Below are 57,671 nucleotides of genomic sequence, written 5' to 3' on the forward strand. Positions count from 1 at the left end.
TCGCCAGCGCCTCAGCCGAGTGATCTTGATTTTATACTGGGGGCAGGTATGCGAGCGCCAGATCATGGTTGTTTAGCGCCTTGGTTTTTTACTGTCATTAAAGAAAGTGGTTTAGATAAATTAAGTCAAGTCTTTGAACAAGCTGCCATAGAGCAAAATTTTGCTGAAGCCAATATAGAAAAAGCTAAAAACATGCCGTATCGAGCCCCCTTAATTATTGTGGTGAGTACGCAATATCAACACCATGAAAAAGTCCCTAAAGGTGAACAGACTATAGCAGCAGGTTGTTGTGCTCATGCTATGCAAATGGCGGCGTTTAGTTTGGGTTATGGGGCCGTGTGGCGAACAGGCGACTTTAGTTATAATAGTTCGGTAAAACGCGAGTTAGCGATAAGTGCAGACAATGACATTATTGGTTTTATTTATATTGGTACGCCTTTAAAAGAGCGTCCAATTAAACCCGCTAGAGCGATTGAATCACATGTATCATACTTTTAACGATCAAAGAGGTTTTGATGAATATTGAAATACTAGACGAGCCTGAACAAGCGTTAATTAACTTTCTCGATAAAAAAATCGCAGACTTTAATTGGTCGCATTGGGAAGTAAATGAACGCAAGCCACTTGCTATTCAAATAACCGATGACCAAGGCGATATTATTGCTGGTTCATCGGCACGTACGTTTGGCAATTGGTTATTAATTAATACGCTTTGGGTCGACGAGTCACTTCGTGGTAAGAAAGTGGGTACTAGAATTTTAGCTGAACTTGAAAAAGCAGCAAGCGGAAGAGGTTGTACCTTAAGTATGCTTGATACTTTAAACTTTCAAGCGATGCCTTTTTACGAAAAGCACGGTTATCAAACAAAGTGGGTGCAAGAGCATTACCCCAAAACAGGATGTAAGTATTTTATGGTAAAAGAACTTGTCCAATAACACATGATAATTCGGCTGAAACCCTCCATGTGATCATGACATACCGTTCATCCTGAACATTGTCATTCTTTCACATCCATGTAACCATGACATACCGTTCATCCTGAACATTGTCATTCTTTCACATCCATGTAACCATGACATACCGTTCATCCTGAACATAAAAAAACCTCAATAAAGAGGTTTTTTTATGACTTTCTTCGATGCCTAGAATGCCGCGTTATTTGGCGTTCTTGGGAAAGGAATTACGTCTCGTACGTTTTGCATACCTGTTGCATAAGCAACTAAGCGTTCAAAACCTAAACCGAAACCTGAATGAGGCACTGTGCCGTAACGGCGTAAATCACGATACCAGCTGTAGTCCTCCTGATTCAAATTCATTTCAGCTAAACGAGCGTCTAATACATCAAGACGTTCTTCGCGTTGACTACCGCCAATAATTTCGCCAATGCCTGGTGCTAAAATGTCCATAGCAGCAACTGTTTTTCCGTCATCATTTAAGCGCATGTAAAAAGATTTAATGTCTTTCGGATAGTTTTGTAACACTACCGGACCATTAAAATGCTCTTCAGCAAGGTAACGCTCGTGCTCAGAGTTAAGATCAACACCCCAAGCGACTTTGTTTTCGAATGTTTTATCACAATTTTCTAATATCGTAATAGCGTCAGTGTAATCTAAACGAACGAAATCATTTTTTATAACTGAGTTCATACGATCTACAACTGTTTTATCAACACGTTGCTCAAAGAAAGCCATGTCATCGCTACGCTCATCAAGTACGGCTTGAAAAACATACTTCAACATTTCTTCAGCAAGGTCAGCAGCATCCGATAAATCAGCAAAAGCGATTTCTGGCTCGATCATCCAAAATTCTGCTAGGTGACGTGTGGTGTTTGAATTTTCAGCACGAAATGTCGGACCAAAAGTATAAACTTTTGAAAGGGCACATGCGTAAGTTTCTACATTCAACTGGCCAGAAACCGTTAAGAATGTTTCTTTACCAAAAAAATCTTTGCCGTAGTCAACGTCACCTTTGTCAGTACGAGGTAAGTTTTCCATATCAAGCGTACTAACACGAAACATTTCACCGGCACCTTCACAGTCTGAGCCAGTAATTAATGGCGTGCTGATCCAAAAGTAACCTTTACTGTGAAGAAAACGATGAACCGCTTGAGCTAAGGTATTGCGCACACGAGCAACGGCTCCGCCGATATTAGTACGGGCACGTAAGTGAGCTTGTTCACGTAAAAACTCTATACTATGACGTTTTGCTGCCATTGGGTACGTATCAGGGTCATCAACTAAGCCTAATATCTCTACTTTCGTCGCTTGTATTTCAAATGACTGACCTTTACCCGGAGATTCAACCAAGATACCGGTGACTTTTACAGATGCACCCGTAGTTAATTTTAATATTTCTGATTGATAATTATCGAGATCACTTGGCGCGATGGCTTGAATAGCATCAAAACATGAACCGTCATGCACGGCTAAGAATGAAATACCGGCTTTAGAATCACGGCGAGTTCGGATCCAACCGTGTACTGTAACTGCTTCACTTACTGGGTATTTACCAGCAAGTACATCAGTGATTGAGATAACTGACATTTATCAACCTCTTATCTTTATTTAATTATTGTCATAGATAGTTGTACATATATCCAGTTTAGGATGCTGAATTTATTTGCACTAACTTTAAGGTGTGATATGTTACCTTTACTGTTGTTTTTAACAAGTAAAACTTGCTATTCCGGCCTATATATAAAAAAAAAATAGTCATATTGACTTTAGAGGGTTTAAATCAATGGTATTAGCAACAAAAAACAGGAGAAGGTCTACAGATATTGGGGTAGTGTTAACACGAGTTTTGGCATTAAGTGGCTGGGCTTTATTTATATTTGCCATCGTTATGTCATATTTTGCTGCACCAGAGCAAGATTATGGTTTACTGCGATATAGAGATATCGAAATAAGACAATTTTGGTTAACGCCTTTAACTGGGTATTTATATGTAGTGCTTTGGGTAAGCGCGTTATGTAGCTATTTTTGTTTGGTGCTTGATCATTATCGAAGCAGAAGAAAACAAGACAGTAAGCATTTTAATTTAGTCCTTTTACTGACGATCACTGTCGCTTGGGTTGTTTATATCTTAGTAAAACTCAATGAAGTATAAGTACATCTTTAAATGTGTTTATCTCTACTTCAATAATATAATTTAGCCTTTATTGTGCAAAGCACTGTGCTTCATCAAGTACTGTGCTTATTCCTTTAACAAGTCTTTTTAAATCTGTCTCGGTGATAATAAAAGGCGGCATAATATAGATAAGCTTACCAAAGGGTCTGATCCATACACCCAGTTCAACAAACCTCTTTTGTATGTTAGCCATATTCACTGCATCTACTGTTTCTACAACACCAATGCCACCGAGTACTCGCGCATCTTTCACTCTTGGGTGCTTATTTAAGGGTAATAATCTTAGTTTTAAATAATCTTCAATAAAACCAATTTGCTGCTGCCATTCACCTGTTTCTAAAAGGTCTAAACTTGCATTAGCGACGGCACATGCCAGCGGGTTTGCCATAAAAGTAGGACCATGCATAAAACATCCTGCTTCGCCATCGCTGATGGTATTGGCAATTTTTTCTGTACAAAGCGTGGCAGCAAGGGTCATATAACCGCCGGTTAATGTTTTCCCTAAACACATAATGTCAGGGCTTATTTCTGCCCAGTTGCAGCCAAACATTTTACCCGTTCGGCCTAAGCCTGTTGCTATTTCATCAACAATAAATAATACATTAAATTGCGTACATAAAGCGCGACATGCCTTTAAGTACTCAGGGTGATAAAAGCGCATGCCGCCGGCACCTTGCACTATAGGTTCAATAATAAAGGCCGCGATTTCTTGGTGTTGTGTTTTAAATAATGTTTTTAACGTTGCTAGTTCACTTTCATCCCACGGTTGATAGAAATCGCTTTGTGGCGCCGGAGCAAAAATGTTTTTCATTAGCACCGTTTCAAAAATTTGATGCATACCATTAACGGGATCGCAAACCGACATTGCTGCAAAAGTATCGCCGTGATAGCCATTTTTAACCGTGAGTAGTTTGTGTTTTTCGCTTTTGCCTTGACTATGCCAATATTGTAAAGACATTTTAATGGCCACTTCTACAGATACTGAGCCTGAGTCTGATAAAAAGACTTTTTGAAGCGGCTCAGGTGTTATATCAATCAACTTCTTACAGAGGTTAATGGCGGGTTCATGCGTTAAACCACCAAACATAACATGTGCCATTTTTTGCGTTTGATCAATCAGTGCTTTATTCAATTTTGGATGATTATAGCCATGTAACACTGACCACCACGAAGACATACCATCAACAAGTTCTTCTCCTGAGGCGAGTTTTATATGAACACCTTGTGCGGATTCAACTAAATACGATGGCAGTGGATTCGACATAGACGTGTAAGGGTGCCAAACATGTTTTTTATCAAAATCAATTAAATTTGTGTGTTTTTTATTCATATGTAAAGCTTGCATGCGTTTTTATGTTGACAATTAATGACTGGCGCATAGATTACCTGCTAATATTTAGCGATGCAATTTTCCCATTTACATTTTTACAGTAAAGGTTTCACATGTCTCAAATGAATATACCACGTCATGATTGGTCAATAGCTGAAGTTGAAGCATTATTTGCTATACCTTTCAGTGATCTTATGTTTAAAGCTCAAACCGTTCATCGTGAACATTTTAACCCTAATGAAGTACAAGTTAGCACGTTATTATCAATCAAAACGGGTGCTTGCCCTGAAGACTGTAAATATTGTTCACAAAGTGCTCGATACAATACCGATGTTCAAAAAGAACGGTTAATGGAAGTTGAAAAAGTATTAGAAGCTGCAAAAGTAGCTAAAGATCAAGGTTCAACGCGTTTTTGTATGGGCGCCGGTTGGAGAAATCCTAAAGCGCGTGATATGCCTTTTGTACTTGAAATGGTAAAAGGTGTTAAAGCGATGGGTTTAGAAACCTGTATGACATTAGGCATGATTGATGGCGGCCAGGCAGATGAGTTACAAGAAGCTGGATTAGATTATTACAACCATAATCTTGATACATCACCGGAACATTATAATTCTATAATTACCACCCGTAGCTATCAAGATAGATTAGACACGTTACAGAATGTTCGTGACTCGGGCATGAAGGTATGTAGTGGTGGTATTGTTGGTTTAGGCGAAAAGGCACAAGACAGAGCCTCGTTTTTAGCCCAGTTAGCTAACTTACCCCAGCACCCTGAAAGTGTGCCTATTAATATGTTAGTAAAAATTGAAGGTACACCATTAGCAGATGTAGACGATTTAGACCCTTTTGATTTTATCCGCTGTATTGCTATTGCCCGTATAATGATGCCTAAAAGCCATGTACGTTTATCGGCAGGACGCGATGCGATGAATGATCAAATGCAAGCAATGTGTTTCTTAGCCGGAGCAAATTCAATTTTTTACGGCTGTAAATTGTTAACAACGGGTAATCCTGAAGCGAATAAAGATATGCAATTGTTTGCAAAATTAGGTATTAATACCGAAACTATTGCCACTGAAGATGATGACACTGAGCAGCAGATAACAACAGCGGTTGTAAATCAGCAAAACAAAGCGCTTTTTTACGACGCTTCTTTGTAACGTTCACATCGCATAAGAGTCAAACTGAATCTATGTCTTTTAACTTTATTGCTGAGCAAGTTGCTCAGCAAAAAGAAAAATCTCGATATCGTCAACGTCAATGTATTAGCGAGCAAAATGGTCGAGAAATTTTTGTGTCAGGTGAACGTTACTTAAATTTCTCCTCGAATGACTACCTCGGTTTAAATCATCACCGTGATATAAATAAAGCGTTTCAAGAAGGTGTTGATAAATTCGGTAGTTGTGCGAGTGCTTCTAGTTTAATTACGGGTTTTCATTATGCGCATCAAGCTCTAGAAGAAGAAGTTTGTCAGTGGTTAAATAAACCACGCTGCTTACTTTATAGTAGTGGTTTTGCGGCTAACTCTGGTGTTTTACAAGCGTTAGGTAATAAAGAGAGCCAATTTTTATTAGACAAGTTAAGTCACGCTTCTTTAATTGATGGTGCGTTATCAAGCGACGCTTCAGTAAAGCGTTATCTACATAATGACCACCAACAACTTAAGCGGTATTTAGCTAACAGTACTTATGAAAATAAACTTATTATCTCTGAAGGTATTTTTAGCATGGATGGCGATTGTGCTGATGTTAGCCAGCTAATTGATATTGCAAAAAAACAACAAGCGATGCTTTATATGGATGATGCTCATAGTCTTGGCATCATAGGTGATAATGGTCAGGGAAGTAGTAGTTTTGGACCTGTCGATATTGTTATGGCAACTTTTGGTAAAGCTTTAGCTACCAGTGGTGCTTTTATCGCTTGTGATGAAGATGTTTATGAGTATCTGGTGAATTTTTCCCGTCATTATATATATTCAACCGCTATTTCTCCTGCTATCGCTTGGGCGACAAAAACGAGTATAAAACTTGCCCAAAGTGAATCCTGGCGCAGAGAAAAAATTAGGCAATTAAGCGAGATTTTATCAATGAACCTTGATGCCAGCATCAATATAATAACGTCATCCTCTTCTATTCATGCCATTGTTATTGGCAGTGAAGAAAGAACGCTTAACGTCTGCCAAAAGTTGAGGAATAGAGGGATTTGGCTGACCGCGATACGACCTCCAACAGTTGCTCAAAATAGCTCAAGGTTACGCGTAACCATAACAGCACAACATAAAGAGAAAGATATCAACTATTTAGCAAATTGTTTGAATGAGGTTTTAAGTTAATGGCAGAGGGATTAAACAGGGTTAAAATTGCTAAGTCATTTGGCTTAGCGAGCCAATCGTATGATGTTTCATCTCGATTACAGCGTTATACAGGTAAAAATTTGATGTCATTATTACCTAATCGCTCAGATCTTACTGTGGTAGATTTAGGATCGGGTACCGGTTTTTTTACTGATATTTTAGCGAGTAAATTCAAGCAAACCATTGGTGTTGATATTTCAGCTAGAATGTTATCTTTTGCCCAAGAAAATCGTAGTAAAGATATTTGTTGGTTAGAGGCTGATGCTTATCATCTGCCTCTCAAAGCAGATAGTATTGATGTTATTTATTCTAATTTAGTTATTCAATGGTGTGATCCCCTCGACATCCTTGTTAAAGAAATTTTACGAGTACTAAAGCCTGGTGGTTTATTTATATTTTCAACCTTACTTGATGGCACCTTACATGAATTAAAGTCATCTTGGGCACAGGTTGATGATGATAAACATGTGATTGACTTTAAAACAGAAGGCGAACTAAAAACCATTTTTAGTCATTGCTCATGTAAATTACTTGAACAAAAAAATGAAGATTTAGTCTTAGAATATGAAAGCGTGATGCATTTAGCTCGTGAATTGAAAGGGCTAGGCGCAAATCATGTGCCTAAGGAAAAAGGAAAAGGTTTAGCTGGTAAAGAAAAATGGCAAAGAATGACCCATAGCTATCAAGACTTTCAAGAGCCAAGTGGCATTTATCCTGCTACTTATAAAGTGTATTCTGGGATTATAGTTAAATTAAATGATTAAACTTTTTATTACTGCAACAGACACTGATGCAGGCAAAACTTACGTTGCTCAGTTACTCACTGCGGCCTTAGTAAAGATGAACTTTAACGTTGCCGTGTTTAAGCCTATTTCAGCCGGATGTGAAAGAATATCTTCAGCAGCAGGTGAAGTCCTTGTTAATGAAGATGCACAATTACTCTTACACCAGGCAAATTGCGGACAAACCATTAACGAAATTAACCCTATCGCCTTTGAACCAGCCATTGCGCCTCACATCGCTGCTAATTTAATGAATACTGAAATTAAATTATCGGACATAAACCTTGGATACAACAACGTTTTAGCAAGAACCAGTGATATTATTATTACAGAAGGGGCAGGTGGTTGGCGGTTACCATTAGGTAATGGCAAGTTTTTGTCTGAGTTTGTTCAGCAAACTAACCAGCAGGTGGTTTTGGTGGTAAATATGAAGCTAGGCTGTTTAAATCATGCCGTGCTAACTTATGAAGCGATACGAGCAGATGGACTTGATTGCATTGGTTGGATAGCAAATTGTATCGAGCCGATGAGTTACTTACATGAAAATATTGCAGAGCTAACGACACTTATTCCAGCTCCGATGATTGCTCAGTTAGGTTTTGAAGCGGATCTAAACAAAGCCGTGTCGGCAATAAATCTATCGTCGATTACCGAACTGCTTTAGGATATTAGTGACGTTTGTCTAAAATGGGAGAAAGGGGCCGCATTACAACCTCTTTCTTCATTAATCAGCCCACTCTACATTGACAACAAATGACTGATATCTTCACTAACGGCAATCGTTTTTTTACTTCCTCCTTTAAATAAAAAACCTTCAGGGTTTCCTATTTTCGCACAAGCAATTAGCGACAATTTATTATATTCGAGTGTTAAAGCACTTCCTTCAACAATCGCCACAATAGGCATTTCAGGATTAATGACCATAAATTCAGCTAAACGTTGCTCCCTTGTTTCACCGTTATGACCCGGTGGGTTAAAATCAGTGTAATGAGGGTTAAGCTGAAATGGCACTAAGTTAAGAGCCTTAAAACTGGAGGGTTCAATAATCGGCATATCGTTGGTAGTGCAGATACTAGCACCGGCTATATTAGCGCCGGCACTCCAGCCAATATAAGGTACACCGGTTGCTACTTTGTCAGTAATAACAGAGATTAAATTATTCTCGTACAACTGATGCAATAAATGAAAGGTATTACCGCCACCAATAATAATTGCTTTTGCGTTATTAACCGCCGTAACAGCATCGCTAAACTGATGAATACCTGTAACGTTAATGTTCAATGGTTGCAGAGCATCTTGTACTTTTTTCGTGTAATCGTCATAACTAACAGTAACACCTGCGTAGGGAATAAATAATACTTCTTTAATGCCTGCTAAGTGGTTTTCAATCATTGTTTGCGCATGTGCTAAGTAAGGAGTATTACCGACACGAGAGCTACTGAGTAGTAGCAAATTTTTATTTGTCATTTCTATTTCTCAATTTTAGTTTTTACTGATTGGATAATGCTATTAACATTGTTATTGATTCAATTGACTCATACAAGCACTCGCAATAAAGCCTGAGCGTGTTTTGTATGCCGAAGATTTACTGACCCGATCATCAATTTGTTTTATCAGCAGCTCTGGTAAGGTGACATTAATTTTATGACTCTTACCTAAGTAGGGCACTATATCGATATCAATGATACCCCAGATAACATTTGGGTAGCTAGCTAGGTGGTTTTCAATCGTTGTCGCGTGTGGAATAGCCTCACTATATTCAGCCAAAATAGCAAGGTGTTCAGCGATACTGTCCTTTATTTTGTTAAGCGAAGCATCAATGCTTTCGCCATTACATTCACAGCCCGGTAAGTCAGGGACGTTAACCTTATAGTTATCTACGCCAAGTATTTTCTTTAATGCGATAGGGTATTTCATTGTTATATCCTTTATTAACAGTTTGTCAAAGTATAACCCCGGCAACCCTTTAAATCAAATGGACAATAACCCCAACAACCCTTGCTGTGTAATTATTGCAACCCTGATAACTCTGCAAGAGGCGGCTGCAGTAACCCCGACAACTCCTTGATTATTGCGAAGTGAATGTTTACTTAAAACCTGAGTCTTTATATATAACAATGATAAAAGGGCTGTAAGTTGATTTCTTCATGCTCTTTGTCTTTGGTTTTAATCAAGTTTTATAGAGTTTTTGGGGTTACCATATTAAAGTGTTGTTATTTTATGAGAGAAATAAACGTTGGTCGTTGTTATTTTTCATGAGTAGGATTTAAGAATATAAAGCGATAAGACAACTGTTGGGTTTATGTCTCATCGATGAGTGAGGCTAGATTAATGAATGTATCGTTTGCTAATCATATTGTGCTTGGACGTAACAACAAAAAAAAACCGCTAATGAATATTAGCGGTTTTTATGTTTTTTGAGATACATCATGCTGGAACTAGCTTTATTGTTTACCCAGAAGTAAAAATATTTGTTTGGCTATATCGGTATTATCAATTTTACCTTTAAGTATCTCACTGCGTTTACCTAAGGTATGAACAGGAACATCAATTGCTGTGTGTCCCCCTGATGTCCAACCTGTATTTGTTCTTACATCAATAATCTTTTTAATGACACTCGCAATCGCTTTATTCATATCAGGTTTTTTAATGCTGGTTTTTGTTTCTTCACCAAGCTGTTTGTATGCCACTAATTCTTCAATGGCGGTAACCTTGGCTGCTACAATTTGCTCAACTTCATTTGTCGTTACATCAAAGCTAAGTAATTCAGTTAATAGTTGTTGTGTTATTTTATTTTCAACTAAATTATCCGCAACGATCATTGGCGATTTTTTCATTGTACGTAAAATTTCAGGGTTCCACTCATATTTACCACGCGCACCTATCGTTAAACCACCGGTACTGTGATCGGCGGTTAGTATCACCAAGGTGTCAGGGTTTTGTTTTACGTACTGCTCTAAGTATTCCATTGTTACCGCCAAATCTGACATTTCTGCCATTGCAGTAGCAATATCATTGGAATGACCAGCCCAATCGATTTGACTGGCTTCAATTAGCATAAAATAACCGTTGTTATTTTCTAATTGTTGAATCGCTTTTTTTGTCATGGTTGATAATCGATGCTGGTCCGTGTCGTCAATTGCTGAGGGTAAACCCTTATTTCCAAAAAGACCGATAACAGGCGTTTGCGTTTTAAGTGTATTTAAGGCGTTGTAGTTATCGATATATTGAAAACCAGCGGTTTTAAATTCGTCAACTAAATTTCTATCTTCACGAATAAAGTACTGCCAGCCACCACCAAAATAAACATCAGCCTTAATACCGTTATCTACATAACTGTCGGCAATGGCATTATAGTTATTTCTACTTTCGTTGTGTGTCAAATAAGCTGCAGGAGTTGCGTGGTTTATTTGTGAAGTAACCACCACACCCGTTTTTTTGCCTTGCTTTTTGGCAAACTCTAAAACAGTTTCAACAATTTCCTTATTAGCATCTAATGCTATCGCACCATTGTAAGATTTAACACCCGTAGCAAGGGCTGTCGCTCCCGCTGCTGAGTCAGTAACAAGTCCAGAGACTCTCGCTGGATAGGTACTTGCAGAGCCGACTAATAAACGGTCAAATACTGTTTCTTCGATAATTGTTGTTGCAGGGTCATCATTAAAATATCGGTAAGAGGTTGTGTAGGCCGGCCCCATACCATCAGCTATTACCATAATGATATTTTTGGGTGCATGCATATTCTCAACAGCTTTTACTGGTGATATAGCAACACTTGCGTTATTTTCAGTTTTTTCACAGGCTGTTAAGGCAATGACAACGCTGACAGCAGTAAGGAGTTTTTTCATTTTTTACTTCTTGTAGTAAGTGTTAAAATTATGAGGTATTTATGGTTCATGTAAATACTAACAGTTTACTGTTAACTATTTATTATTCAATAAGAGGTCAAGCCATACCATACGGTGATCTGACGATGCTGCTCTATCTTTTATTAATCGATAGGTATCTTCATCTTCTGTTGGCCAATATACACCAGCGTCTTTAATGGTAAGTCCCATCTTTGAGGGTAAAACGTAATCGGCTCTCATCCGCCAAAAGGCCGTATGATGTTTAGCGTTAATGTTATCTTGGGTATGTTTTTCTGCGCCTTCGCTGTTAGGCATGGCATCTTGTATGTCAACATGAGCTAATAAACTTGAAATGCCAGCATTCATTGCATTCCCATCAACACTCGATGCATTTAAGTCACCGAGAATAACGAAAGGTGCTAATGGTTTCAAACCACCTTTGTCACCTTTATCATCATAGATATAAGCTGACTTGTCAGCTGATATATAATCGGCCCAAAAACGAATTTCATCATGGTTACGTTTACCGTTCCTATCTTCTGGTCCGTCAAAGACTGGTGGTGTAGGGTGGCTTGCTAATATATGTATAATTTGTCCATTAACCTCAACCGGAACATCCCAATGAGATTTAGAAGAAAGTCTTAAATCTTGCCAAGCTTGAGGGCTAAACCAAGGCTTTGACGTTGTAGGGTCAATAGGTTGCAAGGCATTTGGCATATCTCGCCATTTAAAATATTGAAAAGTGCGTATATTCTTTACATCAATAGGGTATTTTGATATTAATACCATGCCAAAGTGCCCTGAAAAATGGCCATAACCAAAACCGTCACCGGGTAAAACACCGGGTGTTCCATTGCCATCTAGATCGTAACCGGAGTTAACACCGGTATTTACCTGACCTTGATAGTAATAAGGGAAATCGATGGCCTTTTGGCCATTTTGGCTTTTATTTAAATAGTGCTTACTAAATGTTTTCAATGCCTGGTGTGAATTATCTTCATTATTATGTTGGTTATCAAATTCATTGAGCAAAATAATGTCAGGGTTTACACGCTGAATAATTTCAGCAATATTTTTAATTTGCTGGTGGTTACTTTCTAAAGCGACTTGCAAAGCATTACTTGAAACAGTAGCCGTTTCACGGTTTTGGGGAGACTGATAATTTAAAGCCTCCATACTTACGTTGAATGTTGCTATTTTAAGTCGTTCTGCTTGTGCTGTGCTCATATAAGTCAACGCTAGTGTTATAGTGATAGATAAAATTGAATTTTTCATAAGTCTTAGTTTAAACCACATCCGCGTAAAATCATGTCTGTTAAAAAGACAATGACATGCTCAACATCTTCATCTTCGTAATCTGCTCTATTCATAATGGTTAAGATCTGTGTTTCAAAATCAGCATAGTGCTGGGTTGAAGACCAAATTAGAAAGATCAAATGTATTGGGTCAACATCTCGCATTTCGCCATTGTCTATCCACTGCTGAAACAGCTGCGCTTTTTCTCTTACCCACTTACGTTGATAAGTACGCGCAAAGTCTTTTAAATGTTGGGCACCTTGGATGATCTCCATGGCATAAATTTTTGATGACTCGGGGTGTTTGAAAGACATTCTTACTTTTGCATCAATAAACTTTTCAATCGCCGCTTTAGGACCATCTTCGGGCGTTATATCTCCAATACCTTCATCCCACATTTGTAAGGTATGTTCTAATACGGCGTGATAAATGTTTTCTTTATTTTTAAAATAATAAAGTATATTAGCTTTGGGTAGGCCCGCTCGGTCAGCAATTGATTGCACCGTAGCTCCTTTAAAGCCTTGCAAAACAAACTCGGTACTCGCCGCTATCATTATTTTATGTTGGCTTTGTATCCGAATATTCCCTGTTTTTTTAATTTCTTTGTTGTTTTTCATAAAGTTGCTCTATGTTAAGAATGCATAAATAAAACATTTTTAAGTTAATTATTATTATAATTTTATTTATTTACTAGGTCTTGACCATATAGTTAACTTTTATGGCTCGTTAGACTTATCTCGATCTTGTCGTAGATTCAAGAGACAAAATTACATTTTTTATGAAATTCTACTATAAATGTTTACACATTTATTTGAAAGGGCACTTTAACGCTTTAATTGATGTTCCTGACGTTTATTATTATTTACATTTTAGCCGCTTACCTAAAGAAAATTAGCTTAATCTGTTGTAAACATAGTTGTTTATGCTTTATTTGTATACTTATGCAATGAACTGGTTGTGCACACATATAACTAAATAGCATTAAAGTAAGATATCAATACCAATATCTTATATAAAGACCATCTTCATTATCAATTATATTGATACGGCCTTGTTTGTTTTTTATCCTATTGTTTATTAAGAGTATTTATTGTTTTTGGGTTTCTCTTTATTTGTAAAAAGTTGTCATATAACATTTGATTTTAAAAAAGTCTGAAAATATGTAATGAAAGTGTAATAAAAATCTGGTCTAATTTCATTCGAAATTAAAAACAGAGCAACTGGTTAAGTTTTTTGGTTGCTAAAAATAATAAAAAGTAATTAACACTTAAAACGTAATCAATAATTAAAAACGTAATCAAGGAATAACAGATGAACACTCCTCGTCTCTCACTCATAACAGGCGCCGTAGTATTAGCGCTTGGACTTTCTACTTCAGCTATGGCTGCTGATACATCATCCTCAATACGAGGACAAATCTTAAGTAATAGCGGTTCACCTGTTACAGGAGCTACGGTTACTGTTATACATATACCTACAGGCTCTAAAAAAACAGTTAAGCTAAACGAAAGTGGTGTATTTTCTGCAAGCGGTTTAAGAGTAGGTGGTCCTTATAAAGTCATTGTTGACTCTAATATTTATCAAGATAAAACCTTAGAAAATATATTTCTTCAATTAGGTCAAACTTCACAAGTCAGCATTGAACTAGGCTCAGAAGAAATGGAGCGTATATCTGTTTCTGGTAGTAGCCGTCATGCGTTAATTCATGGCGCTAAAAATGGCATGGGTAGTGTATATGGTGCAGATGATATTAATCGTGCCCCTGCCTTTGACCGTGATTTAAAAGATATTATTCGTCAAAATCCTTTGGTGAACATTTCTGATAGCGATAGTAATGAAATGTCAGTAGGTGGTGTAAATCCGCGTTTTAACAGCTTGTCAATTGATGGCGTTAAACAAAATGATGATTTTGGTTTAAGTGCAAACGGTTACCCAACGAACGGTTCTCCTATTTCTTTATTGTCTATTGCACAGGTAGCCATTGATATTACCCCTTTTAACGCCAAAGCTTCGGGCTTTACCGGTGCGTCAATAAATGCGGTTACAAAATCAGGTACGAATGAACTATTTGGAGAGTTGTTTTACGACTACTCAAGTGATTCTTTAGCCGGCACGCCTAAAAACGAAGATGGCGAAGATATCGATTTAGACTTTACGCGTAAAAATTATGGTATGGCTTTAGGCGGCAAGATTATTGAAGACGAGTTGTTCTTCTTTGTAAGTTATGAAGAGTCTAAAAGTCCATTTGTAAATAATTTTGGTCCTGGTACTGCAAATCCTAAAGATTGGTTAACTTCTGATACGATTACAGAAGTACAAAATATTGCTTCAGAAGTCTATGGCGTTAACGCTGGCGGTATTGCTGATGGCCTATCTAACGATAGCGAAAAATTAATTGTTAAGCTTGATTGGAATATCAATGATGACCATCGTGCTGCATTTACTTATCAAAACACACAAGATAACTCAGTGCGTGATCAACATACAAGTTCAAGAAATCAATTTGGTTTATTGAGTAACTGGTACAACGTTGATGCAAGTGTTGAATCATATGCTTTACAACTTTATTCATACTGGACTGATGAACTATCAACACAGTTAAGTGTTTCATTTAAAGATGTTGAAAACAAACAGAATTCATTCTCTGATGCTTTAAACGATAAAAAAATTGGTCAAGCGTGTATCACTATTGGTGAAAGTGATGAGAGATGCTCTGACCGTGATACAAATTCAATATGGCTTGGTACTGACGCATATCGTCATGCCAACGAATTGACAAATGACACTTTAGCTATTGATTTTGACGGTGAATATTTACTTGAAGAACATGTATTGTCATTTGGTGTTGGTATTGAAAAAACCAACGTATTTAACCAGTTTGTACCTTTTTCTCGAGGTGAGTGGTCATTTAATTCAGTAGAAGACTTCAAAAATCAAAATGCTGACAGTGTTTCTTATTCAAATGCTTACACAGGTAATGCGAATGATGCAGCAGCAGAGTTTTCATTATCAAACTTCCACCTTTTTGTTGAAGATAAATGGCAAATTAACGATGAGTTATGGGTAAATGCAGGTGTGCGATATGAGCGTATTTCAACGTCTGGCACTATCCGTGAAAACGAAGCATTTGTTGACTTATACGGCTTTAGCAACACAAACAGCTTAGACGGTAAAGATATATTCTTACCTCGTTTAGGCTTTAACTGGTCAGTGCAAGACGACTTAACGTTAAGTGGTGGTATCGGTCGTTATTATGGTGGTACTCCAAATGTTTGGATTTCTAACGTATATTCAAATGATGGCCAAATCAATGTACGTGCAAACGTAAATGATGTTGACTTAACAAATGCTGATATAACTCAACCTCCTGCAGGTGCAACACTGACTCCAGGTGACGGCGATGTTGATGCAATCGATCCTAACTTTGAATTGCCAAGCGAATGGCGTGTAGGTTTAACAGCGAACTATACCGCTGATTTAGGTCCTTATTTAGGTACGGGTTGGGATTTAGAAACTAGCTTCATGTACGTTGAAGAAAAAGACGCTGTTCGCTGGAAAGAATTATACAGAACGACACAAGAATCTGTTGTTGGTCCTGATGGTCGTGTTATCCCAGTTGGCACAGGCTCGCGCGATAGAGCTGATGCTATGGTTACAAATGGTGAAGGCGGCAAACGTAAGATATTTACTTTAAGTGCAGCTAAAGCGTTTGATAACGGTCTTTATTTCAATGTTTCATATGCAAATACTGACGCAACATCATTAGCTGGCGGAACGAGTTCAACCTCTAACTCAAACTTCTCGAAATATAATACCGCTGATCGAAACAACCCTCAAGTTGGTACAAGTCGTTATGAAATTGAACATAGTTTCAAACTAAACTTGTCTTATAACATTGAATTGTTTGAAGGTTACAACTCGACTTTCTCACTTCAAGGTGAACGTTCATCAGGTCGACCTTACAGTTGGGTATATGATGGCGGTTCAAATGCTTTTGGTGGTCAAAACAACTACACAAGATCTGATATGTTTTTACCATATATACCAACAGGTGCAGATGATGCAGCTGTAACATATGCTGATGGTTATAGTTATGAACAACTTAAAACTGTACTTGATGCGAGTGGTTTAACGAAATATGCTGGTGGAATTGCACCTCGTAATACTGAAACAGGGCCTTGGAATTCTCGTCTTGACTTTAAATATAGCCAAGAAGTTCCTGGTTTTATGGAAGGTCATAAAGGTGTGCTTTTCGTTTCGGTTAAAAACGTTCTTAACTTAATTGATAGTAGTGCAGGTAAAGTTAATGTTACTAACTTCACAAATGCTAGAGAGTTAGTTGATATTAATTACGACCAAGATACTAATACTTATGAATATAGTGAAGGGTTTAGAGATAGTGCGCCAACATATTATGATGCTGAGCGTTCTTCTTGGAGAATTAAAGTAGGCGTTAGCTACAAGTTCTAATTCAACACTCTTACTGTAAACATTACTTAAACCCTTTAGTTTACTAAAGGGTTTTTTTTATGGAAAAATTCACTGTTGAATTAGTCATTCAATCCACTCAAAATAATTGACCAAGTGGTCAAGTATGTTATTCTGATACGACTCAATAACTCTTGAATCTTTATAATGATAAATACAAATACAATCGAAATACCGGCAAATTTAAAAGCCGCCGCTAAAGAAGCTTATGGTAAAGCTTATGCGCCTTACAGCAATTTTCATGTCGGTGCCGCTGCTTTAACAACAAAGGGAAATATTGTTCAAGGTTGTAATGTTGAAAATGCGTCTTATGGTTTAACGGTTTGCGCAGAGCGTAATTGTATAAGCCATGCCGTGATAAAAGGCGAGCAGAGCTTTCAGATGATCGTTATTTATACCGAGCAAGACAAATTAACGCCACCGTGCGGCGCATGTCGACAAGTTATCGCTGAGTTTTTTGAACAATCAGCTCCGGTGATTGCGTTTAATCACAAAAATGAACAGCAAGTGTGGAGTGTGGCACAACTTTTACCAGATGCTTTCACACCAAAAGATCTACTGGATCTATAAGGATTTTAACCATGGTATTACCGCAAGAAATTATTCGCATTAAGCGTGATGGTAAAAACCTCAGCGAAGGCCAAATTCACAGTTTCGTGAAGGGTTTAGTTGACGGCAGTTTTTCTGACAGTCAAGTGGGTGCAATGGCGATGGCAATTTTTCAAAAAGGATTGTCGGTTGAAGAAAAAGTAACACTCACTAAAGCGATGATGAACTCAGGTGATGTACTTTCGTGGGAGGGCTATGATGCCCCCATTGTAGACAAACATTCTACAGGTGGAGTAGGAGATAAAGTGAGCTTTATGCTTGCTGCAATCGTTTCTGCGTGTGGTGCTTACGTGCCAATGATTTCAGGACGAGGGTTAGGACACACCGGTGGTACCTCAGATAAATTAGAAAGTATTGCGGGTTTTAATGTTGAACCGACAATAGCTGAATTTAAGCGCATCGTGAAAGAGGTGGGTGTAGCTATAATATCCCAAACTGACAACTTAGCCCCTGCAGATAAACGCCTTTATAGTATTCGAGATGTAACCGCGACGGTTGAGTCTATTCCCCTGATAACCGCCTCTATTTTATCTAAAAAACTCGCTGCGGGTCTTGATACTTTAGTGATGGATGTCAAAGTGGGTAATGGCGCAATGATGTCAACACTTGACGATGCTAAAGCACTTGCTGAGAGTATTTCAAGTGTCGCCAATGGTGCCGGCGTTAAAACTCAAGCGATCATCACTGACATGAATCAAGTGTTAGGAACCAGTGCTGGTAATGCTATTGAAATGTATGAAACCGCTAAATATTTAACCGGTAAACAGCGAGAACCACGTCTACATAAGGTTGTTAAAACGTTAGCCTGTGCGATGTTAGTAAACTCTGGTTTAGCAGATGATGAACAAAGTGCCTATCTTAAAATTGATAAGGCGCTGCATTCAGGTAAAGCGGCAGAAATATTTGAACGTATGATAGCGGCTTTAGGTGGTCCAACAGATTTTGTTGAAAACCCTTGGGGGTCAATGCACAAAGCTGCGATTATTATGGAGATAAAAGCGAGTCAACATGGCTACTTAGCACAAATGAACACCCGTGATGTTGGTATGTCAGTGGTTGGTTTAGGCGGCGGGAGAACAGCGCCAAAACAAAAAGTTGATCACAGTGTGGGTTTCGATCGAATTTTACCGCTGGGAGTACAAGTAAACAGTGGCGAAGTTATTGCGCGTGTTCATGCGAAAGATGAAAATTCTGCGCTATTAGCTGCTCAGCAATTTCAACAAGCAATCACTTATTCTGAAGAGTCACCTGAATTACCACCGGTGATCTATTAAGCTTGCATCATATAAAATCACTTTTTATTTAGCTGATAAAAAGTGATTCTTAATACATTAATCAATTTATAACGTATCAAATATTACAATGTTCCGAAAATTTTGTCTCCTGCGTCACCTAAACCCGGTAGAATATAACCTTGCTCGTTAAGTTTTTCATCTATTACGCCAATGGTTAACGTAACATCAGGGTGAGCATCTGCTATCATTTTAATGCCTTCTGGTGCCGCAACTAAAAATAGCGCGATAATGGTCTTACAACCTGAGGTTTTTAATAAATCTATTGTCGCTAATGCAGTGCCGCCTGTTGCTAGCATCGGGTCAATAATAATTGCTGTTCTGTTTTCTATATCAGAAATTATATTTTCGTAATAACTTTCAGCCGCTAAAGTCTCTTCATTTCGTTGTATGCCAACAACACTAATTTTTGCACAGGGCAATATTGAAAGAGAGCCTTCAAGCATACCCAAACCCGCACGTAATATGGGAACAAGCGTGGGTTGTTTATCAGCAAGTGTAGGGACTGATATTTCACCAGACCAGCAGGTTAAGGAGGTATTTTTAAGACTAAGGTGTTGGGTTGCTTCAACCGTCAGCAACATTGATATTTCTTTAGTCAACTCTCGAAAGGCTTTAACTGAAATATTGTTATCTCGTAATAAACTAATTTTGTGCTTGACCAGTGGGTGAGTGCTTTCAAAAACTGACATGGAGTATTCCTTGTTTTATACAGGGACAAATGAGATAAATATCCTCCTCGTATTAAACGAAGAAGAAATGACTATTTTTACCAGACTAATTGCTTGAAATGGGCTCTACAAAGAGGCTCGTAACGTTCATTGCCACCCACCTCAACTTGTTGACCCACTTTTACAGGCACACCATTTTCATCTTGTCTGATAACAAAGTTAGCTTTACGTCCACAATGACAAATCGTTTTTAATTCGACTAATTTATCAGCCCAAGCGAGCAGGGCAGCACTGCCAGAAAAAGTTTCACCTAGAAAATCAGTTCTTATGCCATAAGCTAAAACCGGTATATGCAATAAATCAACAACATCCGTTAACTGCTTTACTTGTTCTGTTGACAAAAACTGTGCTTCATCAATAAGCACACAATCAATTTTTTTTGCCTGGTGTTTGTTTTTTATATCAACGAGCATGTTAATACTATCATCAAATAAGAAAGCATCTGCGTCTATACCTAAACGCGAGGCGACTTTTCCTTTGGCAAACCTGTCATCAATTTGTGCGGTGTAGATAGCCGTTGTTAAACCACGTTCGCGATAATTATAAGATGATTGCAACAGGTGAGTCGACTTACCTGCGTTCATTGATGAATAATAAAAATACAGTTGTGCCATGAATTACTTCTTTATCAATGATGATCAGTAGCTATTTGCTGACTTATCTTCAGTGGTGTGTCCTAGCGTGTCAAGTAAACTGTTCAATAAGCTACTTGCGCCAAAACGAAAATGGTTATTATCAACCCACTCATTACCTAATATACTATCAGCTAAATCAAGATAAACCGCGGCATCTTCAGCATTTCTAACACCACCTGCGGGTTTAAAACCAACATTGATGTTTTTATTTTTAATGACTTCAAGCATAATTTTAGCGGCTTCTGGTGTGGCATTAACCGGTACTTTACCTGTTGATGTTTTGATATAATCAGCACCGGCATTAATTGCAATTTCACTTGCTTGTTCAATTAATGCTGCTGATTTAAGCTCACCAGATTCGATAATAACTTTGAGCTTAGCAAATTCACCACAAGCTTGTTTACACACTTTTACCATATCAAAGCCAATCGCTTCGTTACCTTGCATTAATGCTTTGTAAGGAAAGACTAAATCAACTTCGTCAGCCCCGTAGGCAACAGCAGCTTGTGTTTCGGCTAAAGCGATATCTATATCGTCATTTCCGTGAGGAAAGTTAGTTACCGTAGCAATTTTTATATGAGGGGTTTGTTGTGCTTTTAATAGTTTTTTTGCGAGCGGTACAAACCGTGGGTATATACAGATAGCGGCCGTTGCGCCTGCTAATGAATTAGCTTGTTGACACAAGGTTTTAATTTCTTCTGTCGTTTCACTATCCGTTAAGCTTGTTAAATCAATTAACGAAAGGGCGCGCTGAGCAACTTTTTTAAGATCAGACATTACGATTATTTTCCTTTTATTTCTCTACAAAGAAATGAATACGCCGGCAATAGCGGCACTCATTAAATTAGCTAACGTTGCAGCTAACATTGCATGGACACCAAGCCTAGCGATATCACGTCTACGGCTAGGGGCCATTGAGCCAATACCACCAAGTAAAATGGCTATTGAAGATAAGTTAGCAAATCCACATAACGCGAACGTTACAATTGCTTGGGTTACCGGTGAAAGCGTGTCTTTTATTTCAACAAAATTTACGTAAGCAAAAAATTCATTTACAACCACTTTTTGGCCGATAAAACTGCCTGCTTGCAGCATTTCGTTTACCGGTACACCAATAATAAATGCGAAAGGGGCAAAAACGTATCCGAGAATCAGCTCGATGGTAATATCTTGGTAACCAAATAAACCACTAATACCGCCAACAATCGTATTTAGTAGAGCAATCAGGGCAATAAATGCTAATAACATCGCACCAACGTTTACCGCCAGTTTTAAACCAGACGCTGCTCCAGAAGCCGCTGCATCTATGACGTTAGCCGGTTTATCATCGCCTTCATCGAAGTCGACTTCTTCTTGAATGATTTTTTCAGGTTCGGTTTCAGGATATATAATTTTAGCCATTAATAAACCGCCGGGGGCTGCCATGAAAGATGCCGCGATTAAATATTTAAGTTCAATACCTAAACCTGCATAGCCTGCCATAATAGAGCCCGCTACAGAAGCAAGTCCACCCACCATAATGGCAAAGAGTTCTGACTGTGTCATTTTAGCAATATAAGGACGAACAACTAAGGGGGCTTCAGTTTGACCGACAAATATATTTGCGGTGGCTGAAAGTGACTCTGGCTTACTGGTTTTTAATAGTTTTTGTAAACTCCCGCCAATAATTTTGATGACCCATTGCATAATGCCAAGGTAGTAAAGAACGGCAATTAAAGAAGAGAAGAAAATAATATTAGGTAACACTCGAATAGCAAAAACAAAACCAACGCCATTTTCATACATTGCGTCTGTGCCAAGTCCACCAAAGAGAAAACTTATGCCAACCTTCGCGCTGTCAATAACACTTTGTACGCTTGAGGTGATTGTCGTTAATACGTCTTTACCAAAAGGAACATATAAAACAAAAGCACCCAGTAACAGTTGTAATAAAAAGGCAAAACCTACTGTACGAAAGTTAATATCTTTTTTGCTTTTTGAAAGTCCATAGGCGATAGCTAATAAAACAAATATGCCTATTACACCTCTATATGCGGAAAAATCCATAAATCCCCCTTAATTTATAATTATTGTTATTTTTATTTTTGTAGTGGTAATTTTGAGAGTTGACGTATTTTTGCTTTCAGCACTTCAATCGCCATTCTATTTTTTCCGCCGCGAGTGATCACTATATCAGCCCAAGCTTTAGAGGGTTCAATAAATTGATAGTACATCGGTCTCACTGTTTCTAAATATTGATTGGTCACCGACTCAATACTTCTATTGCGTTCAGTTAAATCGCGTTTAATGCGTCTAACCAAACAGATATCAAGTGGTGTGTCCATGTAAACTTTAATGTCAAACTGATCTCGAAGTGCTTTATCTGTCAGTAATAAAATGCCTTCAACCAAGACAATCTTGGTGGGTGTAAATCTGCGGGTTTCATTTAAACGCGTGTGTGTTTTATAACAATAAATAGGCACATCGATAGATTTATTTTCAGTGATACTTTTTAAGTGCTCTGCTAATAAATCATGCTCAAAGGCGCTTGGGTTGTCGTAGTTTGTTTGTTCACGTTCAGACATCGTTAAATGAGATTGTGAGCGGTAGTATGAGTCTTCACTTAAAATGGAAATACCGTCTTCACCTAATTCATCGATAAGTTCATCATGAATCGTATGCGCAAAAAGGGTTTTACCCGATGCTGATGGACCTGTGATTGTAATAATTGTCGGTTTATTTGCGTTCAATGTTTTTGCCTGTCGATAATTCAGCTTCAAAAATAATTTTAATTCTGTCATCCGCTGTAGAGATGACAGTAATTAAAAGCTAGTTTATACTTTTATGATGTAATGATGAAAAATACGTTACTTTATCAGCGTATTTTTAAAAGCATCATTTACCCCATTTTCAAAAGGTGATAAATTAGCACAACTTGACCATGTGGTCATGTTTTATTCTGCTATTTATGAATATATATTTGAAAAATGATCATAAAGGAAATGCTATGGCCCGCGCAATAGTTTTAGTGATAGACAGTTTTGGCATCGGTTACTCTGCTGACGCAGCAGAATTTGGTGATGTTGGTGCAAATACCCTTGCTAACCTTGCTAAGGCATATTACACCGAGACAGGAAAGGCCATAAACTTACCTAACCTTGCAAGTTTAGGTTTATTTAAAGCTTGCCACGATGCTTCAAATACTGATTTTCCACAGCAAGGTGGTGAGCCCAAAAAAGGCGCTTACGGTTATGCACAAGAAATAAGCACAGGCAAAGATACGCCAAGTGGACACTGGGAAATGGCCGGTGTTCCCGTACTTTTTGACTGGGGATATTTCACTAATAAAGAAAATGCCTTCCCTGAAGATTTGATTGAAAAAGTTAATCTGGCGACAGGCTTTAGCGGTATGTTAGGTAATTGTCATGCCTCTGGCACTGACATTCTAGAAAAATTAGGGCAAGAGCATATCAAAACCGGTTTACCCATTTGTTATACCTCAGCAGACAGTGTCTTTCAGATAGCGGCACATGAAGAACATTTTGGTCTAGACAATCTTTATAAGTATTGTGAAACGGTACGCGCTGAACTTGAAGGCTTAAATATAGGTCGAGTTATAGCAAGACCTTTTATTGGCGAGACTCCCGAAGATTTTGCGAGAACCGGTAACCGCCGCGATTACTCGGTATTACCACCAGCACCGACTGTACTTGATAAAATTTATGATGCCGGTACTCATGTGATAAGTGTTGGTAAAATTGCTGATATTTTTGCTCATCAAGGCATTAGTGAAAAAACCAAGGCAACGGGATTAGATGCGTTATTAGATGCAACCATCACTCATATTAATAGCGCACAAGATAATGCATTAATCTTTACTAATTTAGTTAATTTTGATCAGGACTTTGGCCATCGACGTAACCCAGTAGGTTATGCTAGAGAGCTTGAAGCTTTTGATGCTCGCATCCCTGAAGTACTGAGTGCGATGAAAGATAGCGATGTATTATTCCTAACGGCTGACCATGGTTGTGATCCAACTTGGCCAGGTAGCGATCATACACGTGAATATGTGCCAGTATTAGCCTATCATCACAATATTGCTTCAGTGAATTTAGGTAGACGAACCACTTTTGCTGATTTAGGACAAACCATCGCAGAACTGTTTACAGTTGAAGAAATGGCTTACGGTACAAGCTTTTTAACTGAGCTTGGCTTTAATAACACATAGCCATTGTTTGATTGATCAAACCATTTACTTGGCTTAAATAGTTGATATAAAAAAAGGGTTAGCCATTAATGCTAACCCTTTTTATGTTTAGGATAAACGGCCAATTTATTTTTCAAACAAAACTTAGTATCTATATCCTTGTATGCAATGTTGTGGTGCTATGGCAGTTCTTAGGTATTGATGCCTATCAACATGAGTATTTCCATCCATGTCGATGGCGCATCACAACATAACCTTCACTTAAACGTTATAGAATACTTTCTAAAGTTAATTCCATCATGTCTTTAAACGTTGTTTCACGTTCATCAGCTGTAGTTTGTTCACCCGTTTTAATATGGTCGCTCACCGTTAACACCGTTAATGCTTTTTTACCGTATTCTGCTGCTACGCCATAAAGACCCGCTGCTTCCATTTCAACCGCTAAAATGCCATATTTCTCCATGGTGGCAAACATTTCTGGCTGAGGTGTGTAAAATAAATCAGCTGTAAAGATGTTACCTACACGTACGGGCTTATTTAATCGTTCGGCAGTATCTACCACACTTTTTAACAATGAAAAATCTGCACATGCGGCAAAGTCAACGCCATGAAAACGCTGTCTGTTCACATTAGAATCAGTACTTGCTGCCATACCAATAACAATATCACGCACTTTTATGTCGTCACGAACAGCGCCACAAGAGCCAATACGAATAATACTTTCAACGCCGTAGTCTTTATAAAGTTCAGTCGCGTATATTGAAACACTAGGGATACCCATTCCTGAACCCATAACTGAAATAGGTTTACCTTTATAAGTGCCCGTGTAACCAAACATGTTACGAACACGTGTTACGCATTTAACATTTTCTAAGAAATTATCGGCAATATATTTAGCTCTAAGCGGATCGCCGGGCATTAGTACTGTTTTTGCGAAGTCGCCGGCTTGAGCTTCAATATGTGGTGTTGGCATAAGAGTTATCCTTTAGTTCGTTAAGTGTAACTCAGTAAGTTTCTAGCCAGAGCTGATGAGATCAAACTGCTATCAAGGATTTTTTACTGAAAAATTGTTTTTGACGATGTTTTAACACCGCTTAATAGTTAATGGCGTTATAATAATACTAAGTGAAGAAACGATCAATTATCGATTGATCATTAAAGCCGAAACTGCACTTATCTTCACCTATATTTTTAATTCACGTAGGCTTTGTTTTTCTTCGTTGCTTAAAAAGCTCATTTCAATCGCGTTGGTTTGTAATTGAGTTATTTGCTCTTCATTGAGCTTAAGTAATTTGCTCGCAAGATTGAATTCATCTTCAAGCTCAATGTTTTCAACGGCTGGATCATCTGTATTGAGGCAAACATTAAGACCATTCGCTAAAAAGGTTTTAATGGGGTGCTTGGTTAAGTCTTTTATCGTACCTGTTTGGTAATTCGAGGTGAGGCATGACTCAAGACCAATTTCATGTTTACGCATGTAGTCCATAAGTTTTTGATCTTTTACACAAGCTACGCCGTGACCAATTCTTGTTGCGCCAAGTTTTTCTATGGCATGCCAAACACTTTCTGGGCCAGCAGCTTCACCTGCATGTGCTGTTATCTGTAAACCTGCATCGAGGGCTTTTTTGAAATGACTTTCAAAAAGATTACCGGGGAAATTATATTCGTCTCCGGCTAAATCAAGTGCAACAATATTATCTTTATGGGCTAATATTGCATTGAGTTCGGTTTCACAGTTTTCAACACCAAAGGTACGGCTAAGAATGCCAATTAAGTTTATTTTGGTAGGATACTTTTTACACCCTTGATTGACCCCTTCAATAATAGCCTCAACAACACCTTCAATAGGCAGTTGATGGGTCATTGCCATATAAAATGGCGAAAAACGTAACTCGGCATAATCAATATTGGCCAAGTAAGCGTCTTCAACATTTTCATAACCAATACGAATAACATCATCTAATGACGTTATGACTTTAACGCCCCAATCTAATTTCTTTAAAAAAGCGAGCAGGTCGGCTTCATTATTAGTAATTTTGATGTGCGGAAGGAAGTCTTCGAAATTAGCTTCAGGTAATTGAATATTGTTCTTTTGGGCTAATTGCCAAACAGTTTTAGGGCGAATGTTACCGTCTAAATGTCGGTGAAGGTCTATAAGTGGCAGTTGCTTGTTATACATGGGGAAATGTTGTCCTAATAATATAAAGTGTTGCTCGTTAATACGAGCAACGGTTAACGCTTGTTTTCTATTTTAGCTTAAAATCCTTAATATGCTGCTAGGTGTTCATTAATTAAAGCTTTAATTTAACAGAGATAGGGCAATGATCGGTTAACGAGTTAGCGAGATCTCTCGTGTATTTCTCTTTAAAGACTAATTGTTCAAAAGAGTTGTCTACATACATACTTTTAGCGCTAGGGTTAAACACAATATGGTCTATATAGTCTTTGTAGTAACCGCCCCAACAATCAGAGTTTTTAGTGGCTGTAGGTGTCCAAAGTGACTCATTTCCTTCATCGTCTAGTGCTTGCCATAAACCTTGATCTTCAGCGTATTTATGACTTATGTCTTGTGAGAATCGGCGGTTAAAATCGCCAAGTACAATAAAGGCTTCGTCATCTTCAGCGCGCTCATCTACCCAACGTTCAAGTGGTTCAATTTGCATACTCAGGGTTGTACATGCTTCTTTTAATCTTAATTCTTTATCGGTATTACTTGGCAATAAAGCGAGGCTTTTAGCATCGAGTGGCAAGGCAAAGCAACCCGATTTCAAATGTACCGCAAGGAGTCTTATTTCTTTACCGTTTCTCGATAAAGTGACATCCATACCGTGTCTCACTCGGGTAACATTTAACGCTTTATATTCTTTAGCAACAACACTTAAGCCTGCTGATTTTTTAACGGCAACACCAACACGTTGTACCCAGTCTTTGGTTGAAAAATAAAAGTCATATTCATTACCAAAAACCTTACGAGCCCAATTTTCATCTTCAACCTCCTGCAAAGCAATAACATCTGCATCAAGTTGTTTGGCATATACAGCTAATTGCTGATAATCGTTGGATTTTCGTTTATTATATTCATGAGAACCTAACCAAGCGATATTCCATGAAGCTACTTTTAGTTCTTGTGAGTAACTGGGTGAAACATACATGAGGCTAAAGAGTAAACTAGCAGTTGTTAATATTTTTTTTTGCATTAATACTTCTCTTAGTTAAACTCAATGTATTATTTTGAGCACAGGTAGATAATAAAAGTTAATTCGTTGAATAATTTACTTAACCATTCGGTCAACAATTGATATAATTTGCCACATTACACTACTTTTACAGTAAGAAACAACCACTATGAATAAAAAATTTATTACCGCACAAGAACTACTAGAAGATTCTTTTAGACTCGCAGCACAAGTATTTGAAGATGGTTTTAGACCCCAATTTATCATTGGTATATGGCGTGGCGGAGCACCTGTTGGCATTGCAGTTCAAGAATATTTTGATTTCAAAAATGTTGAAACTGACCACATTGCTGTTCGTACGTCTTCTTACTACGGTATTAATCAACAAAGTAAAGAAATCAAAGTGCATGGTTTGCATTACATTATTGAAAATGCCAATGCCACCGATGGTTTATTGATTGTTGACGACGTATTTGATTCAGGCAGAAGTATTGACGCGTTGATAAAACAGCTTAAGAAGTTAGCACGCAACAATATGCCTACCGATGTTCGTATTGCATGCCCTTGGTATAAACCAACCAATAACGTAGTTGATATAAAACCTGATTATTATGTTCACGAGTCAGAAGAGTGGTTGGTTTTTCCTCATGAATTATCAGGTTTAACGCAAGAAGAAATTGCTGAAGGCAAGTCAGACTTAACAAATATATTACATCTTTTAAAATAAAGAGAGGTTGAGACGTTAATGAAGCTTTTATCCTTTTTAGCCCTTTATCTCTCTACTTCTTTTGTACTTGCTGATGATGACTTTCATCAGCAAGTTACTTTACAAGGAAAGTGGCTGGTAGAGACCAATAAAGCTGTGATGTTAGACCCCCAAACTTCAGCATTAAAGTTGTGGCGAGGAAAGTTACTTTCATTATCTGACCGTTCTGCTCATCACTCTCAGCAAAAGCAATTACACATTATTGACCCTGCTTCAGCACTCGTGGCAGAAAAATCGCTCGTAATGACCTTATCGAACCAAGTAAAAGAAAGTTGCTTTTACCCATACTTAGCCGACAAGCCTGACTTTGAAGCATTAGCTGTTGACCCAAACAATGATAACGTTTTTGTTGTTGTTACCGAAGATGCTCGCGACGGTGTTCAGCTTTCACCAGCATGTCAGCAACGCTTTAAAGAGACGGGCTCGACAAAATACCCATCACTATTAGTACGTTTAGAAATTGACGAAAACAATGTTTTGTCAATGACACATGTAAGGCCGCTCCAATTTAATGCGCTTTATAACGTAGGAGACTACGCTAATGACGGTATTGAGGGCTTGGCTTTTGGTAAAAACAACACGTTATATCTAGGTTTAGAAAAAGATAATAAAGGTGCAGCCCGTATTTTTTCATTGGCGTTAACTGAAAAATTTTGGGTGTCAGAAGAATTTGCGACTGTTGTAGATACTAACGTTGTATTACCGAATTTTAGTAAAGGACAACATCCGATAAATGGTATGGATTATTTACCTGTAGATAATCACCCTGGTTATCTAGCGGCGGCGGCAAGAAATGACAATCAATTATGGATTATTGATTTAGCAAATAAAAAACCAACAAAAGTTATTTCAATGACGTTTTTAGCGCCTGTTGTTAGTAATGATGAGCAGTGCAAAGACTGGGAGCTTATTGGTAATACCTCTTTAGAAGGTGTAGCGGTTGCTGATAATAAGATTTGGCTGATCAATGACCCTTGGAAAGCCCATTATATGGAAAATGTAAAATGTGCATCAAACCGCGATAACTATAAACGTTTAGCGCCGCTGTTATTTTCATTACCCATTAATAAGCATTGGTTTGAATAAATAAGCTGCCCGACAACAGCTTTGTGCAGAGTAAACGCTTAAAAATCAATATTAGTTATTTGTAATTATAGCCATATTGTTTACGAAGCTTACGTGAAGGTTTATAATGCGCAGGTTAACCAGTGGTGATCCCACTGGTTTTTTATGTCTGAGCTAACTCAGGCAGGTGACTCGCGAATAATAATCACATTTTTAAAACGCGCTAGCGTTATCGCGGAAAAATTAATATTGATAGAGTGGAAGTATAGCTAAACGCCATAACGTTCACTTTATTAGGCAATCAGCAGATTAGAAATAGGAAAGTAGATGAGCTCAGATTCAACAAAAATAATTTATACGATTACCGATGAAGCGCCCGCGTTGGCGACTCATTCTTTATTACCAATTATTCAAGCATTCACGGCTTCTTCAGGCATTAACGTAGAGACTCGTGATATATCACTTGCCGCTCGTGTATTGGCTAACTTTCCTAAATATTTAACAGCTGAACAGCGTGTAAGTGACGCTTTAGCAGAATTAGGCTTGTTAGCAAAAACACCTGAAGCTAATATTATTAAATTACCTAATGTTTCAGCTTCTATTCCACAATTAGAAGCGGTAATTAAAGAGCTTCAAGCGAAGGGTTATAATTTACCTAATTACCCAGCTGAGCCTCAAAATGAAGCAGAACAATCAATCAAGCTTACTTATGCAAAAGTTTTAGGCTCTGCCGTTAACCCTGTTTTGCGTGAAGGTAACTCAGACCGTCGTGCACCGAGTTCAGTTAAACAATATGCGCGTAAAAATCCACATTCTATGGGGGCTTGGTCAAAAGAATCAAAATCACACGTTGCTCATATGTCTGCAGGTGACTTTTACGGCAGTGAAAAATCAACCACGCTTAACGAAGCAACTAATGTAAAGATTGAATTTGTTAGCGACAATGGTGATGTTACTTTATTAAAAGAACACTTACCTTTGTTAGACAAAGAAATTATTGATGCTGCGGTAATGAGCAAGTCTGCATTAGTTGAGTTTTATGAAGCCGAAACAGCTAAAGCTAAAGAAGAGGGCGTTTTACTTTCTCTTCATTTAAAAGCAACCATGATGAAGGTGTCAGATCCGATCATGTTTGGTTACGCGGTTAAAGTTTTCTATAAAGACGTTTTTGATAAGCATGCCGCTATTTTTGAACAACTGGGTGTTAATGCTGATAATGGTATTGGCGATGTTTATGCAAAAATTTCTCGCTTACCAAGTGAAAAGCAAGCTGAAATTGAAGCTGACTTAGCGGCTGTTTATGCAACACGTCCAGAAGTTGCGATGGTTGATTCAGATAAAGGTATTACTAACTTCCATGTACCAAGCGATGTTATTATTGATGCTTCAATGCCTGCCGCTTTAAGAGCATCAGGAATGATGTGGGATAAAGAAGGTAAGCAAAAAGACACTAAATTTATGATCCCTGATCGTAATTACGCGGGTGTATTCTCAGCGGTTGTTGATTTTTGTCGTGAAAATGGTGCATTTAATCCAACAACTATGGGTACCGTTCCAAACGTTGGCTTAATGGCTCAAAAAGCTGAAGAGTATGGCTCGCACGACAAAACATTTACAATGACAGGTAAAGGCTCTGTTCGTGTTGTAAATGACAACGGCGAAACGCTATTAGAACATAGCGTTGCTCAAGGTGATATTTGGAGAATGTGTCAAGTTAAAGACGCACCTATTCAAGATTGGGTAAAACTAGCCGTAACACGTGCTAGAGCAACCAACGTTCCTACTATCTTTTGGTTAGACGAAAATCGTGGTCATGACGCAGAGATGATTAAAAAGGTTAATACCTATTTAGCTGACCATGACACTACAGGTTTAGATATTCAAATTTTAGAGCCGGTTAAAGCGTGTGAATTTACTTTAGCTCGAACAGCGAATAGCGAAGATACTATTTCAGTAACGGGTAATGTTTTACGTGATTACCTCACTGATCTATTCCCAATTTTAGAATTAGGAACGAGTGCTAAAATGCTTTCAATTGTGCCACTCATGAACGGTGGTGGGTTATTTGAAACAGGCGCAGGTGGTTCAGCACCTAAGCACGTACAACAATTTGAAAAAGAAAACCATTTACGTTGGGATTCTTTAGGTGAATTTTTAGCACTTGCTGCCTCTTTAGAACATGTAAGTGTTCATACAAAGAATAACAAAGCACAAGTCCTTGCAGATACATTGGATTCAGCAACGGGCAAGTTCCTTGATGAAAATAAATCACCTTCTCGCAGAGTCGGTGAATTAGACAACCGTGGCAGCCACTTTTATCTTGCTATGTATTGGGCACAAGCACTTGCCGAGCAAACGAATGATGAAGAGTTGAAAGCGGGTTTTACAGCGATAGCTCAAGCATTAACCAAGCAAGAAGATAAAATTATTGCTGAATTAAATGCCGCTCAAGGACAAGCAATGAACATCAATGGTTACTACTATGCTGACGTTGAACTTGCGAGTAAAGCAATGCGACCAAGCGAAACCTTTAATACGATATTATCTAGCTTACTCTAACAGAGTACGTGATATAAAAAAGGCTGAGCATCGTTATAGATGCTCAGCCTTTTTATTGAACGCTAGAAATTATTTAGATATTTTAACTCTAATTCTGTTACTACCAATTCTAGTTTCATGAAGCGCTTTGATCGCTTTTTTAGCTTCAGCTTCAGTCGGCATTTCAACAAAAGCAAAACCCTTAGATTTTCCCGTTTCTTGATCTAAAACTAAAGTACATTCGGTGACACCACCATGAGCTGAAAATAAAATCCGAATTTCTTGTTCGGTTGTAGAGCGAGATAAATTACGTACTAATAGTTTCATCAACAATCCTATAAAAATAATATTAAAAGTAATTATCTCAAGATAGTTTACATTCACCAAGCTATTTTATTTCATTAACCGTTATTAATGCCTTTCAAACGCATAATTTAAACGAATGTTTGAATTATTCACCGTCGTTATAGTCGATATCACCTATTCTGTATTAGTGCTGAAGCTCTTTTTCATTTATTTTTAACGTTAAAGGGAAGATAACCTATACTAAAACAAGCAGTTTTATCCATAATTTAAATAATCTAGGTGTTAAGTTCAAAAGCCCTTAATGTTATTTTGCAAAAGAAGAGGAATCGTATATGTCTACAAATGTAATAATCCCCACAGACGGTCAAGCCATTACCAGCGAGAACGGAAAACTACGTGTCCCTAACAATCCAATTATTCCTTTTATTGAAGGTGACGGTATCGGTATCGATGTAACACCACCGATGATAAAAGTTGTTAATGCTGCTGTTAAAAAAGCCTATAACAGTGAACGTAAAATTCATTGGATGGAAGTTTACGCAGGGGAAAAGGCAACACAAGTGTACGATTCAGAAACATGGTTGCCTGATGAAACCTTAGACATGTTTAAACAATATAAAGTAGGAATAAAAGGGCCCTTAACGACACCTGTAGGTGGCGGTATGCGTTCATTAAACGTAGCCCTAAGACAAATATTAGATCTTTATGTTTGCCAGCGCCCAGTGCAATGGTTCACTGGTGTGCCGAGCCCGGTTAAAAAGCCAAGTGAAGTTGACATGGTTATCTTTCGAGAAAACTCCGAAGATATTTATGCAGGTATCGAATATAAAGCCGGTACTGAACAAGCTAAAAAAATGATTAATTTTTTAATTGAAGAAATGGGTGCGACAAAAATTCGTTTTACCGAAAACTGTGGCATTGGTATTAAACCAGTGTCTAAAGAAGGTACTGAGCGTTTAGTGAGAAAAGCCATTCAGTATGCTATTGATCACGACAGAGAGTCGGTGACCTTAGTACACAAGGGCAATATCATGAAATATACCGAAGGCGCCTTTAAAGAGTGGGGTTACCAATTAGCACGTGATGAATTTGGTGCTGACTTTATTGCAGGGGGGCCGTGGTGTTCATTTGTAAACCCAAAAACTGGCAAAGAGATTATCATCAAGGATGTTATTGCTGATGCAATGTTACAACAAATATTATTAAGACCTGCTGAATACAGTGTAATAGCGACCTTAAATTTGAACGGGGACTATATATCTGATGCCTTAGCTGCACAAGTTGGTGGTATTGGTATTGCACCAGGCGCGAATATGAATGACGACATTGCCATCTTTGAAGCAACTCATGGCACAGCACCAAAATATGCTGGCTTGAATAAGGTCAACCCAGGCTCTGTTATTTTGTCAGCTGAAATGATGCTAAGACATATGGGCTGGGTTGAAGCGGCTGACTTACTACTTAAAGGAATGTCAGGAGCTATTAATGCAAAAACAGTTACTTATGATTTCGAACGCTTAATGGACGGTGCGACATTAGTCACCTGTTCAGAATTTGGCGATTGCATTATCGACCATATGTAACCTGCTAAAATGCTCAGTCGGGCAGTGCGCGACTGAGCATCTTTTAATGAAGGTCATTGAGATATTGACGACAGAACAAGCTTTAAATGGAATTTTAGGATTTAAAACTTCAATCTAGCGGGATGTTATTTAACGTTAAGTGATAGATGCCTAATGCTTATTTTACTGTATGTAGCAGACCTTCGTACTAACTCTCGAATTAATCGTTTAGAAGTATCATCTATCATAGGTCTAGGATCGTAATGTACAAAGGACAGCTCAAAAGCTGGAAAGAGAATAAAGGCTTTGGCTTCATTGAATCGAGTGAACTTAATCAAGATACGTTTATTCATATATCCTCACTAAAAAGCATGAGTAGAAAGCCTAAAGTAGGCGACTTCATCTACTTTGACATAGAAAAGCAAGCCACGGGTAAAACCAAAGCCATTAATTGTCGTATTGAAGGTGTTGCAGTTAAAGTCATTCAAAGACATAAACCGCGTATTCATCGGTATCGGCGCTTTTGTATTTCAACGATTAGGGTTAGCGCCTTCAAGTTCAGCGCCACAACATTCAATATCACCATCGAGCCATTCATTACCGGTCAGTTCTTTTTCAAGTGAAAATTCACAGTTTTCATGTGATGGTAGGCAACACTGTAGCCAAATGACCTCGCGCTCAGAAGCCGAGTACTTCACACAGCATTGTCCAAACACGAAAATGGATGGTGATGGAGACGGTATTCCTTGTGAAAAGGATTCACGCTTTTAAATCTTTTCAATGGTAGGTTCTTACCATGGGCCAATGAAAATAGCCTACAACGCACACAAAGCCTGAACAACGATCATGCGAATGAAATATAAATCTATTTTAGCTAGCGGGAATATGGAATAATTTGTTATTCGGCTATCGACTTATTCAAAATGTTCTAAAAGGAACTAAAATACCATGTGGGCTATTACCAACACATCCAACAATCTTAAATTTTACTGCTTTGAAAATAAAGAGTTCATGAGTGTGGCTACGCTTAAGTACAAACTTGATAAGTTTGGCTATGTTGACAAGGAACTAGAGGATCATAACGTTGTGCTACAAGCATTAGATTCTGCTGGTATTCGTGTTTTTATTGATAGAAAAGAAGCGAAAGCACATATTACAAGCGAGAAAATAACGGGCTTTAAATACTTAGAACTAAATTGAAAAAAATTGTTAAACCAGTTTAAGCGATATTGACCCTGTAATAGATTTTTTGTAACTGCCTGTTTTAAATAAAGTCCTTTAAATGGTCTTGAATCAAATCATAAATCGATTCAAGACCGTTTTTCCTGTTTCTAATAGGCATAGTCTATTTTTTTTGATGCTGCATCTATCGCAAGTAACCCCTTTCCTCGCTGAATCATCAGCAGAAAACAGCTAACCCTTCTTAATCACTTTTCGAATGTCTTAAGGGTATTTGAATAGTGTATTTAAATCCCCCCCAATGTGCTCGCTAAGACCGACTGATTGGGAGGACTTATCATTTAAGCGTGAACAAAATGTTTCGAGTTCAAGTAACGATTCTTCTGTCGTTGACTGATCTACTCACTTCAAATCATCCGTCACCGCTTTACAATTATTCAACAGAACTTATTTTATTGAGTATTTCCATATCAACAATGCGAGCTTAACTTTTGCTTGCAGAAATAGCGTATTAATTGCATCAGGAAAACCCTTGAGGCTATCAACACAATTGTAATCATGTTATTTAATTGCAAATTTAACATCTAAATCGCGTAGCAAATAAAGAGTGAAACAAGCAGCCCACATAGGCCATGCTGTAAAGAACAATAAATTATTAAAACCATCTAAGTATTGATTATATGAAGATATAGTCGATAGACCATGCATTATAAAAATAGCGCCGTAAGTCAAACGCTTTTTAATACCCACTAAAAAGGCAAGTACTAGTATTAGCTGTAATGCACCTAGTATATACGCGATAGAATCGTTTGAACCACTTAAGCCATAAAAGTGCTCAAATATTTTTGCACTATGACCTGGATTAACAAATTTATCTAAGGTCCACATGATCATTACTATAAAAACACCAAGACGTAATGAGAATAAAGACCATTGAATGCGATTTTGTGTATCTGAGCTAATTGTATGACTCATAAAGTTTAACTTCCTAAAAATGATTAAAAAAACTGTGAATTTACATAGACCGTATTGATATTTTTTTCTTTCAAATAAAATTAAATTTATTAAATGACTCATAATAAATTTTTTTTGAAAGATATTTTGCTCGTGTTAGGTCTTAATCAACGAATATAAGAAACACCATTAATATAACTAATACATATAAAGAGAGTAACCACTTGAAGCACGCATATTTAGCCTTATCAATTGCCACTATATTAAATATCCCTGTTGTTAATGCAGCGCCTTTTGCTGAAGAAGAAACAGTCACAGAAGAAGTTATTGAAGTTATTGAAGTTCTCGGTAAGGCGAGTAATTCTCAGGGATTGTCAGTAAAAGATACTTCTATTGATGGTCCCTTTGGCGATAATTTGGCATTAAAAGATATCGCGCGTTCAGTGACTCCTATTTCAAGTGAGCTTATCGAGCAGCTTAATATCACAACATTACAAGACGTTCTTGCAGTTAGCCCTAATACTTATTCGGCAAGTGGTTTTGGCGCGCCAAGTTTACCAACTATACGGGGTCAATTAGGTGAATTATTCCAAGATGGTACTCGTCGACAAGCGGGTAATAATGGTTTTGGTGTTCCGCTGTCATTTAACTCAGTCGAACAAATAGATGTAGTAAAAGGTGCTCCGCCAGTTTTATTTGGTTCAAGCCAACGTAATGGTGGTTTCGTCAATTTACATTCTAAAACAGCTTCAACTGATGAAAGCAAAGGTAAAATTAATTTATCGGCAGGGCGCTGGGATCAACACCGTGCACAACTTGATTTCACCCGTGCTATTGTAAAAGATAAAGTGGGCTTTAGAGTAAGCGCTGAACATATCGATAATGGCAGCTTTTATGATTATGCAGGCATGAAAAGCGACAGTTTATATGCAGCACTGCGTATTTTACCTGATGATAAAAGTAGCTGGGACGTAAACTTTGAATTATACCAAGTTGAGTTTACTGATAACGCAGGTATTAACCGTCCTACACAAGCGTTAATTGACCACGGCTTATATATAACTGGCCAAGGTGTGCAAAGTAACGGCAGTACGGTTCCTGCTGCAGGCGCTATTGTTTCTCCTGAGGGGCAAATACAATTACCTCGTAGCACAGTATTAACCGATCCTGATAATCTAAACGAAGCAACGACTTATTTATTTCACAGTATTTATAAACGTGAAATTTCTCCAAGTTTATCTCTTAAAAACACAACGTACTTTCAACATTTACAACGTGAAGAAATTGCACAAAACAGTTTTGTTGAAATTATCGACGGTGCAGACACCGCACAAAATAGAACTGAGTTAACTTATTTATGGAATAGTGATCAGCAAACTATTTTTGCCCTAGATGTTCGTTATAACAAAGTACTTGGTTATAGCCAATTTACTACAGAAGCTGATTCACCTATTGATTTAACGGGTGCTCTTTCAAATCGTCGCATCCCTTTAACCGCTGAACAGCAAGCGCGCTTAGTTGAACTTCGCTCCGGTGTTTTTGTATCGCCTGGTGCGCAATACGATATAAACAATGATGATGCGGGTGATTTTAACTTATCTGATACCACTGATTCTCGCTCTGTACAAACAGGTTTAGCAATTCAACACGATTCAGACTGGACAAGAGATTTACATACCGCTATTGGTTACCGAGCTGACTTTTATGATGTGAAAGCACAGGATCCTATTGCGCCAGATGGTCAAATTGCAGCAAGTGACAGCATTAACGAAGTGTTGCATTCAGCCCATGCAAGTTTTAACTATACACTAACGAGTGATTATACCTTTTATGGTACGGCTAGTTATAACGAAGCCACCTCAAACAGCATGGCAGGTGGTACCGCATTAAGTAGCAATAACACCATAAGTGAGCAAAATTTTGCGACAGAAAATACGTTAGTTGAATTTGGTTTAAAATACGCGCCAACAGACAACGATTGGTATGCAGATGGTGCAGTATTTAGCCAACGCCGTAGCTTGCGTAACAGAGACGGAAGTAATACAGGTATTCGCACACAAGGTTTTGAAAGCCAGTTTTTTTACGATGCCTATCCCTATTGGGTGAGTGTAGGTTATAGCTATATTGATGCAAGTTACGACAATTCATCAAGTAGCCAAGATTCCGCTCAAATAGCTGACGCGTTTGATAATTCACGTCCAGATATTATTGAAGGAACCAGTGTTGGCGCGCCAAGCTTTACCTCTTTTGCGCCATCAAATAGGCAAGTACAAGGAATTCCTCAACAATCTTTTAGTTTTAATGGAAGTTATTCAATAAATTCTGAATGGCAAATTGGTTTTTCAGGTCTATATACAAAGAGTTACCCATTAGACTTTTTAGCGACAGTTAAGATCCGTGACCAATACACATTAAACATGAATACGAGCTACGCATTTACACCAAATACTAAATTACGATTTGATGTAAACAATGTAACGAATGAAAAAAATTGGCGTCCTGTATTTGAAGGCGGTTACTTTGGCGCAACCTTGGTATTTCCTGAGTTGCCCATTAACGCGAAATTAACCGTTAGCCATAATTTTTAAACGAAATAGACTTTAAATAAAAAAGTATAAAGAGATAACATGATTAAAAAATTAGCTTTACTTGTCATTGCAGCAGCCGTTATTGGCTTGTTCTTTTATTATGATTTAAACCAATTATTAACACTTGATGGTTTAAAAGGTTCAATGGACCAATTTGGTCAATGGCGTGAACAATCTCCGTTATTCGTTATTGGGGGGTTCTTCTTATTGTATGTAATTGTTACCGCATTATCATTGCCTGGCGCGGCAATTTTAACGATAGCAGCAGGGGCTTTATTTGGTTTGGTTGAAGGCTTATTAGTTGCTTCTTTTGCTTCGACCATTGGTGCTACATTAGCATTTTTAGTATCGCGTTACCTACTTCGTGACTCTGTAAAAAATAAGTTCCCAGAGCGCTTAGCCGCTATTGACGCGGGTGTAGAGAAAGAAGGGGCTTTTTACTTATTCACTTTACGTTTAGTTCCTGTTTTCCCATTCTTTTTGATTAATTTGTTAATGGGTGTAACCGCGATTAAATCTTGGACGTTCTATTGGGTAAGCCAGATAGGTATGTTTGCAGGTACATTTGTATACGTTAATGCCGGTACTCAGCTCGCTCAAATTGAAAGTTTATCGGGCATATTATCATTAAACCTAATTTTATCGTTTGCTTTATTAGGTGTTTTTCCACTTGTTGCAAAAGGGATAATTAGCGTGTTTAAAAAACGTCGTGTATATAAAAATTATAGAAAACCAAAGAAATTTGACCGCAACATGATTGTAATCGGTGCCGGTGCTGGTGGCTTAGTTACGAGTTATATTGCAGCAGCTGTAAAAGCTAAAGTAACCCTTATTGAAGCCGGCGAAATGGGCGGCGATTGTTTAAATTACGGTTGTGTTCCAAGTAAAGCGATTATTAAAAGTGCAAAAGTGGCTGAGCAAATTCGCCATGGCGAACATTACGGTCTTGAAAACGCGACGCCACAATTTTCATTCAAAAAAGTAATGGCCCGTGTTCATAAAGTTATAGCTGATGTTGCACCACACGACAGTGTAGAGCGTTACACAAACTTAGGTGTAGACGTGGTAAAAGGTTATGGTAAGTTAATCGACCCGTGGACTGTTGAAATTAAACTTAATGATGGGGGCACACAAACATTAACGGCTCGTACTATTGTAATCGCAACAGGTGCACGTCCATTTGTTCCGCCATTACCTGGTATTGAAGAAACAGGTTACGTAACAAGTGATACGCTATGGAGTAAGTTTGCTGAATTAGACGAGGCGCCTAAAAAACTTGTTGTTCTTGGTGGTGGCCCAATTGGTAGCGAATTAGCACAAAGTTTTGCTCGTTTAGGTTCTAACGTTACACAAATTGAAATGGCAGAGCGTATTATGATCAAAGAAGACCTTGAAGTGTCTACTTTTGCTCACGAAGCCTTAACAGAAAGTGGCGTTAACATTTTAACCTCGCATCAAGCATTACGTTGTGAAACACGCGACGGTAAAAAATACATTATTGTGAAACGCCTTAATGAAGGAAAAGACGAAGAAATTGAAGTTGAATACGACGAGCTTTTATGTGCAGTAGGTCGAAGTGCACGCCTTAAAGGTTACGGTCTTGAAGAATTAGGTATAGAAACTAATCGCACTATCGTTACAAACGAATATTTAGAAACGTTATATCCGAATATTTTTGCGGCGGGCGACATTGTAGGTCCTTACCAGTTTACCCATGTTGCAGCTCATCAAGGTTGGTACGCAGCGGTGAACGGTTTATTTGGTAACTTGAAAAAATTTAAAGTCGATTATCGTGTCATTCCATGGACTACTTTTATTGATCCTGAAGTTGCTCGCGTTGGGGTTAATGAACAAGAAGCAAAAGATAAAGGCATAGATTACGAAATAACACGTTTTGAATTTGAAGAACTTGACCGTGCAATTACTGACAGCGCAACGAAAGGCTTTATTAAAGTCATTACACCTAGAGGCAAAGACACCATATTAGGTGTTACGGTAGTTTCTGAGCATGCAGGTGATTTAATTGCTGAATTTGTATTAGCAATGAAACACGGTTTAGGTTTAAACAAAATTTTAGGTACTATTCATAGTTACCCCACATGGGCTGAAGGTAATAAGTATGCAGCGGGCGAGTGGAAAAGAGCTCACGCACCTAAAACGGTTTTAAACTGGCTTGAAAAATACCACACTTGGCGCAGAGGTTAATATGTCAACTATATTTTCATATACACGGTTTTCATCTACACGTTTAAAGTCAGGACTTAATGCATTTGTGTTAAGTACTCTACTACTTGCATCATCAGTAGTTACTGCTCAAACGGTAACACAAACGAGTGACCTGCATGAGTCTTGGAATACCTTACTTAACAATAATGTAGTGGCAATAAATAATGGTCACAGCACTGAAGTGAATTACGCTGGCATTAAAAAGCAATACAGCGAGCTTAAAGTATACTTAGATAGTTTAAGTGTTGTTACGCAAAGTGAATTTGATTCATGGGAAAAGTCGAAGCAATTGGCTTTTCTAATTAATGCTTACAATGCATGGACTGTTGATCTTATTTTGAGTGAGTATCCTGCTATTGATTCTATTAAAGACTTAGGCAGTTTCTTTAGTTCGCCATGGAGTAAAAAGTTTGTCTCTTTGTTAGGTGAAAAACGCAGTTTAGATAACGTAGAGCATGAGTTAATTCGCGGTGCAGTAGATAGCGATGGCAAAGCTGTTTATGGCGATCCCCGAATCCACTTTGCTGTAAATTGTGCAAGTATTGGCTGTCCGGCATTACGTGAAGAAGCTTTTACTGCTGATAAGTTAGCACAACAACTTGAAGAGCAAACCGTACGTTTTCTTGCTGATAGCACACGTAATTTTGCTAAAGGTAATACGTTAAGCGTTTCATCTATTTTTAAATGGTACCGAGGAGACTTTGAAAAGGGTTACAAAAACGCAGATACTCTAGCGAAGTTTATGCTGCAGTATTCTGCAGAACTTAATTTGTCACCCGATCAACAACAAGCGCTAACTAACGGTAAAATGGCTATAGAATTTTTAGATTACAATTGGGATTTAAATGCACAGCATTAAGTCTTTGCAGCACATCACGCGACGCAATTATATTTGTGTCGCGTTTTGCATTTTAATAAGCTCACTTTATGTGTTAATAATGACCAGTGTTCTTGCGGCTACAACTCATAGCGTTGCTCAACAATTACACTGGAAAAATATTGAACGCAAAGGGACTGATCAAGCCGTGTACTTTCATGCTTGGGGTGGAGACGCTCAAATCAATGCCTATATTCAATGGGTTGCTCAGCAAGTTAAAGAAAAATATCAAATCAACTTACAACACGTAAAACTTAGCGATACCAGCGAAGCGGTAAGTCGTGTGTTAGCTGAAAAATCGGCAAATAATAATTCTCAAGGCAATGTTGATTTAGTTTGGATCAACGGTGCTAACTTTTCTACTATGGCTCAGCACTCCCTTTTATTAAAAGGCTGGGCGGATAAATTACCTAATTTTAGGCTAACAGATCCGTTGAATAATCCTGCCGTTACTCTAGATTTTGGAGTTCCGACCCAAGGGATGGAATCTCCCTGGGGACAAGCATCCCTTACATTTTATTACGATAGAATTGCTACGTTAAAGCCTCCACAAGACTTAAATGAATTGTTAACTTGGACAAAAAAAAATCCAGGGCGATTTAGTTATCCAAAGCCACCAGATTTTTTAGGCTTAAGCTTCTTAAAGTATGCTTTAGTGGTATTACATCAAGAAAATGTTAATACGTTAGAAGATAAAAAATCAACAATTCTCAATGGTGAAAGTCATCCAGATCCTCTTTATGCGCCAACAACATCAGCAAACATAGAGGAAGTATTGCAGCCTTTATGGACATTTTTAGACAACTTACATCCTAACTTATGGCGTAAAGGTAAACATTTTATGCAAACAGGTGTTGAGATGCGTCGATTAGTTGATGATACCGAGTTAAGTTTAGCTTTTACTTTTTCGGGTCCTGAAATTCCTGCAGCAGTAAAACGTTACGATTTACCTCAAAGTATTCGTAGCTATGCCATGGCAGATGGTAGTTTAAGTAATACGCACTTTGTCGGCATTCCTTATAATGCTAGCCATGCAGAAAGTGCACAACTTGTAGCGAATTTTTTACTTAGTCCACAAGCACAAGCTTATAAACAACAAGCTGAAGTGTGGGGCGATAAAACGGTGCTCATTGCTTCAAGGTTAACTGCAGAGCAACAAAATTTATTTAAAACACAAAAGCCACATCCCAGTGCGTTATCATTTAATAGTATTACGCGTACGTTAAGTGAACCTCATCCAAGTTGGGTTAAAGCCATAACTTTAGGTTGGCAGCAACGTTATGGCGTTACTCGATGACTCAGAAAAACATTCAAAACGGCAATCGGTTAAACCATTCTACCGATTGGTTTACACGTATGGTTAAATTCAGCCCTAAGTTTCTAGTGCTTTTATTAATTGTGCCTGTATTTGGTGGCTTAGTGGGTGTTTTGCTTCCAGCCTTTGGCTGGGCTCCTGCACTAGGTCAATATGATTTTGGCTTACAGGGGTTTAACGCACTTTGGCAAACTTCAGGTTTCGGCCAAATGATCGGCTTAAGTATCGCCACAGGTTTAGTGAGTACATTACTCGCTTTTGCCGTTAGCTTGATGATCTTAGCAGCATTTTTTAATAGCGTTTGGTTAAACCGTATCCAACAAATATTAAGTCCTATTCTAGTTATTCCTCATGCGGCGGCAGCGATTGCGGTTGGATTTTTAATTGCGCCATCTGGTATGTTCTCTCGTTTATTTTCTCCTTGGTTAAGTGCTTGGGAATTTGCGCCTAATGGAATTTTTCCGCACGATCCTTACGGTATCAGTATCATTTTAGGCTTAACTCTTAAAGAACTACCATTCTTATTATTAATGGCTTTAGGGGCTTTAGCTCAACCTGAATTAGGTAAGAAGTTACGACAACAACACAAAGTAGCGCTTAACTTAGGTTATTGCCCGATGACAGCCTTTTTTAAAGTCATACTACCTAGCCTATATCCGTTATTACGTTTACCGCTTTTGGCTGTATTAGCTTATGCCAGTTCAAGTGTCGAAATGCCGCTTATATTAGGACCTAATACTCCACCAACCCTTGCAGTGGCGATTATGCAATGGTTAAGCGATGTCGATTTAAACTTACGTATTAAAGCATCCGCAGGGGCTTTACTTCAATTAGCTTTAACGGGTGGCTTGTTAGCTATATGGCTTTTAGGTGAAAAAACGATTAAGGGGTTATTTGGTGACTTTTTAACGAATGGCAGACGCGAATACGGTGGCGCTTATTGGCAAAAAATTACAGGGGCTATAACGGTATTAGTTATTATCTTTATTGGTTTAGCTTTACTTGGTTTAGTGTTGTGGTCGATTGCAGGCTTTTGGCGTTTTCCTAACGCCTTACCTGATTCATTGACCTTATTGCATTGGCAAAGTGCTGCAAAGCAAATGGGTGAGCCCTTAGTTAATACACTTGTTATTGGTATAATAACGACATTAATCGCTATTTCTTTAACACTTTTATGTTTAGAGTCAGAGCAAATAAAGGGCAAGTTACTCTCACGTTTTACAAGCTTAATTATATATATTCCTTTGCTTGTTCCTAGCATTGCTTTTTTATTTGGCCTGGTATGGATACAGCAATTAATGGCAGTACAAGTTAGCTTTATTAGTTATATTAATGTGGTTATAGCGCATTTATTATTTGTTTTACCTTATGTTTTTTTATCATTAGCCAGTAGTTACAGACAATTAGATGCACGTTTCGCTATTGTTGCTGCCAGTTTAGGAACTAAACCTTGTAAAGTATTTTTAAAGGTAAAACTTCCACAACTATTTTCGCCTATATTAATTGCGGCGGCATTAGGTTTAGCGATAAGTTTTGGTCAATACCTGCCAACATTATTAGCAGGAGGAGGTCGTATAAGTACCATTACCACCGAAGCTATTACTTTGGCTAATGGTGCAAGCCGACGTACTAGTGCTGTATACGCACTTATGCAAATGTTATTACCGCTTATTGGTTTTATATTGGCGTGGCTTTTACCCAAGTTTATTTACAAAGTTGCACACCGTTAAAAATGAATATATCTAGCATCGTTAAGGTTATTAAATGCAGTCATCTTTACATATAAAGAATTTACAATTGTTTCGTCAAAACGAGCTACTTCTTACTTTGAACGAACAAGTTAATGGTGGTGAGATCCTCACACTGATGGGGCCATCGGGCAGTGGTAAATCAAGTTTACTTAACTGGCTAACGGGTGCGCTACCATCTGGCTTTCATGCTGATGGGGAAGTGTGGTTAAATGACTCAAATATTACGTTTACTCCCGCACACCAACGTCATGTTGGCGTTTTGTATCAAGACGCTTTGTTGTTTTCTCATTTATCAGTGGCAGGTAATATTGCTTTTGCTATGCCTCAAGGTAATAAAAAACAACGCCTTGAAAAAATTGAAGCATCGTTAGAGCAGTTGGGATTAAAAGGTTTAGCTGATCGCCATCCTGATAACCTTTCAGGTGGTCAGCAAGCGCGTGTAGCATTACTTAGAGTATTATTGAGTGAGCCTAAAGCTATCTTACTTGATGAACCTTTCAGTAAGCTAGATTCAGAACTACGTGAAGACACCCGACAATTGGTGTTTGAACAAATACGATATCATCAACTGCCTGCGATTATGGTGACACATGATCATAGCGATGCTAAAGCAGCTGATGGAAAAATTATTACCTTAAGTAAATTAGCTTAAGCATTTATTGATTTTTACTAAACAGAGTAAGTTGTATGTTAGACAAATATATCACTCCCGTTATAAAACCTTTGTTAACACCTGTTGTTAGCTTATTGCATAAACGCAATATTACCGCAGACCAACTGACTTTTTATGGTTTTATCGTGGGTATGTTAGCCGTGCCATTATTAGCTTTTCAGTTATGGTATTGGGCGCTTGCTGCTATTGTTGTTAATCGTATTTTAGACGGTTTAGATGGCGCTCTTGCTCGTTATGCTAATCAAAGTTCAAGCGCCGGTGGTTTCTTAGATATCACCTTAGATTTTTTATTTTATGCCGCGATTCCACTAGGCTTTATCTTTGCTGATCCTCAATTAAATGGTATTGCAGGTTCAATATTACTCGCGACTTTTATTGGTACAGGATCAAGCTTTTTAGCCTTTGCTATTGCTGCTGAAAAATTCAAAATTGATAAACCACAATTTAAATACAAAAGCTTTTATTACTTAAATGGACTAACCGAAGGTACAGAAACCATTGCCTTATTTATTGCTTTTTGTATTTGGCCTCATCACTTTTCGTTGTTAGCGTTTATATTTTCAGCTGCTTGTATCATTACTATTTTTACGCGTATACATGGCGGTTATAACACACTGAAAGCACAAGAAGCATTGTTGAAAGAAAGTGACCCCTTGTTAGAGAGTCATTCAAACACGCATACTGTTGATGATGAAGAGGTGAAAAGTGACTAATGAAATTTGGTGGCGCTTAGGCTGTTTTTTTAGTGTACTAACTATAATGCTACTACTTGAATGGCAAAAACCTGCACGTAAGTCTCCTATTAAAAAGACTAAACGTTGGCTTGCTAATTTTGGATTGGTGTTTGCATCCTCTGTATTGGCGCGTTTAACCATACCTATTGGTTTAACAGCCATTGCTTTATATAACGTTGAACAACATATCGGTATGTTTAATCAAGATTTTTACACAGATGTTAATGTACCTAGTTGGTTAACCATTGTATTAAGTTTATTACTGTTAGATGTGTTGATTTATTGGCAACATCGACTGTTTCATCAAGTTCCTATGTTATGGCGTTTACATCGTGTACATCATGCGGATGCGCATGTAGATACGAGTACAGGTTTACGTTTTCATCCCATTGAAATTGTATTAAGCATTTTAATCAAATTGGCTGTTGTAGTCGCTTTAGGTATTCCTGCTATTGCTGTACTTATTTTCGAAATTGCTTTAAATGGACTAGCTTTATTTAATCACGCTAATATTCGTTTACCTAGGGTGATTGAAAAACCTTTACGTTTAATTTTAATGACCCAAATTTTACATCGTATTCATCATAGCCAAGTGGTTAAAGAAACTAATTCAAACTATGGTTTTAGTGTTATTTGGTGGGACAAACTATTCGGTAGCTATAAAGGTGAAGCAAGTAAGCATGATGGTAATATTAAGATCGGATTAGTTGAATACCCGTTAGAAAAACAAAACTCCTCGCTATGGGCCTTGTTAGTTATGCCATTCAAGAGTAAGTAATGCATTGAGTCCCCCTAATTTATGAGGGACTTTATAATAAACGAGTTACTCTAAAGGATTGTTATATATAAAAATATAATCTGAATTCTCTTTAAAAGGGAATGACTCGAATGTAGAAAGCCGGTGACACAAGTCTATTAATTTTTCGATGTTGGCCAAACAAAGGGAGCAGGCTTGGTGGAGCTCTTTTCTGCTACTGCTGTATTCTGGGCGAGTATCCCCCTGATTAATTTCCCTGTTTCTTTATGCTTACTACAAAATGTTTTTAGGTATAATATTTCAACTCTACTGCGTGCCCAAGGGGTTGTACGCAGAAATTTTAAGCTTGATTTAAGACGCGGCTTATTGGTGAAACAACGAATGTTAAGTAGCTCACCCATTTTATCCCAACCAATTTTCTTCTCCAGTTCGGTTAGGATCTGTTCAAGTTTCACCCCATGTAGCGGATCATTACTTTTATTCATAGTCTGCCTAAAATCAAAAATAGCATTGTAACAAGTTTTCTAAATATTGACAGAATTGATAGATGATACTTGGTCAGTAAACCCGCTTTTGATAAATATATAGACTTATTGGCAATCGATACAAGCGACAGCGTCTAATCATTAAACTAAAAAGAAATAAAACGCCACGAGATGTTCTAGCTCAAGTAATCGATTATGCTTCTGGAGTTGTAGATATAGATGTCAGTAAACTGGTTGATATATGGTGAATACAGCCAAAAGCGCCTATTAAAATAACAACGTTTGGATAGGGCGTTTAAGTATCAATTTCGGGCTGATACAATGAAGTTTGATTCAATTATGCCGATCATCAACTTTGATATTCTAACACCTTAAACATGGTAGAAGCTGGTGGCTGTGATTGGATCAATATCCCGGGTACTGGTTACTTTGGTGTTGCATAAGTTATCAGTGATATACGTAGAGCTGATAAATATCAATTTAGGGACTTCAACAATAAAACACTTAACGAGTTAACCACTAAAGAAATTATCCAGCTTTTACGAGTTAGTTGATTATAATGCAGAATACTTAGTTCCAGTTAAATGGCATAATACTAAATCAATTAAAACTCTGTTTGTAAACCGACAACACCGAAATGGAGCCATACCATTGAGAAATTAAAAACAGACTTTAAATTGAATAAAATTACATCATTAAACGTGACGCTACGTCAAAATTAACAAGGGTAAGCCTCACAATTAAACATTCATGCACGTAGCGCACAGTAAGAAAGAGTGATAATTATTATTAAGAATACAAAGAAGCGAACGTATATTTGATCCAGCGTTATATTTGCAAACTAGTTTTACATGAAACATTAATTATTAATGCAGGCCGCTAAATAGATGAGATCACGTTTACAAGCATTGATTGAGTCGATCTAGTGGTAAGCTTGGATTAACACAGTTACAGGGAGCACCTCCCTATATTCCACATAGCTCACTATGTCCGATACTCTTCAGTATTGGACATAGTGAGTATAATGGTTTAGACTGCCTTTATACGTACTATCTACTTGGTTTTCAAAATAATGTTGTTAAATAAACCTGTTCCTTTATATCCACCATACATTGATTTGTGTGATTTTGATTTTGATGACTACCCAGATTTAGATAAAATATTCTCATCAAATGAACCTTGGTGGCTTGAACAATTTGATTGGGGGAAAGTTTTCCTTACTTATATAGGTAGAAATAAATCTACACATACTTATGACCGGTTTAGAAATGACGTTGAACGTTTTCTTTTGTGGTCATTTATTGAAAAGAAAAAACCAATAGATCAATTACGTAAATCAGACTTACTTGAATATGCTGACTTTTGTTGGCAGCCACCAGTTACTTGGATTGGTACATCAAATCAAGAACGTTTCAAAATATCCAATGGTTATTCCTTAGCTAATGAACTTTGGTTCCCGTATAAAATCCAAGCACCTAAAAGTCTAAAATCTGAATATATCATCGATAAGAAAAAATATCGTCCATCACAACAAACACTTTCATCAATGTTTACCGCAATTATCGTTTTCTACAACTATTTAATGGCTGAGGATTTTTGCATTGGTAATCCCGCACAAATAGCTAAAAAAGATTGCCGACATTTTATAATAGACTCTCAAGTTAAAGAAGTTAAACGTTTAACCGCTAGTCAATGGCAATATGTTTTAGATACAGCCGTTGAAATGGCTGATGAAAACCCACTATTTGAACGAAATTTATTTGTTATTTCTGCATTAAAAACCCTTTTTTTAAGGATTTCTGAACTATCGGAACGTGAAAATTGGTCACCTACAATGGGACACTTTTGGCAAGATGATGATGAAAATTGGTGGCTTAAAGTCTTTGGGAAAAGCCGTAAATTACGTGATATCACGGTTCCTCTTGATTTCTTACCTTTTTTAGAGCGTTACCGTTCTTCCCGTGGTTTATTAGGTTTGCCATCAAGTAATGAAAATTCAATTCTTGTTGAGAAAGTTCGTGGCCAAGGTGGTATGACATCTCGACATTTACGCCGTTTAGTTCAAAGTGTTTTCGATCAAGCACATGAAAATATGCGCAGATCCGAAGGTGAAAATAAGGCATTAAAATTGAAAGAAGCTTCTGCCCATTGGTTAAGGCATACCGGTGCAAGTATGGAAATTGAACGCGGGCGCCCTCTTAAGGATATTTCAGAGGATCTTGGTCATGCAAGCATGGCAACAACCGATACTGTATATGTTCAAAGTGAAAATAAGAAACGTGCGGAAAGTGGTAAAAAACGACAGGTTAATTAACCCTACATTCATTTATTTATATGACTTACTACCGACTTAATAAATGAATGTAGACCTTAATATATAGCGTTAAAATTTCTATTTAATCGGAAAAGCTTTTAACGCTAATGCGGGATCTAAACGCATATTAAACCAATTAATACGCCAATCTAAATGAGGACCTGTAGTTCTGCCACTAGAGCCTACGGCCGCGACGACTTGTCCTTTTTCAACATCATCCCCTGTCTTAACGTAAGATTTACTTAAATGTAAGAAGCTAGAAGTAATGCCATGGCCGTGGTCAATGATCATTGTTCCACCAGAATAAAACATATCTGGCACGAACATAACCACAGTGCCAGATGCAGGTGCTTTGACTGGATCGCCAGTATTGCCTGCGTAATCTAAGCCAAAGTGTGGGCGTTTAGGTATACTATTAAAAACACGTTGGCTTCCATATACACCCGTGATAACACCTTTTATAGGAGCAATAAAACCTGCTGAAAAATAATTTTTATCGCTTAAGGTTTGTCTCGCTGCTCTGACGTCAATACCATCTTTTTTAGATCGGGCTACAGACTTGGGGTTTGGATTCATTATTTTTTTAGCAATGCCTTCAATACGTTGAATATTATATTCACGCTTTGTTGGCGTTAAGGTTTTTTGCTCTCTTTTACCATCTGGCTGAGTGATCACTAATTGATGAGGCTTAACATCATCTCGCCCGAAACCAAAAACATAATCGCCTTGTGTTGATAAAGGCAGCACTTTGCCATCGAACGTAACGATATTATTAATCGCTGTTTTACCTATAACTAAAGCGCCCTGCTTTATTTCCCCTGAAAGCTTAATTTCAGCCATCAGGTTTTGGCTAAATAATATACTGGCTAAACAAAAAGCCACAAGCTGAATTTTTTTTCTATCGATAATACTAAGCATTGGCAATAGCGCCTTTGCCTACACCTTCATAGGCGACTACGGTTATGTCTTTATTATTATCAGCAACTAATTGTCTAGCAATAAAATCAGCTAATAGCTCAACCGTAGAATCACAATCTACAACATCTAATACTTTGCTTTCAACCGCAATATCAAAACGCCCCTGTGGCGCAGTATAAGAAAAATAATGGTGATCGGGAGTCAAATTGCTATAAGCAAATCCCGACAGTTCGATATGTTGTCTTTCAACACGGTCGACTTCTGAAGCAATATAAATATCTTCCCAACGCGAACACCACGCCTTTTCTAATTCCGCAACACGCTCACCGTTTTGTAAGATATTAATTGTAGAGCGGTGACCATGAGCAATACGCTGACAATTGCCGTCATGTAATTTTAACCCATGCGTGTAATGATAATAATCACCACTGATATTCTCTGGTCGCAGTGTTAATTTCAGCCCTTGAACATTTTGTGGTAATTGCTCTAAAATAATCGCGGTTAAATGCCTAGTCACTGAAGCTATATCAATAGTATCAGTGGCTATTTTTGCAAAAGCACAATTTGGAGACTGTAAATAATAATTGGCACGTTCAGTGGTTAAGTCAACGTATTCATGTTCGTTATGATGTGAGGAATCTGTAACAGTGATACAGGCGTTTTTCATCGGTAATAGTAATTTATGATCAACAGCATCATCAATAATTGCTTTAATTTGTTTTTTAACAACAGCAAAATCAAGTACCATGCTCATTTCATTGAGTGCACCATTAAGTAGTACATCGACAATCCAACTCTCACCTACAATACCGCGTTGTGGACAGCAGTATGAAAAATCAATGACCGTTAAATCATTTACAAATAATTGCATTATTACTTCCTATTTAGAGCGCGTCTTTTACTTGCCAAGCGATGGTATCATTTGCGCGAATAGGCACAACAACATCTTGACCGAATGATAAAGTGGCAGGGACATGCCATTCAACTTTTTCTAAGGTTATTTTATCATCGTTCACGGGCAAATTATAAAAGGCTGGGCCGTGTAAACTTGCAAAACCTTCTAATTTGTCCAAAGCCCCTACTTCTTCAAATACCTCTGCGTAAAGTTCAATGGCAGCATGTGATGTATAACACCCAGCACAACCACAATCAGATTCTTTTGCATGTTGGGGATGAGGAGCAGAGTCTGTGCCTAAGAAAAACTTAGCACTGCCACCGGTTGCAGCTTCAATTAATGCGTGTTGATGAATATTACGTTTCAAAATAGGTAAACAGAAGTAATGAGGACGCATCCCCCCCACTAACATATCATTACGGTTAAATAACAAGTGATGAACGGTTATGGTTGCCGCAACGTTGTCACTGGCTTGTTGCACAAATTCAACCGCATTTTTAGTGGTTATGTGCTCTAAAACAATTTTTAAATCACGATATTTAGCCACTAAAGGTTTTAATATCGTATCGATAAATACCGCTTCGCGATCAAATATATCAATATGATTGTCAGTGACTTCACCATGAACTAATAAAGGCATGCCCACTTCTTGCATTGCGGCTAAAACGTCAGCAATATTATCAACATTCGTAACACCCGAAGATGAATTGGTGGTTGCTCCAGCAGGATATAACTTAGCAGCAAAAACAATACCCGTAGCTTTAGCGTCTTTTATTTCTTGAGGTGTTGTTTTATCTGTTAAGTACAACACCATTAAAGGTTGGAATTGTTTGCTTTTACTGGGGTTATTGGTGTTAGCGGCCAAAATTCGTTGATGATATTGCGTCGCTAGCTCAGCATTTGTTACGGGTGGCACTAAGTTTGGCATAACAATAGCGCGTCCAAAATAACGACTAGTGTCAGGCACTGTGGTCGTTAATGCTTCGCCATCGCGTAAATGTACATGCCAATCGTCTGGGCGAGTAATGGTTAATGTTGTCATTTTCATACCTATCAATTTATTTGCTAATTTAAAATTCTGTATTTTCAGATTGCTGCGATTCTTGTTCATTTTTATCAGCTGTTTGTAATAACGCTAACAATTGATCTTTTAAGTTTGGTGGTACTTTATAAATAGTAATACTGTCATTCGCTGCATTATAAACGACATCTTCACCAAAATGGCTACGCTCAAAACTTAAGCTAATACCATTGCCATAACCGGAATATTTAGTCACTTTATTAACAACAGTTTGGTCATGCGGAAAAGACGCTTCAAGTGGGTAAGATTGCTCTTGGCAAAATTGATGAAAATCTTGACTTGCCCCTTCTTGCTTAATCACTTGTCCTATTTCTTGAATCGAAACATCTTGTGCCGCGCTTTTCTGCTCTTTACAATAATTGAGCAATTCCTTACGGGTATTTTGTTTTTCTGTCGCATCAAGTTGATTAACCGAAACATAATCTTCAACGGCTTGTACTAATGTTTGTGTTTGTTCTTTTGAATTTAAACCTTCTTCACAGCCTAAAAAGTCTAAGAAAAAATCAGAAACAACGCGACCTGCTCGGCCTTTAATAAACGAAACATACTTATTACCTTGTTCGTTATCTTTATAATCGAATAAATCAATGCGAGCCGCTAATTGCATACGCGCAGTATCGAGGTGTTTGTCAGCAGAGATATTTAATTCTCCATCGACAGAATAATGCTCAGAAACAGGAATAACAGTCGCGAGTAAGTAACGCCCACCCATATATTCATAGTGACAAACAACAAGATATCCAGTTTCTGCCAAATTATATTTTTCTAATTCATTTTTTAATAAATTTGCAGCTTGGCAACTAAAAGCATAAAAACTTTGTGCATCCGCTAAATAGCTTTCCATAATATCAACAAAGCGAGCAGTATCTCCTGCAGCCGGCATTGACGAAAAGTGCCCGTAGGCCTTACTTGCTTTAGCGTTGTAGATTTTATGTAAGCCATCAACAAAGTTTTCAATCTTGCTGCTAAATTCGATGGATTCTGGCCCTAAACGCAGCACAACTTCACCGGTTTCTTCTTTTTTAGTTAAAAAATGTAGGGCAATGTTTGAAATAATTAAGCTCATAGTTAAAGGCCAGTTTTATATTGTTCAGGCATTTGATAAACTTGTATAAATCTATCAAGCAACCTATTAAGTATTTTAAGATGCCTATTGTATCCAAGTATTCCAATGAACGTGTAGAAAAAATTATCCAAAGCTTACATGATGTTTTAGTTAATGAGTCTGCAACCCCTGACCTAGCGCTGATGTGCTTAGGAAATACCTTAACAGAAATTATTAATAAAAATATTCCTGAAGCTAAAAGAGCTGAAATTGTAACCAATTTCACTAACGCTTTACGAAAATCAGTCCAATAATTACCTATTAATTTTAAAAATATAAACCTGATAAACTAAAATAATAAGAGAATGATAATTACCTATGGTTGCATTTGACTCAAAAACGTATAGCAAGCGTCTGTTACACCTAATTAGTTGGAGCCATTGGTTCACTTTTTTTAATATAATTGCTGCTATTGGACTATCGTCCTTTTATATTTTTAGTGAAGGCGGCCCAGAAACATTACTGGGCCAGTTTTATTTGGTCACTACCTGGTTTAGTCATATGGGTTTCTTAACCTTTATGACCTTCGTTTTAATACTGTTCCCGATCACCTTAATATTTCCACATACCCGGTTTATCAGAGCAACAGCTTCTATCGTGTTCACCATACAATTATTGGTCTTGTTACTTGATGCTTATATCTATAATAGTTTAGGCTATCATTTAAATGCCTCTTCAAGTGCACAAATTTTTGACTTGATTACCACGCAAATACATCACAACAGTCGTATGTTTTGGTTTGCCAGTATCTTGTTAACACTGGTTATCTTTGCCTTTGAATTAACAATGAGTAATTACGCTTGGAAACATCTACGAGATTTACAAAAAGTTGTCTTTGCCAAATTTGTTGTTATTGGTTTAGTCAGTTCTTTTTTCTTTAGCCACCTTATACATATTTGGGCCGATGCTAATTTAGAATATGATATTTTAAGACAAGATACGGTTTTACCTTTATCTTATCCTGCAACGGCCAAAACATTGCTAACAAAATATGGCATGTTTGACAGAGAAGCCTATATCGAGCGCACCACTAGCCCATTAGCATTTACCAATGAAATTCCACAATATCCGTTATTAAGTGACGAATGTTCAGCTGAATTACCCATACAACAATCAGTCTTTATGGTGGTTAACGATGAAATGTTGACCGATAAACAGATTAAGCAGTTTAAGCAAAGAAACACCCAAAACGAATTAACATTAGAACATCATATTGATAACGCGTTACCTAATAGCGCTTGGTTTAACCTGTTTTATAGTTTACCAAGTATCTACCAAGACGGGCTCATCAAGCAGAATGCTACTCCATTATTGTTTCAATTATTAGCAAGAAATAAACTCGAAACCACCTACACATTGATCCATGGAAAAGACAGTGAAAATGGTGCAGAACTGCAAAAACCATACGGTTTTGAACACTTGTTTAACGAGAAAAGCTCACTTAATAATATCTCAACGTTAGTCTTTGCTGAAAAGTTAAATAACATCCCTGACGGTTTACACTTATTCTATTTTGCAGACAGTAATAGTTATCAGTTTGAATTATTTATGGATGCTCTGCTCTTAGCACAAAAAGCAAAACAAACTAAAGATATTATCTGGATAACATCAGTGGGCAATGCATCAAAAGCGACAAGTTTATCGATTAAACCTTCACTACTTATTTTACCTGACAGTAAGAGTAAAACAGTTAGCCATTTAACCAGTCATATGGACATTCAACCAACATTGATGAATCGCTGGTTAAATTGCGATCTTAATGAACAAGCTTACAGTAATGGCAAAGACTTATTGAAATTAGCGAAAGACCGCATTATTGCTAACACGATGGACGATGGCATGATGGTCTTTAGTAAAGACAAATCAGTGTTTATTGATCAAAACGGCAACTTTCAAAGCTATTCACGTCAACTAGCTGCACCGATAATGGTTAACTCAGACTTCCCATTAATGATTGATGGGGTGAATTTTATTAAGCAATTTAGTCAACAGACGAATAAGTTGAGTAATAAATAATCGAACGCATTAATTTTCGTTACTTTATATTGCAATCACTGATTAAACCATTATTATACAAGCAGTAAATTTATTAACCCTCTTAAAGTTTACTGTTTCGGGGTATAGCGCAGCTTGGTAGCGCGTGCGTCTGGGGGACGTGAGGTCGCAAGTTCGAATCTTGCTACTCCGACCACATTTAGTAATATTAAAGCCCTGTTTACACAGGGCTTTTTTTTATTTCAGTTTGAGAAATATAATAACTTTTTAATTCCCACCTTTCAAAGCTATATTCATGCGTGAACTTAGTAAGCTGTTAGCTGCCCCACTTAAAATTCTTGTTAAGTTTTTAGTTTATAATTTGAGAAAAATAGTCATCAAGAGAAATAGAAGAATGTCTTGTTTCAGGCGTTTTTCCAAGATTTGAACCAGACTTTTGACCAAAATATAATCTTTCACTATCAATATAAATTAAAGTATAACGCGGTGGTGGATTGGTTTTATCTGAACTAAAAATAAAAGTCTCATTTAGGCCGTAAGCTTCAATGCTCTCTTCACTTATAATTTTATCTGTAATTTCAAGTCTTGAGATATCAGTAGTGTTAAACATCATTGAAGCACATGCTGTATCACTTGGTCGGAAAAATTCTGTTATATAAGTAGACTTCATCGAAGAATCTATACGTAACCTAATGTTGATGTACCATGAAACTGGTGAGCCGTCAGTGGACAATTTATCATAAGGAAAACATTCTTTTTTCCAAGATGTATACGATAAATTTGCTATAAGGTCTTGATTTGACTTTTCAGTAGTTACATCTCCTTCAGAACCACCACAAGAGAATAAAACCATTGACACAATAGCAATGGTAATCGATATATTTTTCATTTGTACTCCATATTCTGATAAATGCTAACGCCCTATTAAGTGGCGAAAAAGTAATGACTAAAATTGCGAAGCACGAAGCTAGGCACTGTCATTTATCCTGGTTGAAATTATTATGTGTTAATTAGAAAAAAAGCACTTACAAAACATATTGTTGAGATTAGAATGCCAAAAAATGGGATTTTAAACCAGTAATTTTTTGCTAGAATCAAATATGAAATTCCAATAATAGAAGGTAATACAGCAAACCAACTATTATTAACAATAAATTGGATGTGTGAAAAACCTAAAGGAATGTAAATGGCGGCAAAAAGTATTGCGCCTAGACTATGACTAGCGTTGAAACCAACCCAAGCACGCCAAACAGTTGTTTCTTTAGTTATGTTTGTTGTGGAGCTTTTCATTGCTGCTATTATATCAGAATTGTGTGGATGAAACTTCTCAGTAAATAAAGTATAAATTAAATGTATAAAACCAAGCAATCCAAATATTGCAGCACCTACGATGAATAATACTTGTGATAACACGCCTAACTCCTTTTAAACACATAACAATACGTTAAGTGGGCAAGACAAAGTCCTGCTTGAATGGCTTGTTAGTTGCCAATTACTGCCTCTCCTTGCTTTAATTTGAAATCGACATAACTGTCCATCGCATGAAAGAAAGTTGAATCTCGATTTTTTTTGCAATATTCAGTCAAATAAGGGACTAAAACGTCTTTATATTCAGTTTTAGAAGCTGGGCTTTTACCCTTTTTGAATTGGATTTTTTTACCATAGGTATAGCCAAAAACCCAAGCTGTGATGTTATTTATACCTTTCGACTTTTTATTCAAGCTATCTAACG

At 37.6% G+C, this 57,671-nt stretch carries 52 protein-coding genes, 1 tRNA gene and 1 pseudogene (2 of these 54 only partly in view); 29 read left to right on the forward strand and 25 right to left on the reverse strand.

From position 1 onward, the window contains the following. Positions 1-498: the 3' portion of an NAD(P)H nitroreductase gene (locus H4J39_RS03325; RefSeq protein WP_182225986.1), read on the forward strand. Its footprint begins 51 nt before the window's first position; 498 of the gene's 549 nt are visible here — the last part of the coding sequence; its start codon lies off the left edge, out of view; its stop codon occupies positions 496-498. A 17-nt stretch (positions 499-515) separates the two neighbouring features. Then, complete coding sequence (locus H4J39_RS03330; RefSeq protein WP_182225987.1) at positions 516-935, forward strand: N-acetyltransferase; 420 nt, start codon at positions 516-518, stop codon at positions 933-935. A 207-nt stretch (positions 936-1,142) separates the two neighbouring features. Here the strand turns inward: H4J39_RS03330 and asnS are convergent, their stop codons facing one another. Beyond that, on the reverse strand, positions 1,143-2,543 hold the full coding sequence (gene asnS, locus H4J39_RS03335) for an asparagine--tRNA ligase (protein ID WP_182179436.1): 1,401 nt from the start codon (positions 2,541-2,543) through the stop codon (positions 1,143-1,145). 196 nt (positions 2,544-2,739) lie between these two features. Between asnS and H4J39_RS03340 the strand changes: the two genes are divergently transcribed. Then, positions 2,740-3,108 (forward strand): hypothetical protein, encoded by a 369-nt coding sequence (locus tag H4J39_RS03340; protein WP_182225988.1) that lies wholly within the window; start codon positions 2,740-2,742, stop codon positions 3,106-3,108. Positions 3,109-3,157: 49 nt separating this feature from the next. Here the strand turns inward: H4J39_RS03340 and bioA are convergent, their stop codons facing one another. Beyond that, on the reverse strand, positions 3,158-4,459 hold the full coding sequence (gene bioA / locus H4J39_RS03345) for an adenosylmethionine--8-amino-7-oxononanoate transaminase (RefSeq protein WP_182225989.1): 1,302 nt from the start codon (positions 4,457-4,459) through the stop codon (positions 3,158-3,160). Between the two features lie 113 nt (positions 4,460-4,572). Here bioA and bioB point away from each other — a divergent pair, with 113 nt between their 5' ends. The 4 genes from bioB to bioD are packed head-to-tail and all read left to right on the forward strand — an operon-like array spanning position 4,573 to position 8,258. Then, the gene (gene bioB / locus H4J39_RS03350; protein WP_220462112.1) at positions 4,573-5,619 is read left to right on the forward strand and encodes a biotin synthase BioB; all 1,047 of its coding nucleotides are present in this window, start codon (positions 4,573-4,575) and stop codon (positions 5,617-5,619) included. A gap of 32 nt (positions 5,620-5,651) precedes the next feature. After that, on the forward strand, positions 5,652-6,791 hold the full coding sequence (locus H4J39_RS03355) for an 8-amino-7-oxononanoate synthase (RefSeq protein WP_182225990.1): 1,140 nt from the start codon (positions 5,652-5,654) through the stop codon (positions 6,789-6,791). Next, positions 6,791-7,576, forward strand: a complete 786-nt coding sequence (bioC, locus tag H4J39_RS03360; RefSeq protein WP_182225991.1) for a malonyl-ACP O-methyltransferase BioC — start codon at positions 6,791-6,793, stop codon at positions 7,574-7,576. Before H4J39_RS03355 ends, bioC begins: the two co-directional genes overlap by 1 nt. Beyond that, positions 7,569-8,258: a dethiobiotin synthase gene (gene bioD / locus H4J39_RS03365; protein ID WP_182225992.1), complete on the forward strand. Its 690-nt coding sequence runs from the start codon at positions 7,569-7,571 to the stop codon at positions 8,256-8,258. The genes bioC and bioD overlap by 8 nt, the downstream gene beginning before the upstream one ends. A gap of 74 nt (positions 8,259-8,332) precedes the next feature. On the opposite strand, the gene pepE is transcribed toward bioD, so the two are convergent. The 5 genes from pepE to H4J39_RS03390 form a co-directional block, all read right to left on the reverse strand. Further along, complete coding sequence (gene pepE / locus H4J39_RS03370) at positions 8,333-9,061, reverse strand: dipeptidase PepE (RefSeq protein ID WP_182225993.1); 729 nt, start codon at positions 9,059-9,061, stop codon at positions 8,333-8,335. A gap of 51 nt (positions 9,062-9,112) precedes the next feature. Further along, entirely contained in the window at positions 9,113-9,511 is a 399-nt protein-coding gene (locus tag H4J39_RS03375) for a type II toxin-antitoxin system HicB family antitoxin (RefSeq protein WP_182179420.1), read from the reverse strand. A 527-nt stretch (positions 9,512-10,038) separates the two neighbouring features. Beyond that, positions 10,039-11,442, reverse strand: a complete 1,404-nt coding sequence (locus tag H4J39_RS03380) for an alkaline phosphatase (RefSeq protein WP_182225994.1) — start codon at positions 11,440-11,442, stop codon at positions 10,039-10,041. 75 nt (positions 11,443-11,517) lie between these two features. Beyond that, positions 11,518-12,717: an endonuclease/exonuclease/phosphatase family protein gene (locus H4J39_RS03385; protein WP_182225995.1), complete on the reverse strand. Its 1,200-nt coding sequence runs from the start codon at positions 12,715-12,717 to the stop codon at positions 11,518-11,520. Positions 12,718-12,722: 5 nt separating this feature from the next. Next, positions 12,723-13,355, reverse strand: coding sequence for a TetR/AcrR family transcriptional regulator (locus tag H4J39_RS03390; protein WP_182225996.1), 633 nt, complete (start codon positions 13,353-13,355; stop codon positions 12,723-12,725). Positions 13,356-14,049: 694 nt separating this feature from the next. On the opposite strand from H4J39_RS03390, the gene H4J39_RS03395 reads away from it, so the two are divergent. From H4J39_RS03395 to deoA, 3 genes are all read left to right on the forward strand, one after another. Next, positions 14,050-17,208, forward strand: coding sequence for a TonB-dependent receptor (locus tag H4J39_RS03395; protein WP_182225997.1), 3,159 nt, complete (start codon positions 14,050-14,052; stop codon positions 17,206-17,208). A 165-nt stretch (positions 17,209-17,373) separates the two neighbouring features. After that, positions 17,374-17,796 carry a cytidine deaminase gene (locus tag H4J39_RS03400; RefSeq protein WP_182225998.1) on the forward strand — a complete coding sequence of 141 codons (423 nt, stop codon included), beginning with the start codon at positions 17,374-17,376 and terminating at the stop codon, positions 17,794-17,796. A gap of 11 nt (positions 17,797-17,807) precedes the next feature. After that, a complete protein-coding gene (gene deoA / locus H4J39_RS03405; RefSeq protein WP_182225999.1) occupies positions 17,808-19,109 on the forward strand; it encodes a thymidine phosphorylase in 1,302 nt (433 codons plus the stop codon). 83 nt (positions 19,110-19,192) lie between these two features. Here the strand turns inward: deoA and upp are convergent, their stop codons facing one another. From upp to udk, 5 genes are all read right to left on the reverse strand, one after another. Beyond that, positions 19,193-19,819: a uracil phosphoribosyltransferase gene (upp, locus tag H4J39_RS03410; protein WP_182226000.1), complete on the reverse strand. Its 627-nt coding sequence runs from the start codon at positions 19,817-19,819 to the stop codon at positions 19,193-19,195. A gap of 77 nt (positions 19,820-19,896) precedes the next feature. Beyond that, positions 19,897-20,472 (reverse strand): thymidine kinase, encoded by a 576-nt coding sequence (locus tag H4J39_RS03415; RefSeq protein WP_182226001.1) that lies wholly within the window; start codon positions 20,470-20,472, stop codon positions 19,897-19,899. A 24-nt stretch (positions 20,473-20,496) separates the two neighbouring features. After that, on the reverse strand, positions 20,497-21,270 hold the full coding sequence (gene deoC / locus H4J39_RS03420; RefSeq protein ID WP_182226002.1) for a deoxyribose-phosphate aldolase: 774 nt from the start codon (positions 21,268-21,270) through the stop codon (positions 20,497-20,499). A 24-nt stretch (positions 21,271-21,294) separates the two neighbouring features. Beyond that, complete coding sequence (locus H4J39_RS03425; protein WP_182226003.1) at positions 21,295-22,539, reverse strand: NupC/NupG family nucleoside CNT transporter; 1,245 nt, start codon at positions 22,537-22,539, stop codon at positions 21,295-21,297. Positions 22,540-22,571: 32 nt separating this feature from the next. Next, the gene (udk, locus tag H4J39_RS03430; protein ID WP_259368746.1) at positions 22,572-23,222 is read right to left on the reverse strand and encodes a uridine kinase; all 651 of its coding nucleotides are present in this window, start codon (positions 23,220-23,222) and stop codon (positions 22,572-22,574) included. 257 nt (positions 23,223-23,479) lie between these two features. Here udk and H4J39_RS03435 point away from each other — a divergent pair, with 257 nt between their 5' ends. Next, positions 23,480-24,700, forward strand: coding sequence for a phosphopentomutase (locus H4J39_RS03435; RefSeq protein ID WP_182226005.1), 1,221 nt, complete (start codon positions 23,480-23,482; stop codon positions 24,698-24,700). A 247-nt stretch (positions 24,701-24,947) separates the two neighbouring features. Here the strand turns inward: H4J39_RS03435 and deoD are convergent, their stop codons facing one another. The 3 genes from deoD to H4J39_RS03450 all read right to left on the reverse strand — a co-directional run bounded on the left by deoD (position 24,948) and on the right by H4J39_RS03450 (position 27,876). Beyond that, positions 24,948-25,652, reverse strand: a complete 705-nt coding sequence (gene deoD / locus H4J39_RS03440) for a purine-nucleoside phosphorylase (RefSeq protein WP_146800086.1) — start codon at positions 25,650-25,652, stop codon at positions 24,948-24,950. A gap of 210 nt (positions 25,653-25,862) precedes the next feature. Next, entirely contained in the window at positions 25,863-26,858 is a 996-nt protein-coding gene (gene add, locus H4J39_RS03445; RefSeq protein ID WP_182226006.1) for an adenosine deaminase, read from the reverse strand. A 112-nt stretch (positions 26,859-26,970) separates the two neighbouring features. Beyond that, positions 26,971-27,876 (reverse strand): endonuclease/exonuclease/phosphatase family protein, encoded by a 906-nt coding sequence (locus tag H4J39_RS03450; protein ID WP_182226007.1) that lies wholly within the window; start codon positions 27,874-27,876, stop codon positions 26,971-26,973. A 148-nt stretch (positions 27,877-28,024) separates the two neighbouring features. Between H4J39_RS03450 and H4J39_RS03455 the strand changes: the two genes are divergently transcribed. From H4J39_RS03455 to H4J39_RS03465, 3 genes are all read left to right on the forward strand, one after another. Then, complete coding sequence (locus H4J39_RS03455) at positions 28,025-28,582, forward strand: phosphoribosyltransferase (RefSeq protein ID WP_182226008.1); 558 nt, start codon at positions 28,025-28,027, stop codon at positions 28,580-28,582. 18 nt (positions 28,583-28,600) lie between these two features. Beyond that, positions 28,601-29,707: a hypothetical protein gene (locus H4J39_RS03460; RefSeq protein ID WP_182226009.1), complete on the forward strand. Its 1,107-nt coding sequence runs from the start codon at positions 28,601-28,603 to the stop codon at positions 29,705-29,707. 306 nt (positions 29,708-30,013) lie between these two features. Beyond that, positions 30,014-32,245, forward strand: a complete 2,232-nt coding sequence (locus tag H4J39_RS03465) for an NADP-dependent isocitrate dehydrogenase (protein WP_182226010.1) — start codon at positions 30,014-30,016, stop codon at positions 32,243-32,245. 69 nt (positions 32,246-32,314) lie between these two features. On the opposite strand, the gene H4J39_RS03470 is transcribed toward H4J39_RS03465, so the two are convergent. After that, on the reverse strand, positions 32,315-32,551 hold the full coding sequence (locus H4J39_RS03470; RefSeq protein WP_182179390.1) for an RNA-binding protein: 237 nt from the start codon (positions 32,549-32,551) through the stop codon (positions 32,315-32,317). Between the two features lie 311 nt (positions 32,552-32,862). Between H4J39_RS03470 and icd the strand changes: the two genes are divergently transcribed. The 3 genes and pseudogenes from icd (at position 32,863) to H4J39_RS03490 (ending at position 35,292) form a co-directional block, all read left to right on the forward strand. Beyond that, complete coding sequence (icd, locus tag H4J39_RS03475; protein WP_182226011.1) at positions 32,863-34,113, forward strand: NADP-dependent isocitrate dehydrogenase; 1,251 nt, start codon at positions 32,863-32,865, stop codon at positions 34,111-34,113. 242 nt (positions 34,114-34,355) lie between these two features. Beyond that, positions 34,356-34,863 (forward strand): annotated as a pseudogene (locus H4J39_RS19080) (cold shock domain-containing protein). Positions 34,864-35,109: 246 nt separating this feature from the next. Beyond that, on the forward strand, positions 35,110-35,292 hold the full coding sequence (locus H4J39_RS03490) for a hypothetical protein (RefSeq protein WP_182224995.1): 183 nt from the start codon (positions 35,110-35,112) through the stop codon (positions 35,290-35,292). A gap of 540 nt (positions 35,293-35,832) precedes the next feature. Here H4J39_RS03490 and H4J39_RS03495 read toward each other — a convergent pair. Continuing rightward, positions 35,833-36,246, reverse strand: a complete 414-nt coding sequence (locus H4J39_RS03495) for a hypothetical protein (protein ID WP_182226013.1) — start codon at positions 36,244-36,246, stop codon at positions 35,833-35,835. A gap of 203 nt (positions 36,247-36,449) precedes the next feature. Here H4J39_RS03495 and H4J39_RS03500 point away from each other — a divergent pair, with 203 nt between their 5' ends. Genes H4J39_RS03500 through H4J39_RS03535 form a run of 8 tightly spaced genes read left to right on the forward strand, consistent with a single transcriptional unit; the run spans position 36,450 to position 47,167 of the window. Continuing rightward, positions 36,450-38,813 (forward strand): TonB-dependent siderophore receptor, encoded by a 2,364-nt coding sequence (locus tag H4J39_RS03500; RefSeq protein ID WP_182226014.1) that lies wholly within the window; start codon positions 36,450-36,452, stop codon positions 38,811-38,813. Between the two features lie 39 nt (positions 38,814-38,852). Continuing rightward, on the forward strand, positions 38,853-41,018 hold the full coding sequence (locus tag H4J39_RS03505) for an FAD-dependent oxidoreductase (RefSeq protein ID WP_182226015.1): 2,166 nt from the start codon (positions 38,853-38,855) through the stop codon (positions 41,016-41,018). A 1-nt stretch (position 41,019) separates the two neighbouring features. Continuing rightward, positions 41,020-41,898: a DUF547 domain-containing protein gene (locus tag H4J39_RS03510; protein ID WP_182226016.1), complete on the forward strand. Its 879-nt coding sequence runs from the start codon at positions 41,020-41,022 to the stop codon at positions 41,896-41,898. After that, complete coding sequence (locus H4J39_RS03515; protein WP_182226017.1) at positions 41,885-43,213, forward strand: ABC transporter substrate-binding protein; 1,329 nt, start codon at positions 41,885-41,887, stop codon at positions 43,211-43,213. Before H4J39_RS03510 ends, H4J39_RS03515 begins: the two co-directional genes overlap by 14 nt. Next, positions 43,210-44,961: an ABC transporter permease gene (locus H4J39_RS03520; protein ID WP_182226018.1), complete on the forward strand. Its 1,752-nt coding sequence runs from the start codon at positions 43,210-43,212 to the stop codon at positions 44,959-44,961. Before H4J39_RS03515 ends, H4J39_RS03520 begins: the two co-directional genes overlap by 4 nt. 34 nt (positions 44,962-44,995) lie before the next feature. Further along, a complete protein-coding gene (locus H4J39_RS03525) occupies positions 44,996-45,634 on the forward strand; it encodes an ATP-binding cassette domain-containing protein (RefSeq protein WP_182226019.1) in 639 nt (212 codons plus the stop codon). Positions 45,635-45,669: 35 nt separating this feature from the next. Next, positions 45,670-46,368, forward strand: coding sequence for a CDP-alcohol phosphatidyltransferase family protein (locus H4J39_RS03530; RefSeq protein WP_182226020.1), 699 nt, complete (start codon positions 45,670-45,672; stop codon positions 46,366-46,368). Next, entirely contained in the window at positions 46,361-47,167 is an 807-nt protein-coding gene (locus H4J39_RS03535; protein ID WP_182226021.1) for a sterol desaturase family protein, read from the forward strand. Before H4J39_RS03530 ends, H4J39_RS03535 begins: the two co-directional genes overlap by 8 nt. 137 nt (positions 47,168-47,304) lie before the next feature. On the opposite strand, the gene H4J39_RS03540 is transcribed toward H4J39_RS03535, so the two are convergent. Next, a complete protein-coding gene (locus tag H4J39_RS03540) occupies positions 47,305-47,631 on the reverse strand; it encodes a VF530 family DNA-binding protein (RefSeq protein WP_182226022.1) in 327 nt (108 codons plus the stop codon). Positions 47,632-48,703: 1,072 nt separating this feature from the next. On the opposite strand from H4J39_RS03540, the gene H4J39_RS03545 reads away from it, so the two are divergent. Continuing rightward, on the forward strand, positions 48,704-49,945 hold the full coding sequence (locus H4J39_RS03545) for a tyrosine-type recombinase/integrase (protein ID WP_182226023.1): 1,242 nt from the start codon (positions 48,704-48,706) through the stop codon (positions 49,943-49,945). Positions 49,946-50,023: 78 nt separating this feature from the next. On the opposite strand, the gene H4J39_RS03550 is transcribed toward H4J39_RS03545, so the two are convergent. The 4 genes from H4J39_RS03550 to yejK are packed head-to-tail and all read right to left on the reverse strand — an operon-like array spanning position 50,024 to position 53,905. Continuing rightward, complete coding sequence (locus H4J39_RS03550) at positions 50,024-50,863, reverse strand: M23 family metallopeptidase (protein WP_182226024.1); 840 nt, start codon at positions 50,861-50,863, stop codon at positions 50,024-50,026. Continuing rightward, positions 50,856-51,734 carry a 6-carboxytetrahydropterin synthase gene (locus H4J39_RS03555; RefSeq protein ID WP_182226025.1) on the reverse strand — a complete coding sequence of 293 codons (879 nt, stop codon included), beginning with the start codon at positions 51,732-51,734 and terminating at the stop codon, positions 50,856-50,858. Before H4J39_RS03555 ends, H4J39_RS03550 begins: the two co-directional genes overlap by 8 nt. Before the next feature lie 13 nt (positions 51,735-51,747). Continuing rightward, positions 51,748-52,800, reverse strand: a complete 1,053-nt coding sequence (gene pyrC / locus H4J39_RS03560; protein WP_182179372.1) for a dihydroorotase — start codon at positions 52,798-52,800, stop codon at positions 51,748-51,750. Between the two features lie 28 nt (positions 52,801-52,828). Beyond that, entirely contained in the window at positions 52,829-53,905 is a 1,077-nt protein-coding gene (gene yejK / locus H4J39_RS03565) for a nucleoid-associated protein YejK (protein WP_182226026.1), read from the reverse strand. An 80-nt stretch (positions 53,906-53,985) separates the two neighbouring features. Between yejK and H4J39_RS03570 the strand changes: the two genes are divergently transcribed. The 3 genes from H4J39_RS03570 to H4J39_RS03580 all read left to right on the forward strand — a co-directional run bounded on the left by H4J39_RS03570 (position 53,986) and on the right by H4J39_RS03580 (position 56,135). Next, on the forward strand, positions 53,986-54,198 hold the full coding sequence (locus H4J39_RS03570; RefSeq protein ID WP_182179368.1) for a DUF1414 domain-containing protein: 213 nt from the start codon (positions 53,986-53,988) through the stop codon (positions 54,196-54,198). A 64-nt stretch (positions 54,199-54,262) separates the two neighbouring features. After that, a complete protein-coding gene (locus tag H4J39_RS03575) occupies positions 54,263-55,960 on the forward strand; it encodes a DUF3413 domain-containing protein (protein ID WP_182226027.1) in 1,698 nt (565 codons plus the stop codon). Between the two features lie 98 nt (positions 55,961-56,058). Continuing rightward, positions 56,059-56,135, forward strand: a tRNA-Pro gene (locus H4J39_RS03580). Between the two features lie 153 nt (positions 56,136-56,288). Here H4J39_RS03580 and H4J39_RS03585 read toward each other — a convergent pair. From H4J39_RS03585 to H4J39_RS03595, 3 genes are all read right to left on the reverse strand, one after another. After that, on the reverse strand, positions 56,289-56,828 hold the full coding sequence (locus H4J39_RS03585) for a hypothetical protein (protein WP_182226028.1): 540 nt from the start codon (positions 56,826-56,828) through the stop codon (positions 56,289-56,291). 110 nt (positions 56,829-56,938) lie between these two features. Then, on the reverse strand, positions 56,939-57,352 hold the full coding sequence (locus tag H4J39_RS03590) for an LIC_13387 family protein (protein WP_182226029.1): 414 nt from the start codon (positions 57,350-57,352) through the stop codon (positions 56,939-56,941). A gap of 68 nt (positions 57,353-57,420) precedes the next feature. After that, a protein-coding gene (locus H4J39_RS03595) for a hypothetical protein (RefSeq protein WP_182226030.1) crosses the window boundary here: on the reverse strand, positions 57,421-57,671 show its 3' portion. Its footprint extends 118 nt past the window's final position; only the last 251 of its 369 coding nucleotides appear in the window; its start codon lies off the right edge, out of view — the gene reads right to left on this strand; it ends in the stop codon at positions 57,421-57,423.

Origin of the sequence: Colwellia sp. Bg11-12 (genome assembly GCF_014076955.1) — a bacterium.
GTDB lineage: Bacteria > Pseudomonadota > Gammaproteobacteria > Enterobacterales > Alteromonadaceae > Colwellia_A.

Coding starts and splice junctions, on each gene's coding strand:
- bioB (WP_220462112.1), top strand. CDS start 4,573: ATGTCTCAAATGAATATACCACGTCATGATTGGTCAATAGCTGAAGTT.
- H4J39_RS03435 (WP_182226005.1), top strand. CDS start 23,480: ATGGCCCGCGCAATAGTTTTAGTGATAGACAGTTTTGGCATCGGTTAC.
- H4J39_RS03545 (WP_182226023.1), top strand. CDS start 48,704: ATGTTGTTAAATAAACCTGTTCCTTTATATCCACCATACATTGATTTG.
- H4J39_RS03550 (WP_182226024.1), bottom strand. CDS start 50,863: ATGCTTAGTATTATCGATAGAAAAAAAATTCAGCTTGTGGCTTTTTGT.
- bioD (WP_182225992.1), top strand. CDS start 7,569: ATGATTAAACTTTTTATTACTGCAACAGACACTGATGCAGGCAAAACT.
- H4J39_RS03575 (WP_182226027.1), top strand. CDS start 54,263: ATGGTTGCATTTGACTCAAAAACGTATAGCAAGCGTCTGTTACACCTA.
- H4J39_RS03515 (WP_182226017.1), top strand. CDS start 41,885: ATGCACAGCATTAAGTCTTTGCAGCACATCACGCGACGCAATTATATT.
- H4J39_RS03520 (WP_182226018.1), top strand. CDS start 43,210: ATGACTCAGAAAAACATTCAAAACGGCAATCGGTTAAACCATTCTACC.
- icd (WP_182226011.1), top strand. CDS start 32,863: ATGTCTACAAATGTAATAATCCCCACAGACGGTCAAGCCATTACCAGC.
- bioA (WP_182225989.1), bottom strand. CDS start 4,459: ATGAATAAAAAACACACAAATTTAATTGATTTTGATAAAAAACATGTT.
- H4J39_RS03450 (WP_182226007.1), bottom strand. CDS start 27,876: ATGCAAAAAAAAATATTAACAACTGCTAGTTTACTCTTTAGCCTCATG.
- H4J39_RS03530 (WP_182226020.1), top strand. CDS start 45,670: ATGTTAGACAAATATATCACTCCCGTTATAAAACCTTTGTTAACACCT.
- H4J39_RS03395 (WP_182225997.1), top strand. CDS start 14,050: ATGAACACTCCTCGTCTCTCACTCATAACAGGCGCCGTAGTATTAGCG.
- H4J39_RS03505 (WP_182226015.1), top strand. CDS start 38,853: ATGATTAAAAAATTAGCTTTACTTGTCATTGCAGCAGCCGTTATTGGC.
- H4J39_RS03385 (WP_182225995.1), bottom strand. CDS start 12,717: ATGAAAAATTCAATTTTATCTATCACTATAACACTAGCGTTGACTTAT.
- H4J39_RS03355 (WP_182225990.1), top strand. CDS start 5,652: ATGTCTTTTAACTTTATTGCTGAGCAAGTTGCTCAGCAAAAAGAAAAA.
- deoC (WP_182226002.1), bottom strand. CDS start 21,270: ATGTCTGATCTTAAAAAAGTTGCTCAGCGCGCCCTTTCGTTAATTGAT.
- H4J39_RS03495 (WP_182226013.1), bottom strand. CDS start 36,246: ATGAGTCATACAATTAGCTCAGATACACAAAATCGCATTCAATGGTCT.
- H4J39_RS03585 (WP_182226028.1), bottom strand. CDS start 56,828: ATGAAAAATATATCGATTACCATTGCTATTGTGTCAATGGTTTTATTC.
- H4J39_RS03570 (WP_182179368.1), top strand. CDS start 53,986: ATGCCTATTGTATCCAAGTATTCCAATGAACGTGTAGAAAAAATTATC.
- bioC (WP_182225991.1), top strand. CDS start 6,791: ATGGCAGAGGGATTAAACAGGGTTAAAATTGCTAAGTCATTTGGCTTA.
- H4J39_RS03400 (WP_182225998.1), top strand. CDS start 17,374: ATGATAAATACAAATACAATCGAAATACCGGCAAATTTAAAAGCCGCC.
- asnS (WP_182179436.1), bottom strand. CDS start 2,543: ATGTCAGTTATCTCAATCACTGATGTACTTGCTGGTAAATACCCAGTA.
- H4J39_RS03465 (WP_182226010.1), top strand. CDS start 30,014: ATGAGCTCAGATTCAACAAAAATAATTTATACGATTACCGATGAAGCG.
- H4J39_RS03525 (WP_182226019.1), top strand. CDS start 44,996: ATGCAGTCATCTTTACATATAAAGAATTTACAATTGTTTCGTCAAAAC.
- H4J39_RS03555 (WP_182226025.1), bottom strand. CDS start 51,734: ATGCAATTATTTGTAAATGATTTAACGGTCATTGATTTTTCATACTGC.
- H4J39_RS03340 (WP_182225988.1), top strand. CDS start 2,740: ATGGTATTAGCAACAAAAAACAGGAGAAGGTCTACAGATATTGGGGTA.
- H4J39_RS03540 (WP_182226022.1), bottom strand. CDS start 47,631: ATGAATAAAAGTAATGATCCGCTACATGGGGTGAAACTTGAACAGATC.
- H4J39_RS03415 (WP_182226001.1), bottom strand. CDS start 20,472: ATGGCACAACTGTATTTTTATTATTCATCAATGAACGCAGGTAAGTCG.
- H4J39_RS03460 (WP_182226009.1), top strand. CDS start 28,601: ATGAAGCTTTTATCCTTTTTAGCCCTTTATCTCTCTACTTCTTTTGTA.
- add (WP_182226006.1), bottom strand. CDS start 26,858: ATGTATAACAAGCAACTGCCACTTATAGACCTTCACCGACATTTAGAC.
- H4J39_RS03390 (WP_182225996.1), bottom strand. CDS start 13,355: ATGAAAAACAACAAAGAAATTAAAAAAACAGGGAATATTCGGATACAA.
- pepE (WP_182225993.1), bottom strand. CDS start 9,061: ATGACAAATAAAAATTTGCTACTACTCAGTAGCTCTCGTGTCGGTAAT.
- H4J39_RS03330 (WP_182225987.1), top strand. CDS start 516: ATGAATATTGAAATACTAGACGAGCCTGAACAAGCGTTAATTAACTTT.
- H4J39_RS03375 (WP_182179420.1), bottom strand. CDS start 9,511: ATGAAATACCCTATCGCATTAAAGAAAATACTTGGCGTAGATAACTAT.
- yejK (WP_182226026.1), bottom strand. CDS start 53,905: ATGAGCTTAATTATTTCAAACATTGCCCTACATTTTTTAACTAAAAAA.
- upp (WP_182226000.1), bottom strand. CDS start 19,819: ATGTCAGTTTTTGAAAGCACTCACCCACTGGTCAAGCACAAAATTAGT.
- pyrC (WP_182179372.1), bottom strand. CDS start 52,800: ATGACAACATTAACCATTACTCGCCCAGACGATTGGCATGTACATTTA.
- H4J39_RS03425 (WP_182226003.1), bottom strand. CDS start 22,539: ATGGATTTTTCCGCATATAGAGGTGTAATAGGCATATTTGTTTTATTA.
- H4J39_RS03470 (WP_182179390.1), bottom strand. CDS start 32,551: ATGAAACTATTAGTACGTAATTTATCTCGCTCTACAACCGAACAAGAA.
- H4J39_RS03455 (WP_182226008.1), top strand. CDS start 28,025: ATGAATAAAAAATTTATTACCGCACAAGAACTACTAGAAGATTCTTTT.
- deoD (WP_146800086.1), bottom strand. CDS start 25,652: ATGCCAACACCACATATTGAAGCTCAAGCCGGCGACTTCGCAAAAACA.
- H4J39_RS03510 (WP_182226016.1), top strand. CDS start 41,020: ATGTCAACTATATTTTCATATACACGGTTTTCATCTACACGTTTAAAG.
- deoA (WP_182225999.1), top strand. CDS start 17,808: ATGGTATTACCGCAAGAAATTATTCGCATTAAGCGTGATGGTAAAAAC.
- H4J39_RS03380 (WP_182225994.1), bottom strand. CDS start 11,442: ATGAAAAAACTCCTTACTGCTGTCAGCGTTGTCATTGCCTTAACAGCC.